52 protein-coding genes and 2 pseudogenes (2 of these 54 only partly in view) are annotated in these 54,452 nt (G+C 72.4%); 21 read left to right on the forward strand and 33 right to left on the reverse strand.

The window, feature by feature from the left end; all coding sequences use genetic code 11:
• Positions 1–741, reverse strand: partial view of a vanadium-dependent haloperoxidase gene (locus ACFYOB_RS07280; RefSeq protein ID WP_388555778.1) — the 5' portion only. The gene continues 522 nt to the left of window position 1, outside the view; only the first 741 of its 1,263 coding nucleotides appear in the window; its start codon is at positions 739–741; the stop codon falls past the left edge of the window.
• A 224-nt stretch (positions 742–965) separates the two neighbouring features.
• Here ACFYOB_RS07280 and ACFYOB_RS07285 point away from each other — a divergent pair, with 224 nt between their 5' ends.
• Both ACFYOB_RS07285 and ACFYOB_RS07290 read left to right on the forward strand, forming a co-directional pair.
• Positions 966–2,135, forward strand: a complete 1,170-nt coding sequence (locus tag ACFYOB_RS07285) for an exonuclease SbcCD subunit D (RefSeq protein WP_388555780.1) — start codon at positions 966–968, stop codon at positions 2,133–2,135.
• On the forward strand, positions 2,132–5,143 hold the full coding sequence (locus ACFYOB_RS07290) for an AAA family ATPase (RefSeq protein ID WP_388555783.1): 3,012 nt from the start codon (positions 2,132–2,134) through the stop codon (positions 5,141–5,143). The genes ACFYOB_RS07285 and ACFYOB_RS07290 overlap by 4 nt, the downstream gene beginning before the upstream one ends.
• A gap of 28 nt (positions 5,144–5,171) precedes the next feature.
• Here the strand turns inward: ACFYOB_RS07290 and ACFYOB_RS07295 are convergent, their stop codons facing one another.
• Positions 5,172–5,618 (reverse strand): Lrp/AsnC family transcriptional regulator, encoded by a 447-nt coding sequence (locus tag ACFYOB_RS07295; RefSeq protein ID WP_388555784.1) that lies wholly within the window; start codon positions 5,616–5,618, stop codon positions 5,172–5,174.
• Between the two features lie 94 nt (positions 5,619–5,712).
• Between ACFYOB_RS07295 and ACFYOB_RS07300 the strand changes: the two genes are divergently transcribed.
• Positions 5,713–6,228, forward strand: a complete 516-nt coding sequence (locus tag ACFYOB_RS07300) for a rhodanese-like domain-containing protein (protein ID WP_388555786.1) — start codon at positions 5,713–5,715, stop codon at positions 6,226–6,228.
• Between the two features lie 88 nt (positions 6,229–6,316).
• Here the strand turns inward: ACFYOB_RS07300 and ACFYOB_RS07305 are convergent, their stop codons facing one another.
• The 4 genes from ACFYOB_RS07305 to ACFYOB_RS07320 all read right to left on the reverse strand — a co-directional run bounded on the left by ACFYOB_RS07305 (position 6,317) and on the right by ACFYOB_RS07320 (position 12,336).
• Positions 6,317–8,017, reverse strand: a complete 1,701-nt coding sequence (locus ACFYOB_RS07305) for a DUF885 domain-containing protein (RefSeq protein WP_388555789.1) — start codon at positions 8,015–8,017, stop codon at positions 6,317–6,319.
• A gap of 140 nt (positions 8,018–8,157) precedes the next feature.
• Positions 8,158–9,579 (reverse strand): GNAT family N-acetyltransferase, encoded by a 1,422-nt coding sequence (locus ACFYOB_RS07310; RefSeq protein ID WP_388555792.1) that lies wholly within the window; start codon positions 9,577–9,579, stop codon positions 8,158–8,160.
• A 198-nt stretch (positions 9,580–9,777) separates the two neighbouring features.
• Positions 9,778–11,346 carry an alkaline phosphatase D family protein gene (locus ACFYOB_RS07315; RefSeq protein WP_388555795.1) on the reverse strand — a complete coding sequence of 523 codons (1,569 nt, stop codon included), beginning with the start codon at positions 11,344–11,346 and terminating at the stop codon, positions 9,778–9,780.
• Between the two features lie 135 nt (positions 11,347–11,481).
• Complete coding sequence (locus ACFYOB_RS07320) at positions 11,482–12,336, reverse strand: alpha/beta fold hydrolase (RefSeq protein WP_388555797.1); 855 nt, start codon at positions 12,334–12,336, stop codon at positions 11,482–11,484.
• A 289-nt stretch (positions 12,337–12,625) separates the two neighbouring features.
• Between ACFYOB_RS07320 and ACFYOB_RS07325 the strand changes: the two genes are divergently transcribed.
• Positions 12,626–13,396 carry a GntR family transcriptional regulator gene (locus ACFYOB_RS07325; protein ID WP_388555800.1) on the forward strand — a complete coding sequence of 257 codons (771 nt, stop codon included), beginning with the start codon at positions 12,626–12,628 and terminating at the stop codon, positions 13,394–13,396.
• A 196-nt stretch (positions 13,397–13,592) separates the two neighbouring features.
• On the opposite strand, the gene ACFYOB_RS07330 is transcribed toward ACFYOB_RS07325, so the two are convergent.
• The 5 genes and pseudogenes from ACFYOB_RS07330 to ACFYOB_RS07350 all read right to left on the reverse strand — a co-directional run bounded on the left by ACFYOB_RS07330 (position 13,593) and on the right by ACFYOB_RS07350 (position 18,844).
• The gene (locus tag ACFYOB_RS07330) at positions 13,593–14,750 is read right to left on the reverse strand and encodes an ROK family transcriptional regulator (RefSeq protein WP_328924521.1); all 1,158 of its coding nucleotides are present in this window, start codon (positions 14,748–14,750) and stop codon (positions 13,593–13,595) included.
• Positions 14,751–14,865: 115 nt separating this feature from the next.
• Positions 14,866–15,399, reverse strand: coding sequence for a hypothetical protein (locus tag ACFYOB_RS07335; protein WP_388556811.1), 534 nt, complete (start codon positions 15,397–15,399; stop codon positions 14,866–14,868).
• Positions 15,400–15,463: 64 nt separating this feature from the next.
• A pseudogene (locus tag ACFYOB_RS07340) lies at positions 15,464–16,883 on the reverse strand (NF041680 family putative transposase); the annotation flags it as partial.
• 127 nt (positions 16,884–17,010) lie between these two features.
• A complete protein-coding gene (locus tag ACFYOB_RS07345) occupies positions 17,011–17,661 on the reverse strand; it encodes a response regulator (protein WP_388555804.1) in 651 nt (216 codons plus the stop codon).
• A gap of 4 nt (positions 17,662–17,665) precedes the next feature.
• Complete coding sequence (locus ACFYOB_RS07350; protein ID WP_388555807.1) at positions 17,666–18,844, reverse strand: sensor histidine kinase; 1,179 nt, start codon at positions 18,842–18,844, stop codon at positions 17,666–17,668.
• Between the two features lie 108 nt (positions 18,845–18,952).
• On the opposite strand from ACFYOB_RS07350, the gene ACFYOB_RS07355 reads away from it, so the two are divergent.
• The 3 genes from ACFYOB_RS07355 to ACFYOB_RS07365 are packed head-to-tail and all read left to right on the forward strand — an operon-like array spanning position 18,953 to position 21,123.
• Positions 18,953–19,864 carry an ABC transporter ATP-binding protein gene (locus tag ACFYOB_RS07355; protein WP_388555810.1) on the forward strand — a complete coding sequence of 304 codons (912 nt, stop codon included), beginning with the start codon at positions 18,953–18,955 and terminating at the stop codon, positions 19,862–19,864.
• A gap of 28 nt (positions 19,865–19,892) precedes the next feature.
• Entirely contained in the window at positions 19,893–20,645 is a 753-nt protein-coding gene (locus ACFYOB_RS07360) for an ABC transporter permease (protein ID WP_388555813.1), read from the forward strand.
• A 40-nt stretch (positions 20,646–20,685) separates the two neighbouring features.
• On the forward strand, positions 20,686–21,123 hold the full coding sequence (locus ACFYOB_RS07365) for a hypothetical protein (protein ID WP_388555816.1): 438 nt from the start codon (positions 20,686–20,688) through the stop codon (positions 21,121–21,123).
• Between the two features lie 22 nt (positions 21,124–21,145).
• Here ACFYOB_RS07365 and mug read toward each other — a convergent pair whose 3' ends face one another.
• The 5 genes from mug to ACFYOB_RS07390 form a co-directional block, all read right to left on the reverse strand.
• Complete coding sequence (gene mug / locus ACFYOB_RS07370) at positions 21,146–21,694, reverse strand: G/U mismatch-specific DNA glycosylase (protein ID WP_388556752.1); 549 nt, start codon at positions 21,692–21,694, stop codon at positions 21,146–21,148.
• Positions 21,691–23,124 carry an adenylosuccinate lyase gene (gene purB / locus ACFYOB_RS07375; RefSeq protein ID WP_388555819.1) on the reverse strand — a complete coding sequence of 478 codons (1,434 nt, stop codon included), beginning with the start codon at positions 23,122–23,124 and terminating at the stop codon, positions 21,691–21,693. Before purB ends, mug begins: the two co-directional genes overlap by 4 nt.
• A 71-nt stretch (positions 23,125–23,195) precedes the next feature.
• A complete protein-coding gene (locus tag ACFYOB_RS07380) occupies positions 23,196–23,987 on the reverse strand; it encodes an SGNH/GDSL hydrolase family protein (RefSeq protein ID WP_388555821.1) in 792 nt (263 codons plus the stop codon).
• A gap of 72 nt (positions 23,988–24,059) precedes the next feature.
• Positions 24,060–25,079 carry a hemolysin family protein gene (locus tag ACFYOB_RS07385; RefSeq protein WP_388555824.1) on the reverse strand — a complete coding sequence of 340 codons (1,020 nt, stop codon included), beginning with the start codon at positions 25,077–25,079 and terminating at the stop codon, positions 24,060–24,062.
• Positions 25,076–26,491 carry a hemolysin family protein gene (locus ACFYOB_RS07390; protein ID WP_388555827.1) on the reverse strand — a complete coding sequence of 472 codons (1,416 nt, stop codon included), beginning with the start codon at positions 26,489–26,491 and terminating at the stop codon, positions 25,076–25,078. The genes ACFYOB_RS07385 and ACFYOB_RS07390 overlap by 4 nt, the downstream gene beginning before the upstream one ends.
• Before the next feature lie 215 nt (positions 26,492–26,706).
• Here ACFYOB_RS07390 and ACFYOB_RS07395 point away from each other — a divergent pair, with 215 nt between their 5' ends.
• Positions 26,707–26,985 (forward strand): hypothetical protein, encoded by a 279-nt coding sequence (locus ACFYOB_RS07395; protein WP_388555830.1) that lies wholly within the window; start codon positions 26,707–26,709, stop codon positions 26,983–26,985.
• Here the strand turns inward: ACFYOB_RS07395 and ACFYOB_RS07400 are convergent.
• The 4 genes from ACFYOB_RS07400 to bioB all read right to left on the reverse strand — a co-directional run bounded on the left by ACFYOB_RS07400 (position 26,957) and on the right by bioB (position 31,143).
• Positions 26,957–27,625, reverse strand: coding sequence for a class I SAM-dependent methyltransferase (locus ACFYOB_RS07400; protein ID WP_388555833.1), 669 nt, complete (start codon positions 27,623–27,625; stop codon positions 26,957–26,959). The two genes, ACFYOB_RS07395 and ACFYOB_RS07400, sit on opposite strands and share 29 nt — an antisense overlap.
• A 174-nt stretch (positions 27,626–27,799) precedes the next feature.
• Positions 27,800–28,561 (reverse strand): dethiobiotin synthase, encoded by a 762-nt coding sequence (gene bioD, locus ACFYOB_RS07405; protein WP_388555835.1) that lies wholly within the window; start codon positions 28,559–28,561, stop codon positions 27,800–27,802.
• Between the two features lie 10 nt (positions 28,562–28,571).
• A complete protein-coding gene (locus ACFYOB_RS07410) occupies positions 28,572–29,894 on the reverse strand; it encodes an adenosylmethionine--8-amino-7-oxononanoate transaminase (protein WP_388555838.1) in 1,323 nt (440 codons plus the stop codon).
• The gene (gene bioB / locus ACFYOB_RS07415) at positions 29,887–31,143 is read right to left on the reverse strand and encodes a biotin synthase BioB (RefSeq protein ID WP_388555841.1); all 1,257 of its coding nucleotides are present in this window, start codon (positions 31,141–31,143) and stop codon (positions 29,887–29,889) included. The genes ACFYOB_RS07410 and bioB overlap by 8 nt, the downstream gene beginning before the upstream one ends.
• A gap of 156 nt (positions 31,144–31,299) precedes the next feature.
• On the opposite strand from bioB, the gene ACFYOB_RS07420 reads away from it, so the two are divergent.
• Positions 31,300–32,472, forward strand: coding sequence for an 8-amino-7-oxononanoate synthase (locus tag ACFYOB_RS07420; RefSeq protein WP_388555843.1), 1,173 nt, complete (start codon positions 31,300–31,302; stop codon positions 32,470–32,472).
• 6 nt (positions 32,473–32,478) lie between these two features.
• Here ACFYOB_RS07420 and ACFYOB_RS07425 read toward each other — a convergent pair whose 3' ends face one another.
• Both ACFYOB_RS07425 and ACFYOB_RS07430 read right to left on the reverse strand, forming a co-directional pair.
• On the reverse strand, positions 32,479–32,700 hold the full coding sequence (locus tag ACFYOB_RS07425; protein ID WP_388555845.1) for a DUF397 domain-containing protein: 222 nt from the start codon (positions 32,698–32,700) through the stop codon (positions 32,479–32,481).
• Between the two features lie 12 nt (positions 32,701–32,712).
• On the reverse strand, positions 32,713–33,597 hold the full coding sequence (locus ACFYOB_RS07430; RefSeq protein ID WP_388555847.1) for a helix-turn-helix domain-containing protein: 885 nt from the start codon (positions 33,595–33,597) through the stop codon (positions 32,713–32,715).
• 197 nt (positions 33,598–33,794) lie between these two features.
• Here ACFYOB_RS07430 and ACFYOB_RS07435 point away from each other — a divergent pair, with 197 nt between their 5' ends.
• The 8 genes from ACFYOB_RS07435 to ACFYOB_RS07470 all read left to right on the forward strand — a co-directional run bounded on the left by ACFYOB_RS07435 (position 33,795) and on the right by ACFYOB_RS07470 (position 41,002).
• The gene (locus ACFYOB_RS07435; RefSeq protein WP_388555849.1) at positions 33,795–34,244 is read left to right on the forward strand and encodes an ATP-binding protein; all 450 of its coding nucleotides are present in this window, start codon (positions 33,795–33,797) and stop codon (positions 34,242–34,244) included.
• Between the two features lie 303 nt (positions 34,245–34,547).
• Positions 34,548–34,850: an urease subunit gamma gene (locus ACFYOB_RS07440; protein ID WP_388555851.1), complete on the forward strand. Its 303-nt coding sequence runs from the start codon at positions 34,548–34,550 to the stop codon at positions 34,848–34,850.
• 14 nt (positions 34,851–34,864) lie between these two features.
• Entirely contained in the window at positions 34,865–35,176 is a 312-nt protein-coding gene (locus ACFYOB_RS07445) for an urease subunit beta (protein WP_388555854.1), read from the forward strand.
• Positions 35,169–36,890 (forward strand): urease subunit alpha, encoded by a 1,722-nt coding sequence (locus tag ACFYOB_RS07450; protein ID WP_388555856.1) that lies wholly within the window; start codon positions 35,169–35,171, stop codon positions 36,888–36,890. Before ACFYOB_RS07445 ends, ACFYOB_RS07450 begins: the two co-directional genes overlap by 8 nt.
• A gap of 16 nt (positions 36,891–36,906) precedes the next feature.
• Complete coding sequence (locus ACFYOB_RS07455) at positions 36,907–37,581, forward strand: urease accessory protein UreF (RefSeq protein WP_388555857.1); 675 nt, start codon at positions 36,907–36,909, stop codon at positions 37,579–37,581.
• A gap of 83 nt (positions 37,582–37,664) precedes the next feature.
• Positions 37,665–38,360 (forward strand): urease accessory protein UreG, encoded by a 696-nt coding sequence (gene ureG, locus ACFYOB_RS07460; protein WP_388555859.1) that lies wholly within the window; start codon positions 37,665–37,667, stop codon positions 38,358–38,360.
• Positions 38,357–39,154, forward strand: a complete 798-nt coding sequence (locus tag ACFYOB_RS07465; protein ID WP_388555861.1) for an urease accessory protein UreD — start codon at positions 38,357–38,359, stop codon at positions 39,152–39,154. The genes ureG and ACFYOB_RS07465 overlap by 4 nt, the downstream gene beginning before the upstream one ends.
• A gap of 249 nt (positions 39,155–39,403) precedes the next feature.
• Positions 39,404–41,002: an alpha/beta hydrolase gene (locus ACFYOB_RS07470; protein ID WP_388556754.1), complete on the forward strand. Its 1,599-nt coding sequence runs from the start codon at positions 39,404–39,406 to the stop codon at positions 41,000–41,002.
• Positions 41,003–41,044: 42 nt separating this feature from the next.
• Here the strand turns inward: ACFYOB_RS07470 and ACFYOB_RS07475 are convergent, their stop codons facing one another.
• The 6 genes from ACFYOB_RS07475 to ACFYOB_RS07500 all read right to left on the reverse strand — a co-directional run bounded on the left by ACFYOB_RS07475 (position 41,045) and on the right by ACFYOB_RS07500 (position 46,335).
• Entirely contained in the window at positions 41,045–41,755 is a 711-nt protein-coding gene (locus ACFYOB_RS07475; RefSeq protein WP_388555863.1) for a lysophospholipid acyltransferase family protein, read from the reverse strand.
• Positions 41,756–41,886: 131 nt separating this feature from the next.
• A complete protein-coding gene (locus ACFYOB_RS07480; RefSeq protein ID WP_030660429.1) occupies positions 41,887–42,045 on the reverse strand; it encodes a hypothetical protein in 159 nt (52 codons plus the stop codon).
• 32 nt (positions 42,046–42,077) lie between these two features.
• Entirely contained in the window at positions 42,078–43,034 is a 957-nt protein-coding gene (locus ACFYOB_RS07485; protein WP_388555867.1) for a cytochrome c oxidase assembly protein, read from the reverse strand.
• A gap of 89 nt (positions 43,035–43,123) precedes the next feature.
• Positions 43,124–44,149 (reverse strand): 6-phosphofructokinase, encoded by a 1,026-nt coding sequence (locus ACFYOB_RS07490; protein WP_388555870.1) that lies wholly within the window; start codon positions 44,147–44,149, stop codon positions 43,124–43,126.
• Between the two features lie 190 nt (positions 44,150–44,339).
• On the reverse strand, positions 44,340–45,068 hold the full coding sequence (locus tag ACFYOB_RS07495) for a type 1 glutamine amidotransferase (RefSeq protein ID WP_388555872.1): 729 nt from the start codon (positions 45,066–45,068) through the stop codon (positions 44,340–44,342).
• A 28-nt stretch (positions 45,069–45,096) separates the two neighbouring features.
• Entirely contained in the window at positions 45,097–46,335 is a 1,239-nt protein-coding gene (locus ACFYOB_RS07500) for a MurT ligase domain-containing protein (RefSeq protein ID WP_326592547.1), read from the reverse strand.
• A 123-nt stretch (positions 46,336–46,458) separates the two neighbouring features.
• On the opposite strand from ACFYOB_RS07500, the gene def reads away from it, so the two are divergent.
• Positions 46,459–47,013 carry a peptide deformylase gene (gene def, locus ACFYOB_RS07505; RefSeq protein ID WP_388555875.1) on the forward strand — a complete coding sequence of 185 codons (555 nt, stop codon included), beginning with the start codon at positions 46,459–46,461 and terminating at the stop codon, positions 47,011–47,013.
• A gap of 19 nt (positions 47,014–47,032) precedes the next feature.
• On the opposite strand, the gene ACFYOB_RS07510 is transcribed toward def, so the two are convergent.
• The gene (locus ACFYOB_RS07510) at positions 47,033–47,677 is read right to left on the reverse strand and encodes a TetR family transcriptional regulator (RefSeq protein WP_388555877.1); all 645 of its coding nucleotides are present in this window, start codon (positions 47,675–47,677) and stop codon (positions 47,033–47,035) included.
• Positions 47,678–47,883: 206 nt separating this feature from the next.
• Between ACFYOB_RS07510 and ACFYOB_RS07515 the strand changes: the two genes are divergently transcribed.
• Positions 47,884–49,113: an acyl-CoA dehydrogenase family protein gene (locus tag ACFYOB_RS07515; protein ID WP_388555879.1), complete on the forward strand. Its 1,230-nt coding sequence runs from the start codon at positions 47,884–47,886 to the stop codon at positions 49,111–49,113.
• A gap of 43 nt (positions 49,114–49,156) precedes the next feature.
• On the opposite strand, the gene ACFYOB_RS07520 is transcribed toward ACFYOB_RS07515, so the two are convergent.
• Both ACFYOB_RS07520 and ACFYOB_RS07525 read right to left on the reverse strand, forming a co-directional pair.
• Positions 49,157–49,903: a hypothetical protein gene (locus ACFYOB_RS07520; protein WP_388555881.1), complete on the reverse strand. Its 747-nt coding sequence runs from the start codon at positions 49,901–49,903 to the stop codon at positions 49,157–49,159.
• Between the two features lie 64 nt (positions 49,904–49,967).
• A complete protein-coding gene (locus tag ACFYOB_RS07525; protein ID WP_388555884.1) occupies positions 49,968–50,405 on the reverse strand; it encodes an SRPBCC family protein in 438 nt (145 codons plus the stop codon).
• Between the two features lie 156 nt (positions 50,406–50,561).
• Between ACFYOB_RS07525 and ACFYOB_RS07530 the strand changes: the two genes are divergently transcribed.
• Entirely contained in the window at positions 50,562–50,747 is a 186-nt protein-coding gene (locus tag ACFYOB_RS07530) for a DUF5999 family protein (protein ID WP_328924488.1), read from the forward strand.
• Positions 50,748–50,893: 146 nt separating this feature from the next.
• Here the strand turns inward: ACFYOB_RS07530 and ACFYOB_RS07535 are convergent, their stop codons facing one another.
• Both ACFYOB_RS07535 and ACFYOB_RS07540 read right to left on the reverse strand, forming a co-directional pair.
• Positions 50,894–52,990, reverse strand: a complete 2,097-nt coding sequence (locus ACFYOB_RS07535; RefSeq protein WP_388555887.1) for an ATP-binding protein — start codon at positions 52,988–52,990, stop codon at positions 50,894–50,896.
• Positions 52,991–53,052: 62 nt separating this feature from the next.
• Entirely contained in the window at positions 53,053–54,045 is a 993-nt protein-coding gene (locus ACFYOB_RS07540) for a fibronectin type III domain-containing protein (protein ID WP_388555890.1), read from the reverse strand.
• Between the two features lie 217 nt (positions 54,046–54,262).
• On the opposite strand from ACFYOB_RS07540, the pseudogene ACFYOB_RS07545 reads away from it, so the two are divergent.
• Positions 54,263–54,452 (forward strand): annotated as a pseudogene (locus ACFYOB_RS07545) (hypothetical protein) (its annotated part continues 17 nt past the right edge of the window); the annotation flags it as partial.

The following is a 54,452-nucleotide window of genomic DNA, read 5'->3' on the forward strand; positions in this document are numbered from 1 at the left end:
CCAGAAGTTCGCGGTCTCGGTCTGGCGCGGCGTACGGCTGTCGGCCGCGCCGTACGCGCGCACCTCGGCGAGGTCGGCCTTGTAGCGGCGGGAGTCCAGCGCGGGCGGCGGACCCAGCCGGAACTGGTCGGGACGCTCCAGCAGGAACGGCTTGGCGAGGCGGTTGCCGTACTGCACGGCCGGCGCGTAGCCGTCCGGGGTCGGCTGCCAGACCCCGGGGGCGGCGGCCGGAACGGTGAAGGGCGCGTTCACCGAGGCCGGGTCGAGGCCGTCGCCTGCGCGGGAGGCGAGTACCGCCTCGGCCTGCCGGGCCCCCGCCGCCACGCCCTGCGTCTCGGCCGGGCCGTCCGGGACCCGTTCGAGCGTGGCGGCCAGCGCCGCGTCGAGCTCGGCCTTGCGGGCGGGGGCGAGGCCGACCAGCGCGTCGTGCACGGCGGAGGCGACGGCGGCGTCCTGGAAGGGCGCTCGGGCGGCGCCGCCCGGAGCCTCACGTGTGGCGCGGGCGGCTGCGATCCAGCCGATCGCCCAGGTACGGCTGTTGGTGATCTGGGTGGGCGCGGCCGTGGCCGCGACGGTTTCGGCGGTGGTGTCGTACCAGTCCAGCACCACGGACCCGGACGCGGCCGCGGCCGGCTGCGGCGGCGCGGCGGCCGACGGCACGGCGGCGGTCACGGCGAGCAGGGCCGCGGACCCGGCCGCGAGCAGCACGGGACGGACACGAAGAGCGGGGGAGGGCGACATGCGGGCGAAGCTAGCCAGCGGCCGGGACCCGGTACAAGGGCACGAAGCCGCCGACGGAGTCCGGCCACAGAGGTTTCGCACCGGTGCCACGAGCCTGTAACACACGGGGCCGGCGAGCCGGCCGGGAACCGCGGGACGGCAGTACTCCTCCTGGAAGACGGGTTAGCCTGGAGGGTCGGTGCGGAGCCACGGAGGAGATCAAGCGTGCGGGTCGGAGCGGTCGAGTGAAGTTCCTGCACACCTCCGACTGGCACCTCGGCCGGTCGTTCCACCGCGTGAACCTGCTCGGAGCCCAGTCTGTCTTCGTCGACCACCTCGTCGAGACCGTCCGCGAGCGCGAGGTCGACGCCGTCCTCGTCGCCGGGGACATCTACGACCGGGCCGTGCCCCCTCTGCCCGCCGTCGAGCTGTACGACCAGGCCCTGCACCGGCTCGCCGAGCTCGGCGTCCCCACCGTGATGATCTCCGGCAACCACGACTCCGCCCGCCGGCTCGGGGTCGGGGCAGGCCTGATCGACCGGGCCGGGATCCACCTCAGGACCGACCCGGCCGGCTGCGCCGAGCCGGTGGTCCTGGCCGACGTACACGGCGAGGTGGCGCTGTACGGGCTGCCCTACCTGGAACCGGCCCTGGTCAAGGACGAGTTCAGCGCCGAGAAGGTGAGCCACGAGGCGGTGCTCGGCGCGGCCATGGACCGGATCCGGGCCGACCTCGCCGCCCGTGCGCCCGGCACCCGCTCCGTCGTCCTTGCCCACGCCTTCGTCACGGGCGGGCAGGCCAGCGACAGCGAACGCGACATCACCGTCGGCGGGGTCGAGGCCGTGCCCGCCTCCGTCTTCGACGGAGTGGACTACGCCGCCCTCGGCCACCTCCACGGCTGTCAGACGATCAACGAACGGGTCCGGTACTCCGGCTCCCCGCTCGCCTACTCCTTCTCCGAGGCCGACCACCGCAAGAGCATGTGGCTGATCGAGCTGGGCGCCGAAGGGGAGATCACCGGCGCCGAGCGCGTCGACACCCCCGTGCCGCGGCCCCTCGCCCGGCTGCGCGGCACCCTCGACGACCTGGTCGCGGACCCGGCGCACGCCGCGTACGAGGACGCCTGGGTCGAGGCCACGCTCACCGACCCGGTCCGCCCCGACGACCCCATGGCCAAGCTCGCCGCCCGCTTCCCGCACACCCTCAGCCTCGCCTTCGACCCCGAGGGCCGCGAGGAGGGGACCGGCGCCTCCTACGCCCAGCGGCTCAAGGGCCGCAGCGACCAGGAGATCGCCGAGGACTTCGTCGCCCACGTACGCGGCGGCGGCCACGCGGACGAGGCCGAGCGCGCCGTCCTGCGGAGCGCCTTCGACGACGTACGGGCCGACGACAGCCGTCAGGAGACCCACCGATGAGGCTGCACCGGCTCCGAGTCACCGCCTTCGGCCCCTTCGCCGAGCCCCAGGAGATCGACTTCGACGCGCTGTCCGGCGCCGGGATCTTCCTGCTCCACGGACCCACCGGCGCGGGCAAGACCTCCGTGCTCGACGCCGTCTGCTACGCCCTCTACGGGTCCGTCCCCGGCGCCCGCCAGGCCCCCGGCACCAGCCTGCGCAGCGACCACGCGGACGCCGGTACCCCGACCGAGGTCGCCCTCGAACTCACCGCGGGCGGCCGCCGCCTGGAGATCACCCGGCGTCCCGAACAGGACCGGCCCAAGAAACGCGGCACCGGCACCACCAAGGACAAGGCGCAGAGCTGGCTGCGCGAGCACACCGGCGAGGGCTGGCAGCCGCTCAGCCGCTCCCACCAGGAGATCGGCGAGGAGATCGAGCAGCTGCTCGGCATGAGCCGCGAGCAGTTCTGCCAGGTGGTGCTGTTGCCGCAGGGGGAGTTCGCGAAGTTCCTGCGCGCCGACGAGGCGGCCCGCGGCCGGCTGCTCGGCCGGCTCTTCGACACCCGCCGCTTCGCCGCCGTCGAGGCACTGCTCGGCGAACGCCGCCGGGCCGCCGAGGCCAAGGTGCGCGCCGGGGACGAGAGGGTGCTCCACACCGCGCAGCGGCTCGCCCAGGCCGCCGGGGACAGCGCCGACCTGCGGGCCTGGCCGCTGCCCCGGCACCAGCCCGGCGACCCGGGGCTCGCCGCGGCGATCCGCGCCTGGGCCGCCGTCGCCCGCTGCTCGGCGCGGGAGCGGCTGGGCGTCGCCGAGTACGCGCTGGCCGCCGTCGAGGGCCGGCACGCGGCCGCTCGCCGGGCCGCCGAGGAGGCGAGGGAACTCGACCGGCTCCAGCGCCGGCACGCGGAGACCGCCCGCCGGGCAGCCCTGCTCGCCGCGGCGGAGCCCGACCGGGAGCGGGTGCGCGCGCTCCTGGACCGGGCCCGGCGGGGCGCTCTGGTCGCTCCCGCCCTGGAACTGCGCGGCGCGGCGAACGCCGCGCACCTGGCCGCCGCGCACGCCGAGAGCGCCGCCCGGGCCGACCTCCCGCAGCAGCTGCGGGAGGCGGGCACCGATCAGCTGGCCGCCGTCGAGCAGCGGCTGCGCGAGGACCTCGGCGCGCTGGGCGCCGCCCGCCGGGCCGAGCAGCGCAGCGCCGAGATCGGCCGCGAGCGGGCCGACCTGGAGCGCGAGGCCCGGGCCGCCGAGGACCAGCACCAGGAGTCCGCCGAGTGGCTGGCGCGCTGGGAGGCCACCCGGGCCGCCCTGCACGAGCGCGCGGACGCCGCCCAGCAGGCCGCGACCCTGGCCGAGCAGCTCGCCGGCAAGCTGGAACCCGCCCGGATGCACCTGAACGCCGCCCGCCGGCGCGACGAGCTGGCCGCCGCCGTGGAGCGCGCCGCGGGCGAACTGCTGTCCGTGCGCGAGGAGTCGACGGCCGCCCGGGAGCGCTGGCTGGAGCTCAAGGAGGCCCGGCTGCGCGGGATCGCCGCCGAACTCGCCGAGGCGCTGGTGGCGGGGGAGGCCTGCACCGTGTGCGGATCCGCGGAGCACCCCGCCCCGGCCCGCCCGGCCCCCGGCCATGTGGACCGCGCCGCCGAGGACGCCGCCCACGCCCTCTTCGAGCGGGCCGAGGAGGCCCGGGCCGCCGTCGAACGCCGGCTCGCCGCCGTGGAGGAGGCCCGCGCCGAGGCCGCGGCCGCCGCGGGGGACGCCACCACCGACGAACTCCTCACCCTGACCTCGGACCTGAGCTCCCGGCACGCCGCCGCCCACGCCGCGGCCGCCGGACTGCACGCGGCCCGTGAGCAGCTCGCCCGCGCCGAGCGGGAGCACGCGGCGCGCAGCGCGGACCGGCTCGCCGCCGCCGAGCGCGCCGCGGCCAGGGTCTCGCGCCGCGAGGCCCTGGACCGGGAACAGGCCTCGCTGGAGGCGGAGCTCGCAGCCGTACGGGGCGACGCACCCACCGTCGCGGCCCGCGCCCGGATCCTGGAGGACCGGGTCCGCATGGTCTCGGCGGCCGCCGCCTCGCTGCGCCGGGCCGAGACCACCGCCGCCCGGCTGAAGGAGGCCGACGACCAGCTCGCCGACGCTGCCTTCAAGGCCGGCTTCGACACCATCGGGGCCGCTGCCGACGCAGTGCTCCCGGAGTACGAACGCACCGCGCTCCAGCGCCGGATGGACGCCTGGCAGGCGGAGGAGGCCATGCTGGCGGACCGCCTCGGCGAGGCGGACACGGCCGCGGCGGCAGCCCTGCCCCCGGCCGCGCCGGAGGAGGCCGAGGCGTATGCGGCCCAGGCCGCGGCGAAGCTTCGTACCGCCGGATCCGCCTTCGACGCGGCCCGCGTCCGGTGCGCCGAGCTCGACCGGCTCTCCCGGCAGGCCGAGCAGGAACTGCGCGCCCTGGGCCCGCTGCGCGACGCCTACGACCGGGTGGCCCGGCTGGCCGGACTCACTGCGGGCACCTCCGCCGACAACGAGCGCAAGATGCGGCTGGAGGCGTACGTGCTGGCCGCCCGCCTGGAACAGGTCGCCGCCGCCGCGACGGTACGGCTGCTGCGCATGTCCGGCGGCCGCTACACCCTGGTCCACTCCGACGCGCGGGCGAGCGGACGGGGCCGTTCCGGCCTCGGGCTGCACGTCGTCGACGCCTGGACCGGCAGCGAGCGCGACACCGCGACCCTGTCGGGCGGCGAGACCTTCTTCGCCTCGCTCGCGCTGGCGCTGGGCCTGGCCGACGTGGTCACCGACGAGGCGGGCGGCATGCGGCTGGACACCCTCTTCATCGACGAGGGCTTCGGCAGCCTCGACGACCAGGCGCTGGACGAGGTGCTCGACGTACTGGACTCGCTGCGCGAGCGGGACCGCAGCGTCGGCATCGTCAGCCACGTCGCCGACCTGCGGACCCGGGTGCAGGCCCAGTTGGAGATCGTCAAGCAGCGAGGGGGGTCGGTGGTGCGCCACCGCACGGCGGCGCTCACGGACTGAGGTCACGGACCGAGGTCACGGACCGAGGTCACGGACTGAGCAGCCGCCGGGGGAGCGGGGACGAGTACACGATGCTCGTGGTCACCGGGCCGAGGCCCGCGATCCGACCCGTGATCTCCTCCAGGTGCGCCATCGAGCGGGCGGCGACCTTCAGCACGAAGCAGTCGTCACCGGTGACGTGATGGGCTTCGAGGATCTCGGAGGTCGCGTCGAGGAAGTCGTGGAACGGCTTGTAGTTGCCGTGCGGATAGCGCAGCCGGACCAGCGCGAGGATCGACTTGCCGAGCTTCTCCGGGTCCACGACCGCCGTGTAGCCGGTGATGATGCCGGTCTCCTCCAGGCGTCGGACGCGCTCGGTGACGGCGCTCGCGGACATCGACACGGAGCGGGCGAGCTCGGTGAAACTGGCGCGGCCGTCCCGCTGGAGGGCTTCGAGGATCCGCCAGTCGGTGGCGTCAGGGGAATAGTCGGTCATCTGGCAGGTCTAGCAGGGGATTCCCCGGTCGGGCAAGGAAAAGGCCGGGGAAAACCACTTCCGGAGATGATCAACAGATCGTAGATTTTTGGCCATGACGACGACTCGGAACACCGCGACCGCCTCCGCCTCCGCCAACCCCGTGCTGCGCGTACCGCCGGCCGCTCCGGCCGCGGCCGCCGCCTACTTCGCGGCCAGCCTGGCCTTCCACGCTGACGTGTCGGACGTCGCCGCCGCCTTCAAGGCCCACCGCGAGCAGGGCGCCGAACTCGGCTTCCAGCTGATCGACTCCCGCTCCACGCCCTCCTGGGACCAGGCCCACGTACCCGGCGCCGTCCACCTGCCCACCGCCCTCATCCCCGAGCAGGCCGAGCGGCTCCTCGACAAGAACGTCCCCGTGGTGACGTACTGCTGGGGTCCCGGCTGCAACGGCGGGGCCCGCTCCGCGCTGGCCCTGGCCGAACTCGGCTTCCAGGTCAAGGAGATGCTCGGCGGCATCGAGTACTGGATCCGCGAGGGTTTCGAGGTCGAGACCTGGCAGGGCAGCCAGCAGCGCGCCGAGGCCGACCCGCTGACCGCCCCCACCGACTCGGACGACTGCGGCTGCTGAGCGTGGACGGACGGAAACACGGAACGGGCCGCTCCTCGCTGATCGCCGCTCGGCGGCGGGCGGCGGGCGGTCCGTTCCGTGTCGTGGATCAGAGCCTCGACAGCTCGTCCACCAGGTCGTCCAGCCCCAGCGAACCCTGCGACAGCGCCGCCATGTGCCAGGCCTTCAGGTCGAAGGAGTCGCCGTGCGCGGCCCGGGCGTTCTCCCGGCCGAGCAGCCAGGCGCGCTCGCCCAGCTTGTACCCGATGGCCTGTCCCGGCATCGACAGATAGCGGGTCAGCTCGCTCACCACGAAGTCCGCAGGCCGGCCGCTGTGCAGGCCGAAGAACTCCTGCGCGAGATCGGGCGTCCACGTCTCGCCGGGGTGGAACGGCGAGTCCGCCGGGATCTCCAGACCCAGGTGCATGCCGATGTCCACGATGACCCGCGCGGCACGCATCATCTGGCAGTCCAGGTAGCCCAGGCGCTGCTCGGCGTCCTTGAGGTAGCCGAGCTCGTCCATCAGCCGCTCCGCGTACAGCGCCCAGCCCTCGCAGTTGGCGCTGACCCAGCCGACGGTGGCCTGGTAGCGGGAGAGCTGGTCCGCGACGTGCGTCCACTGCGCGAGCTGGAGGTGGTGGCCCGGAACGCCCTCGTGGTACCAGGTGGAGACCAGGTCGTACACGGGGAAGCGGGTCTGGCCCATGGTGGGCAGCCAGGTGCGGCCCGGCCGGGAGAAGTCCTCCGAGGGGGAGGTGTAGTACGGGGCCGCGGCGCCGCCCGGAGGGGCGATGCGGGACTCCACCTTGCGGACCCGCTCGGCGAGTTCGAAGTGGGTGCCGTCGAGGTTCTCGATGGCCTCGTCCATGATGCCCTGCAGCCAGGCCTGGACCTCGTCCACGCCCTCGATGTGGGTGCCGTGCCCGTCGAGGTGCCGCAGCGCCTCCCAGGGCCCGGCGCCCGGCAGGATCTTGGCCGCCTCGGTCTTCATCTCGGCCAGCAGGCGGTGGTACTCCGACCAGCCGTAGGCGTACGCCTCGTCCAGGTCCAGGTCACTGCCGTTGAAGTACCGCGACCAGCGGGCGTACCGCTCGCGGCCCACGGTGTCCGGCCGGCCCGCGACGGCCGGGGCGTACACCGTGCTCATCCAGTCGTGCAGTTCGGCGACGGCGTCCGTCGCGGCGGCGGCCGCCTCGTCCAGTTCGGCGCGCAGGGCGTCCGGGCCGCCGGAGGCGAAGTCCGTGAAGAAGGCCGGCTCGTCGGCGTCCTGGCCGGCCCAGGTGGCGAGCTGGCCGATCATGGTGGTGGTGGCGCGCGGACCGCCGTACAGGCCGCGGTCCAGACCGAGGCTCAGGCTCTCGCGGTAACCGTCGAGGGCGGCCGGGACGGCGCGCAGCCGCTCGGCGATCGCCGCCCAGTCCTCGTCGGTGTCGGCGGGGGTGAGGGTGAAGACCTCGCGGATGGAGTGCGCGGGGCTGTGGATGTTGCTGACCGCGCGCAGGTCCTCGTCGGCCTCGTGGACCGCGAGCTCGGCGGTGAGGCGTTCGCGCAGCAGGCGGGCGCAGCGGCGCTCGGCGTCGCTGTCGGCACCGGGCAGTCGCTCCGCGGCGTCGAGGCGGGCGAGGGTGGTGCGGGCGAGGTCGGCGACGGCCGCGCGGCCGGCCGGGGAGAAGTCCGGGAGTTTGCCGGAGCTCGCGGCGACGCCCAGGTACGTACCGGTGATCGGGTCGAGGGTGATGAGGTCGTCGACGTACGCGTCGGCCACCTGGCGGGGCAGCCGGTCGCTGCCGTTGTGGAAGATCTCTGACATGTCGCCATCTTCGTACGGGAGACGGGCCATGTCATCACCGTTTGGCGCCAGCCTGCTGACGTATATGCGGAGCCGTGACCTCCGACGACCCGGTCCCCCCGGTGCGGGCGAGGGGGACCGGGCGGGGACCGGGGGCCCGGTCAGTGCTGGTGGCGCGGGGCCTGCTGCGCGTGGGGGTCGTACGGGAGCCGGGAGCTGACCGGGGTGGCGTCCAGCCGGGCCGTGATCACCAACGTCCCCTCCTCGATCTGGTAGTCGAGGGGCAGGCCGAGGCCGCGCATGGCGGCGACCATCGCGGTGTTGGAGGCTTGCGTGACGGCGTAGACGCTGTCGCAGCCGGCTTCGACGGCCATCGCGACGAGCCGTCGCAGCAGCTCGGAGCCGATGCCGCGGCGCTGCCAGTCGTCCTCGATCAGCAGCGCGACCTCGGTCTCGTCCCCGTCCCACAGCAAGTGGCCGAGGGCGACGAGCTTGCCGGAGGCGGTGGTGGCGGCGAGGGTGCGGCCGAAGCGGGGGCTCAGCAGGTGGCCGAGGTAGCGGTCGGCGTCGGCGACGGGGCCGTGGTAGCGCAGGCCGAGGGTGCGCTCGGAGCAGCGGTCGTGCATCGCGCGGGCCGCCGCCTGGTCGGATCCGTCGGCGCGGCGCACGGTGATCTCGTTGCCCTCGGGCAGGGTCAGCACGTCCTGGCTGCGCGGCACACGGGGGCCGAGCCGGGCGTCGAGCTCGACCAGGGCGCGGGCGCGGGCGAACTCGGTCGGGGTGAAGGGCAGGTAGGGCCGCTCCACGGTGATCGCGCCGCCGGAGGGGTCGCGCAGCCGCATGACCGTGGCCTCCAGGACCCCCTCGACCGGGGCGTCGGCGGCGGCGTTGGGACGGCCGGAGAGCGTGGTCGCCGGGATCGAGTGGATCGTGCAGCGGCCCAGCAGCTGGCGCAGCGAGAGCGGGAGTTCGGCGGCGTCCAGGGCGGTGCGGGTGGCGAGGCCCAGGACCCGGGTCGGGGTGTCGACCAGGTCGTGCGCGTCGGCACGCTCGATCCACGTGCTGCTGCCGCCGGCCTGGGCGACGGCGCGGGTGAGCTCGGCGGAGGGCAGTTGCTGCGGGGCGCGCAGCAGGAACTCGTCGACGGTGCCGCCCTCGGGGAGCGGGTGCGTCTGGAGGGTCAGGATGTCGACAGAGTTGAGGGCGAGGGCGGTGCAGAGCGCGGCCAGGGAGCCGGGCTCGTCACGGACGGTGGTGCGCATCCGCCACAGCACGGTGGTGGCGGCGCTCGTGCCGGGACCGGCGGTGGCGGCGGCGGACGGCGTCGGATCCGTCGGCGCTGTGCTCACCGGCGGGGGCGCATGGCTGTGGCGACGCGCCCACCAGATGTGGAAAGCCGCGGTGACCAGGAGTGCGAGGGCCGAGGCGACCAGCATGATCGGGCCCCTCGGACCGTGCACGACGAGGTTGGCGATGCCGTCGGCGACAGCGACGGCGCAGAAGAGCGCGGCGAGCTCGACGACGTCGCGGCGCCAGTGGTGGCGGTGGGGACGCTGGGCAGAGACAGGGTTACGTTCAGTCATGCACACCACTGTGGCGCAGGGGTGTTGCGTGATCGCGAACGATCTGTGACCGATTGGTTAAGTGTCCATCTGGCCGATTTCACCCGGTTTTCTGGCTTTTTCCCATGCCCGGGAGCCGGGAAGCCCGGGAGCCGGGAGGCCGAAAGACCGGGTGGCCAGGTGGGGCGCCGCTGGTGTCTGCCGCCCGCGTCCTGCCGTCTATTGGCCCACGCGGCCGGGCTGGAGCGTCCGGGTGAACAGTACGCCGCCTCCTTGGCGCCGCAGCCGGACGGTGAGTTCCCCGCTGCCGGCGTCGATGTCGACCTCGCCGTAGTACGGAGGGTTCTCGGAGGGCGACATGTTGGCGACGGACGCCGACTGGACGTAGGCCGTCTGCGGGCCGAAGGTGGCGTCGAGCCGCCCGGACGGGAAGCCGCCCGCGCCGACCGGGCCGGAGACGAACTCCCAGAAGGGTGCGAAGTCGGTGAAGGCCGCACGCTCGGGCGCGTAGTGGTTCGCGGCCGTGTAATGCACGTCGGCGGTGAGCCAGAGGGTACCGGTGATGTGCTGGTGCTTGATGTGACGGAGCAGTTCGGCGATCTGGAGCTCGCGGCCCAGCGGGGCGCCGGGGTCACCCTGGGCCACGGCCTCGAAGTTCGCGGCTCCGTCGGGGACGACGATGCCCAGCGGCATGTCGGCGGCGATGACCTTCCAGGTGGCGCGCGAGCGGGAGAGCTCGCGCTTGACCCACGCCAGCTGCTCGGGGCCGAGGATGCCGATGGGGTCCTCGGTCTGGGTGCCGGGGGAGTTGGCGTCTCGGTACGTACGCATGTCGAGGACGAAGACGTCGAGCAGCGGGCCGTAGCGCATCACGCGGTACATCCGGCCCTCCGCGCGGCCGCCGCGCAGGTCGGTGACGGGGAAGTACTCGCCGAAGGCCTGGCGGGCACGGGCGGCGAGGGTGTCGGCTTCCTTGACGGTGTAGCGGGGGTCCTCGATCAGCTGGCCCGGGTACCAGTTGTTGCGCACCTCGTGGTCGTCCCACTGGGCGAGGACCGGGACCTGGGCGTTGAAGTCGCGCAGGTTGCGATCGAGCAGGTTGTAGCGGAAGTTCCCGCGGAACTCGGCGAGGGTCTCGGCGACCTTCGACTTCTCCTCGGTGGTGACGTTGCGCCAGACGGTGCCGTCGCGCAGGGTGACGGAGGACTGGATGGGCCCGTCGGCGTAGATCGTGTCCCCGCTGAAGAGGAAGAAGTCGGGGTCGCGCAGCCGCATTTCATCGAACACGCGGTAGCCGCCGAGGTCGGGGTTGATGCCCCAGCCCTGGCCCGCCAGGTCGCCCGACCACAGGAAGCGCACGTCATGGCGGCGGGAGGCGGGCGTGGTGCGGAAGGTGCCGTGGACCGGCTCGCCCGTACGGCGCGGATCGTCGGGGTCGGCCAGGACGACCCGGTAGTGGATCTGCTGCCCGGGCGGGAGGTCGCGCAGGACGGTGGTGCCGGTGAAGTCGCCGGACGGGCCGAGCAGCGGGCCGCGGTGGCGGCGTACGGCGTAGCGGAACGCCTCGCTCGGGGAGGTCTCGACGTACATCCGCGCCGGGCGGTCGGCGCGGGTCCAGACGGTGGCCGAGTGGGCGGTGATCTCGCCGGACTGGACGCCCCAGAGCGCATTCGGCCGGCCCGAGCGGGCCAAGGCGGGGGCGGCGAGCGCCGGAGCGGCGAGCAGCGCGGAGGACAGGGCGAGGGAACCGCCGATGAGAGTCCGTCGGGTGTGCGGTGTCGATGCCATCGGTGCTTCTCCAGAGGCCGGCGAGGACGGGCCGTACCAGAGTGCCGCCGCACCCCGGCCCGGCCACGTCGGCCACGCGAACCGCGGATGAACAGCCGTCAGCGCACGGCGGACAGCGGGGTTGGCGGCCTCCGGTCAGGCGGCCAGGCCGGTCGCCGTGCTCGCGGCCGTGTCCAGGATCACCCGGGAGACGAGCGCCGGATCGTCGCTCATCGGGACGTGACCGCAGCCCGGGAGGCGGACCAGCCGGGCGTCGGGGAGGGTGTGCTTGGCGCGTACGCCCTGGCGGCGCAGGAGCAGCCGGTCGCGGGTGCCCCAGGCGATGGTGACCGGCAGGCCGGGCACGTCGTCGGTGAACCGTACGGAGCCGCCCGCGGCCAGCGTCTCCTCGAAGCCGGTGGCATCGCGCAGGGCGAGCGTCTCGGCGACCACGGCCTCGGGCGAACGGCGGGCCGGGCGGGCGTAGATGGTGCCGGTGAGCGCGGCCCGGCCGACGGCGCTGCGCGAGAGCCGCTCCAGCGCGGGGCGGGGCAGCGTCCTGGCGCCTGTGCGCATCGCGAGGAGGGCGGCGAAGGCGTAGCGGCGTTCACCCTCGGTCCAGAACCCGGCGGGGGACAGCGCGGTGACCGAGCGGACCAGGCCGGTGCGGCCCATTTCGAGCGCGAGCAGGCCGCCGAGCGAATTGCCCGCCACGTGCGGGCGCTCGACGCCGAGTGCGGCGCACAGCGCCCCGAGCGCCGGAGTGACGGTGGCCAGGTCGTACGGGACCCCCGCGGGCAGCGGCTCCGAGGCGCCGAAGCCGGGCAGGTCGACGGCGATCACATCGTGTTCGACGGCCAGGATGTCGGTCACCGGGTGCCAGGCCTGGAGGTGGTGACCGATGCCGTGCAGCAGGAGGAGCGGTTCGCCCGCGCCCTTGCGCTCGTAGGAGACGGTGGCGGTGCGCGGGCCCAGCGGCGAATCGATCGTGAAGGAGACCGTGGCGGTCATGCTGCTCCTCGTCGGGTGAACGCGTGTGAGACAGGCTGTCAGTAGTTCCCGCCGCCATGATTACCGTCTGGTAGCCCTTGACTACAAGGCTTTGGGGCACACGAGAACATCCCGTGAACGGCTTGATACATATGCCCGGTCTGCCCGGCGTGGGGGCGAGCATTGGTCTTGACCAAGGGGGTGCGCCGTCCTATCGTCGCAGGGATAGTGCAGGAACCTTTAATAAACAAAGGCGCGGAACTGCCGCCGGAAACACACGGCGAGTGCGGCGATGGCAGGAGGAGTCAGGGTGGGGACCACGCAGCTCGAAACGGTGCCGGAGCCGAAGTACTGGCACCTCAAGACAGTCCTCAGCGAGGCGCTCGACCAGGACTTCGCCGTCGGCGAGGTGCTTCCCAACGAGCGTGAACTCGCCGCCCGTTTCGGAGTTGCCCGCGCGACCCTGCGCCAGGCGCTGGAGCAGCTGGAGCTCGAAGGCCGACTGCAGCGGCGTCGCGGCGTCGGTACGACCGTCGCCCCGCCGCGCGTCGGTGTCGCCGTCGGCAGCGCGCAGCACGGCTGGCCCGGCGAGAGCGTCGACGGCTGGGAGCCGGTGGACGCGGTCGAGGGTCTGCCGCCGACCGCGGTCCGTGGGCTCCTCGGTACGGGCGGGGCTTTCGCCGCCGACCAGCCCGTCCACACGGTGCGCCGGACCCGGGTCACCCAGGGCCAGGTCGTCGCCGCCGAAATGCTCTACGTCCCGGCCGACTCCGTGCCCGGCCTTCCCGCCATCGAGGCGCCGGCCGGACCCGCGCGCGCCCGGGCCGTCCTGCGTGAGCTGCAGCGGCTGGTCCTGGACGGCCAGGACCGCTCCGTGGAGCTCGGCTCCGCCCGCGCCGACGACGCCAAGGAGTTGGACCGCCTGCCCGGCGCCCCGGTTCTCCTGGTCACCACCCGGTACTTCACTGCCGCCGGCACCGCCGCGGTCTCGGTGGCCACCTACCGAGCCGACACGTGCCGCCTGACCTTCGGCGACTCGGGCGACGTCGAGATCACCGACGAGCCGCGCGTCGCTTCCTGACCCGCACCGCCCGGCTTCCGGCCCGTACAGCTCGGATTCCGGCCCGATCGCTCGGCTTCCGGACCGTACAGCTCGGCTCCCGAACGACCCGGCCGGTTCCCGCTGGTCCTGCGCGGCCGCCGCCCCGCACCACTGCCTGCCGTTCCGAATCGCCCGTGCGGCGCCTTCCGAGGCGCCGCACGGGCGGTTCGTGGCCTCAGCGGCGGCGGGTCGTGACCGTCTTCTCCACCGCGAAGAGCTCTTCCTCCACGTGGTCCAGCGCGAGCCGCAGCGCGCCGGTGGCCACCGCGGCCTCACCGAGGAGGGACAGGGCCACCCTCGGCGGGCGCAAGCAGTAGCGCTCCAGCTCCTGGCGCAACGGTTCCAGGATCCCGTCCAGGCCGGCCGCCCAGCCGCCGACGACGACCAGCTCCGGATCCATCGCCAGGACCAGCGCCGCCACGTCGTGCACCAGCCGCTGGATGAACCGCTCCACGGCGGCCACCGCCCGCTCGTCGCCCCGCCGGGCCATCGCGAAGACCTCGGCCACGGCCGGCTCGTCCAAGGGATGCAGCGGTTCGCCGGTGGTGGAGAGCAGTTTCTCGGGGGTGGCCTCCCGGCCCAGCAGGTGCAGCGCGCCGATCTCGCCGGCCGCGCCGCCGAAGCCCCGGTGCAGCCGGCCGCCGATCAGCGAGCCCGCGCCCGGGCTGAGCCCCGCCATCACGAACACCATGTCGTCGGTGTCCCGCGCGGCCCCCTTCCAGTGCTCGGCGACCGCCGCCGCGTTGGCGTCGTTCTCCACCTGCACCGGGCAACGGAACGAGCGCCGCAGCCGTTCCCCGAGCGGCAGCCCGGTCCAGCCGGGCAACGCCGTGCCGAGGCGCACCGTGCCGTCCGCCTCCACGATGCCGGGGCTGCCGACCCCGACCGCCCGCAGGGAGTCCCGCGGCACGCCGGCCCGGCGCAGCAGGTCCGCGACCGCCGCCCGTACCCGCTCCAGTCGCTCGTCGGCCGAAGCCGCCTCGGCGACGTCCTTGGTACCCGCGCCGATGACCCGGCCGTCCAGCCCGGAAAGCAGTACCGCGATCCGGTGCGAGCCGATCTCGATGCCCAGCAGGTGTCCCGCCTCGGCCCGGAACCGGAACCTGCGCGCGGGACGCCCCTGTCGTCGCGCGCCCTCCTCGGCATCGGCCTCGACGACGAGTCCGGTCCCCATGAGCCCCTCGACGACCCCTTCGACGGTCGGCCGGGAGAGCCCGGTCACCCGTGTGAGATCGGTGAGGGTCGGCGATTCGGCAGCGCGCAGTGCCCGGAGCACCACGGCTGAATTGATCCGCCGGAGCAGAGAGGGGTCCCCGCCGGTCAGCTGCCCCAACGTGTGTCCTCCCAGCTGGCGAGCCTGTCAGCCGGATCGTACTGCCCACCCGCCAAGACGGCGAGAAGCGGCCCCCCATCGGCCGGAATCAGCCCCTCCCCTCAGCTTGCAAGGTTTAACCTGCGGCGCGGGGGGCCTGCTCTCCGGCAGGGATGAAGATGGCTACGTAGTCCTCGAACGCCTCGCTGAGTCCCCATTCCTTGCGGGCCATTGCGGCTTCGTACCGGGCTCGGGAGTTCTCTCGGCCCCTGGCGTAGACGTGAACCGTGTAGATCGTCGCTGGGTGAAGCGTCAGGGTTGGGGCGAACCCCTGGTTACCCGGAAGCCAGCCCATCGCCGGCGTGGCAGGGCCGGTGGTGGGGCCGGAGATTCCCATCCGGCCTCCGTAGATGGGCCGGTACAGCCAGGAACCGAGCGATTGCCATTGTTCCGTCTGCTGCTCAGGCTCGGCCTCGGCTGCCATGAGGGTTACCCAGGCATCGTGTGCCTGGACGCGACTGACGACGGTGAGCATGCCGGGTGTGACGATCACGGGCTCGTCGGTATGAAAGTCCGGCAGATTGTCGACACTCTCGAATCCCTCCTCGATGTGCTCGGCAATGTAGAAGTGCGAGTACTCGATACCGACGACACCGCTGACTATGTCCATCTCCGGACCCTACGTGCCGATCGAATCGCTGGAGGCGGAGTTTGTTCGTCGGGGTTTGGTGCGGACGTTGTGGTGTGCGGGTCGTGTGTAGGACTCGCCGGTGGCGAGGACGCGTCCGACGTCGTGGCGGGTGGCGGGTGGCGGGCTGTCGGTTCTTCGAGCCGAGCGGGCGGCCGGGGCCGGGCTTGGTGGGTATTGGTGCACCCGCTGGCGTGCCTGTCTTCGCACGGAGGTTACTGAACCCCCCGCCGGGCCCGGGCGGGGGTGAGCCTGTTCGGTTCGGCCGGCCGCTCCCAGGGACGGCGGAGGTCCCGCGCGACCGGGACGGGCTAGGCGGAGCTGGGCGTGTGCGGCCAGGACGAGCCAGGTCCAGCGGTCGGCCGCTTGTGAGTCCCGCAGGCGGGGCCGGGTCCAGCCGAGAGTCTGCTTGAGCAGACGGAACGTGTGCTCAACGTCGAACCTGCGCAGGAACGACTGCCAGCACCGGTCGACGTCGTGCGTGGCGGCGCCGTAGCCCGACCACCACAGCCAGACGGGCTTGTTCACCCCGCCGCTGGGCAGTTTCGCGACCGACAACCTGATCACGGTGCCCTCAATGAGGGGCAATGGTCCCTCGTGGTGCCCCAAGCGGCCCGGCGGGTGAGCCGGGGGTGGAGCCGGTCCCAAGCCTGGGCGGTTGCGGTCCCGTAGCGGTTGGTGTTGGTGACGGTGACCGCGGTGGCTTCGCCCCACGTGGCCGGGTCACCGAAGGCGAACTCGCCTCCGTGCTTGGGCGGGCGGCCGCCTTGCGGCGGGCAGATCCACGGCACCGGGACGCGCTTGCGCGTCACTCGGTCCGAACGGAGCCGCCCCAGCACCTCGACAGGAAGACCGGCCAGGAGATGGGCGATACGGGGTGCGTCGTATCCGGCGTCGAGGACGACCAGGACGTTCGGGTCACCGTCCCGCCACTGGCCAGCTCCCACGAGGCGTTCGACGACGTCGCGTACTTGGTCGGCGGTGACCGCGGCCAGGTCGGCGCCGGGCTCCAGCCGGATCGCGTCCAGCAGCGCGGTCCACGAGGTCCGGCCCGTCTCCAGCGCGGCGACGATCGAGTACGGCCGGCCGGGCACCATCTGGTGCTTGCCCAGGCCCCGACCGAAGGTGGGGCAGAACGAGCGGTCCGAGCATGTGTCGGCGTCCGGCCGCAGCCACGGAGACACGTCTACCGCCAACACCAGGCGGCCGTCTCTGGCCCGTGGCAACGGCACACCCGCCAAGGCCCTCCGCAGCCGGGCAACGTCGATCCGGCCCCGGTTCAGCCCGGAGTACAAGGCCCCGTGACCACGGCGGTGTTCCGGCGCGAGCGCCAGGTCCACGAGCGTACGGACCGGTCCGTCGCTGCACGCATCGCTCCGGGAGACCAGGCATGCGTACAGCTCCGACCGGAACCCTGACAACACCGGCAAGGCGTCTCGTTGAACACCGTGCGCGACCAGTCCCACGATCCCAGCCTCCGAGCCGCAGCGAACCTGATCACAGCATCGGCCCCCGCCTCTCACACGTCCGGTGACGAGCGGAAACGCCGAACAAGTTCGAGCCCCGTTCGACCCTGAACCATAAACGTCAAGCTCAGGCCGGGGCGACGAACCCCGACTCGTACGCCGTGATCACCGCCTGGGTCCGGTCCCGCGCCCCCAGCTTCGTCAGGACGGCGCTGACATGTGACTTCACCGTCTCGACGCCGATGATCAGCTCGCGTGCGATCTCCACGTTGGTCAGCCCCCGGGCCATGAGCCGCAGCACCGATTCCTCCCGCTCGGTCAGGGCCGCCCGCTCCAGCGCCGCCCGGGCCTTCCGGTTGCCGTACTGCGCGGCCAGCGCCCGCACCGCGGCCGGAAAGAGCAGCGTCTCGCCCTCCGCCACCAGCCGCACCGCGTGCACGATCTCCGAGGGCCGCGCCCGCTTGAGCAGGAACCCGTCCGCACCGGCCCGCAGCGCCTCGTAGACGTACTCGTCGTTCTCGAAGGTGGTCACCACGAGGATCTTCGGCGGCGAGTCCACCGTCCGCAGGACCGCCCGCGTCGCCTCGATCCCGTCGAGCAGCGGCATCCGCACATCCATCGCCACCACGTCGGGCCGCAGTTGCCGCACGAGCGGGACGACCGAGGCCCCGTCGGCCGCCTCACCCACCACTTCGATGTCGGGCTGGGATTCCAGGACGGCGCGCAGACCCGCGCGCACCAGGGGTTCGTCATCGACGAGCAGTACGGTAACCGGCATCCGGTCAGCGTATTCGCTCCAGCGGAAGCCGCGCGCGCACCCTCCAACTGCCCTCGTGCGGACCGGTCTCGGCCTCGCCTCCCAGCAACGCGGCACGCTCCCGCATCCCGCGCAGCCCGCTGCCCGTGCCCGTCATCAGCGCGGGACCGTCAGGTAGCGGATTGACCACCTCCAGATTCAGCCGCCCCACGGCCGCCTCGATCCGTACCCGGACCGGCACCGGGCCGCAGTGCCGCAGCACATTGGTCAGCGCCTCCTGCAGGATCCGGTACCCCTCGCGCGTGACGGGGCCGGGCAACTGTTCCAGCGGACCCGACAGCTCGGCGTCGACCGAGGATCCGGAGGCCCGCGCCGAGTTCAACAGCCGGTCCGCGTCGGCCAGGGTGGGCCGCTGCGAGGGTGGCTGTGCGGACTCCCGGAGCACCAGCAGCACCCGTTCGAGATCCTCCAGCGCGGCCCGGCCGGTCTCCTCGATCGCGCTGAGAGCGCGGTCGGTGAACTCCGCGTTCCCCGCCGCCCTGGCCGCCCCCGCCTGGACCACCGCGACGGTGAGCGCGTGCCCGATGGAGTCGTGCAACTCCCTCGCGATCCGCGTTCGTTCCAGCAGCTGCTCGGTACGCGCCTCCAGCGCCGTCAGCCGTTCCGCCGCCGAAGGCCCCAGCAGTTTGGCGGCGACCGCCGTGACGGCTTCGCCGAGCAGGACCACCACGGCCAGCAGCAGGAGCAGTGGTACGGGAACGAGGAGCAGAGCGGCCCAGCGCGGTGGGACGAAGGGCAGGATCGCACCACCCCCGCCGAGGGACTTCCCCGCCCCGGTGAGGACGAGCTCCAGCGTCATGACCGGGAGCCACACGGTGGCCAACATCGCCACCCCCGCGAGCAGGAGACGGATCTCCAGCCAGGCGACCGTCCGCCAGCGGTCCCCCCAACGGGCCGACGGCGCGGTGCTTATGGACCCGTCGTGGTCGCCGCGCTCGGGCGGGGTCAGCAGGAACTGCGCCTGCAACCCCTCGGCCAGCCGCACCCATGGGATGAGCCCGAACGGCGCGACGATCAGAGCGGGCATCCAAGGCCATCCCGGCTTTATGAAGAGCCAGATGGGCACGATCAGGATCGGGACCACAAGATGCAGCCAGCGGGTGTACGTGACCCTGCGGAGGGGCGCACGAAGCAGTCGGTACATGTCCTCATCCTGGCAGTCGGAGCACTGCCACCGTCTCCCCCGTGCGGGGGAGGCGAACCCCCCACGTGGGGGAGGGGAGGGGGCGGGTCCGGCGGCGAGTCTTGAGGCATGAACAACATCGAGATCCGAGAACTGACCAGGGAATACGGCGTCACCCGTGCCGTGGACCACCTCACCTTCGATGTTCGGCCCGGGCGGGTCACCGGATTCCTGGGGCCCAACGGCGCCGGCAAGTCCACGACGATGCGTCTGCTGCTGGGGCTGGACCGGCCGACGTCCGGGACGGCCACCATCGGCGGGCGGCGGTACACCGGCTTCACCTACCCGTTGCACCGGGTGGGCGCACTCCTGGACCCGCAGTCGATCCACGGCGGGCGCACCGCCCGGGACCACTTGCGTTTCCTCGCGGCCACCAACCGGATCCCGATGCGCCGGGTGGAACAGGTGCTGGAACAGGCCGGCATAACCTCGGCGGCCGAGCGCCGGGTCAAGAAGTTCTCGCTGGGCATGCGGCAGCGGCTCGGCATCGCCGCGGCACTGCTGGGCGATCCCGGAGTCCTGCTGCTGGACGAGCCGACCAACGGGCTGGACCCCGAAGGCATCATCTGGATCCGCGAGCTGATGCGCTCACTCGCAGCCGAGGGACGGACCGTCCTGGTCTCCAGCCACCTCATGTCCGAGACGGCCGCTCTGGCCGACCACCTCGTCGTGCTGGGCCGGGGCAGGCTGCTGGCCGACACCGCGATGGAGGAGTTCATCGACGCCCGCAGCGCGCCCCGAGTACGGGTTCGCACCTCGGACCCGACACGGCTGCGGGCCGCCCTCGCCCGGGACGGCTTCGAGCTGGTGGGCGCCGACGGCGGGCGATGGACCGTCGAGGGCATACAGGCGGAGCAGCTCGGAGCCATGGCCGCCCGGGAGGGCATCCCCGTGCTGGAGCTCTCCGACGAGCGCGCCTCGCTGGAGCAGGCGTATCTCGATCTCACCGCCGGCCATACCCAGTTCGCCGCGACCCACTGACCGTCCCCACTTTCAAGGAGGCCTCGCCATGCGCGCCGCTCTGCCCACAATCCCCGTCCTGCACTCGGAATGGATCAAGATCCGGTCCCTTCGGGGCACCCTCGGGTCGTTCATATCCGTCCTTGTCGCCACTGCGGGGATCCAGACGCTCACGGCCGCGCTGATAGGAACGGCCGAGGAAGGCAGCATGGGAGACGACCCGCTGCTCGCCGCCTTCTACGGACTCAACTTCGGGCAGATAGCGGCCATCGCCTTCGGCGTGAGCGCGTTCTCCGCCGAATTCCACAACGGAGGCCTGCGCACGAGCCTCGCCGCCGTACCCGACCGCACTCGGCTCTATCTGTCGAAGATCTCGATGGTCGGCGGACTCGCCCTCGTCATGGGCCAGCTCACCGCTCTCCTGACCTTCCTGGGCGGCCAGGCGTTCATGGGCCCGTACGCCCTCGAACTGGGCGCCCCGGGCACCGTACGGGCGGTCGTCGGCTGTGGCCTCTACCTGACCCTGATGACGCTGTTCGCCGCCGGACTGACGGCAGTGCTGCGCAGCGGGACGGCTGTGCTGAGCATCCTCATACCGTTCATCTTGCTGGTCTCCTTCGTCGTCGCCGGTGCGGCGGGCGGAGTCGGGCAGTACATGCCGGACCGCGCCGGGCAGATGGTGCTGCGGATCGAGCCCGCGCAAGGTGACCTCGGGCCGTGGACCGGGCTGGGCGTGATGGCGCTCTGGGCGGTTGTCACGCTGGTCGCCGGGTGGATCGCGGTGCGGCGACGGGACGCGTGACGCCGGGCCAGTTGTCAGTGGAGGTCTGGATACTGACGGCATGACCACGGCAGAGCACCTCGACACGATCGACCGGCTCAGGGCGAAGGAGTTCCCGCCCGAGCCGGACCGGTCCAGCGGGCAGAGCAGCGGCCCGGGTTACCACCTCGTCCAGCTGAGCCGAACGCGGGACTTCTGGGACGACGACGGATCGGGCCGGGCCGAGGCGGCCGACCAGATCGCAGCCGAATACGGAGCGCTCACCCAGGCCCTGGCCGACCGGTGGGGGGAGCAGCAGGTCTTCAGCGTCGCATCGCTGCTGGACCGGGGGTTCGAGGGGGAGGAGATACCGGAGCCGTGGGACGAGCTGAGCAACACCACCGACCACGTGCACCTGTGGCGGGCCGAGGAGCAGTGGCTGGTGGCCTACGTGGCGCAGTGGGACAGGGAGGACCCCTACCTGCTGATGGCAGGGGTCACCATGATCGACCCGCCGTGAGGCGGGTCGGGTCGGGGCGGAGCTAGGGTCCGTCGGGAGACTCGGCGGCCGCGCGGAGTCGGGCGTACTCCTGCGCCATGGACTCGGCGGTCCAGTGGGCGTTGAGGCCGCTGGGGTTGGGGAGGGCCCAGACGCGGGTCGAGCCGATGGTCCGGTCCTGGGGGCCGATCTGGGCCTTGCGCTCGCCGAAGGCGGTTCGGTAGGCGGTGACGCCGACGACCGCCAGCCACTGGGGGCGCAGCAGTTCCACCTTGGCCGTCAGGATGAGGCCGCCCTCGCGGAACTCCTCGGCGCTCAGCTCGTCGGCGCGGGCCGTGGCGCGGGCCACGACATTGGTGATGCCGAGACGGTAGGTCAGCAGCTCTTCCTGCTCAGCGGGGGCCAGGCGCCGCGGAGTGAAGCCCGACAGGTGCAGGACGGGCCAGAAACGGTTGCCGGGGCGGGCGAAGTGGTGGCCCGTGGCGGCGGAGAGGAGACCTGGATTGATGCCGCAGAAGAGCACACGCAGACCGCCCGCGACCACGTCCGGGAGGACGCGGTCGCGGGCGGCGCTCAGCTCGTCGGGCGTCAGAGGATCGACCCCGGCGTGTACCCGGCGGCCTCCGGGTGCTGCTTGGCGATCGCCTCGATGCGCGAGACCACCGCCGCGACCTGGTCACCCGCGGCGCCGGTGAAGGACAGCTTGTCGGCCATGAGGGCGTCGAGCTGGGCCCGGTCCAGCGGCATCCGCTCGTCGGCGGCCAGCTTGTCCAGCAGCTCGTTGCGCTCGGCGCCCTGCTCGCGCATGGCGAGCGCGGAGGCCACCGCGTGCTCCTTGATGACCTCGTGGGCCGCTTCGCGGCCCACCCCGGCCCGCACCGCGCCCATCAGGACCTTGGTGGTCGCGAGGAACGGCAGGTAGCGGTCCAGCTCGCGGGCGACGACGGCCGGGAAGGCGCCGAACTCGTCCATGACCGTCAGGAAGGTCTCCAGCAGGCCGTCGAAGGCGAAGAAGGCGTCCGGCAGGGCCACGCGGCGGACCACGGAGCAGGAGACGTCGCCCTCGTTCCACTGGTCGCCGGCCAGCTCGCCGGTCATCGAGGCGTAGCCGCGCAGGATGACCATCAGGCCGTTCACGCGCTCGCAGGAGCGGGTGTTCATCTTGTGCGGCATCGCGGAGGAGCCGACCTGGCCGGGCTTGAAGCCCTCGGTCACCAGCTCGTGGCCGGCCATCAGCCGGATCGTCTTGGCGATCGACGACGGGGCGGCGGCCAGCTGCACCAGGGCGGTGACCACGTCGTAGTCGAGCGAGCGCGGGTAGACCTGGCCGACCGAGGTGAAGGCCTGGGCGAAGCCGAGGTGGGCGGCGATGCGCTGCTCCAGGTCGGCGAGCTTGGCCGCGTCGCCGCCGAGCAGGTCGAGCATGTCCTGGGCGGTGCCGACCGGGCCCTTGATGCCGCGCAGCGGGTAGCGGCCCAGCAGGTCCTCGAGGCGGTCGTAGGCGACCAGCAGCTCGTCGGCCGCGGTCGCGAAGCGCTTGCCCAGCGTGGTCGCCTGCGCGGCGACGTTGTGGGAGCGGCCGGCCATGACCAGCTCGGCGTGCTCGCCCGCCAGCTTGCCGAGGCGCGCCAGGACGGCGACCGTGCGGTCACGGGCCAGTTCCAGCGAGAGCCGGATCTGCAGCTGCTCGACGTTCTCGGTGAGGTCGCGCGACGTCATGCCCTTGTGGACGTGCTCGTGACCGGCGAGGGCGTTGAACTCCTCGATACGGGCCTTCACGTCGTGCCGGGTGACCTTCTCGCGCTCCGCGATGGAGGCGAGGTCGACCGTTTCGAGCACGCGCTCGTAGTCGGCGAGGGCCGCGTCGGGGACCTCGATACCGAGGTCCTTCTGGGCGCGCAGCACGGCGAGCCACAGCCGCCGCTCCAGCGTCACCTTGTACTCGGGGGACCACAGGACGGCGAGCTCCGCGGAGGCGTAGCGGCCGGCCAGGACATTGGGGATGCGGGGCTTGGCAGTCACGTGTAGGGATTCTACTTGGGCTGCGGCTGTGCGTTTACGCAGGTAGGGACCCTGGCCCGGATTGTGTCTTGCTACGAGAGCAGATCGCTCGCGGCCGGCTCGTACGGGAGCAGCTCCGGGCGCTTGGCCGGGCGGCCGTCCCCGGAGGAGCGGCCCGTCAAGCGGCGGCCGACCCAGGGGAGCAGGTGCCGGCGGGCGAAGCTCAGGTCCTGGGACCGGCGTACCGCCCAGCCCGGGGGGACCGCGGCGGGCAGTTCGGTGTGCCAGTCCTGCTCGGCGGGCAGGCCCAGGGTCTGCCAGACGGCCTCCGCCACCCGGCGGTGGCCTTCGGCCGTGAGGTGCAGCCGGTCCACGTCCCACATGCGGGGGTCGGCGAGCACCGGCGCCCCGTACAGGTCCACCACCAGGGCTCCGTGGCGTGCGGAGAGTTCCTCGATGATGCCGAAGAGCTCTTCCATCCGGGGCCGGAAACGGTCCATCACCGGCCCGTTGCGCCCTGGGGACCGCATCAGGACGAGGTGCTTGCAGGAGGGGGCGAGGAGTTCCACGGCCGCCTCCAGGTGACCCCGTACCCGGCCCATGTCCACCTTGGGGCGCAGCGCGTCGTTCAGCCCGCCGACCAGGGTCACCACGTCGGCGCCCATGGCCGCGGCCGCCGGAACCTGCTCCTCGACGATCTGCCCGATGAGCTTCCCGCGGACCGCGAGGTTCGCGTAGCGGAAGCCCGGCTCGCGCGCCGCGAGGCGGGCGGCAAGCAGGTCGGCCCAGCCCCGGTAGGAGCCGTCCGGGAGCAGGTCGGACATGCCCTCGGTGAAGGAGTCGCCGACCGCGACGAAGCTGGTGTAAGGCGCATTCATCTCCATGGCGGGAGCGATGTTACCGCGTGGTACCCCGGCCCCGCAGGGCCGGGGACCGACACCGTCCCGTACGAGGGGCTACGCGGAGGCCGGCCGGTCGAACAGCTCGCGCAGCACGTCCTCCATCGTCACCAGGCCCGTCATGGCGCCGTCCGGCCCCAGCACCGCGGCCAGGTGCGTACGGCTGCGCCGCATGGCGGTCAGCACGTCGTCCAGCGGGGTCTCCGCCCGTACCTGGGCGATCGGCCGCAGCGCCGACACCGGGAACGGCTCGTTCCGCGCCTCGGCGTCCAGGGCGTCCTTGACGTGCAGGTAGCCCAGGATCCGGTGCTGGCCGTCGACCACCGGGAACCGGGAGTACCCGGTTTCGGCCGAGAGCCGCTCCAGCCCGGCCGGAGTGATCCCCTCCCGGGCCGAGACCACCCGTCCCGCCGGCAGCACCACGTCGGTGACCGGCCGGCGGCCCAGCTCCAGGGCGTCGTGCAGCCGCTCGCTCGCCCGGTCGTCCAGGAGCCCGGCCTCGCTGGAGTCCTTGACCATGCGCGCCAGCTCGTCGTCCGAGAAGGTCGCCGCGACCTCGTCCTTCACCTCCACCCGCAGCAGGCGCAGCAGGGCGTTGGCGAAGGCGTTGATCGCGAAGATCACCGGACGGAGCGCCCGCGTCGCGGTCACCAGCGGGGGACCCAGCAGCAGCGCGGTGCGCACCGGCTCGGACAGTGCCACGTTCTTCGGCACCATCTCGCCGAAGAGCATGTGCAGGTACGTCGCCAGTGCCAGGGCCACCACGAAGGAGATCGCGTGCGTCAGCGCGGCCGGCACCCCGAAGAGGTCGAACAGGGGGGTCAGCAGGTGGGCGATCGCCGGTTCGGCCACCACACCCAGCACCAGGGTGCACAGGGTGATGCCGAGCTGGGCCGCCGCCATCATGGCCGATACGTGCTCCAGCCCCCACAGGACCGCTCGGCCCCGCCGGTCGCCCTGTTCGGCGTACGGCTCGATCTGGCTACGGCGGACCGAGATCAGGGCGAACTCCGCGCCGACGAAGAAGGCGTTGACGACGAGGGTCGCCAGGCCGATCAGCAACTGGACGGCGGTCATCGGTCCTCATCCCCGTCCCTGCGCTTGCGCTTGTCCCTCTGCTTGCCCTTGGGCCTGTCCTTGTCCCTGGGCCTGTCCCGGAGGGTGTCCGCGCCGTCGTCGCCCGGCTCGGCCGGCATGTGCAGCAGCACGCGCGCGGCCCGCCTACCGCCGGCGTCCACCACCTCCAGCTGCCAGCCGTCCAGCTCAAGGCTGTCGCCGACGGCCGGGATCCGGCCCAGTTCGGTCGCTATCAGGCCGGCCAGGGTCTCGTACGGGCCTTCCGGCACGCGCAGGCCGATCCGCTGGAGCTGGTCGGTGCGCGCGGCCCCGTCGGCCGCGTAGAGGAGGCGTCCGGCATCGTCCGTACCAGCCGGGGCCAGGTCAGGGATCTCGTGCGGGTCGTGCTCGTCGCGGACCTCGCCGACGACCTCCTCGACGATGTCCTCCAGCGTGGCCACACCGGCCGTACCGCCGTACTCGTCGATGACCACGGCCATCGTCTGCTTCCCGGACAGCCGGTCCAGGAGCCGGTCCACTGTCAGGGACTCCGGTACGAGGAGGGGGGCGCGCAGCAGCTGTGACACCGGGGTCCGGCGCCGGACCTCGGCGGACAGGGCCAGTACGTCCTTGATGTGGACGGTGCCGACGACGGAGTCGAGGCTGCCCCGGTAGACAGGGAAGCGGGACAGGCCCGTGGCCAGCGTCGCGTTCGCCACGTCCTCGGCGGTCGTCTGCACGTCGAGCGCGGTGACCTGGACGCGCGGGGTCATGACGTTCTCGGCGGTCAGGTCGGCGAGGTTCAGGGTCCGCACGAACAGCTCGGCGGTGTCCTTCTCCAGCGCGCCCGCCTTGGCCGAGTGCCGCGCGAGGGCGACCAGCTCCTGCGGCGTGCGCGCGGAGGCCAGCTCTTCGGCCGGCTCCATGCCGAAGCGGCGGACCATGTGGTTCGCGGTGGTGTTGAGATGGCTGATCAGGGGCTTGAAGGCCCGGCTGAAGACCCGCTGCATCGTCGCGACGCGCTTGGCGATGGCCAGCGGGGAGGAGATCGCCCAGTTCTTGGGCACCAGCTCGCCGACGACCATCAGCACGACGGTCGACACGCCGGTGCCGAGGATCAGCGCGGTGGAGGAAGCGGCGGCGGCCGACATCCCCATGGCTTCGAACGGTCCCTGGAGCAGGGCGGCGATCGACGGCTTCGCGATCATGCCGATGACCAGGCCGGTCGCGGTGATGCCGAGCTGGGCGCCGGAAAGCTGGAACGTGAGGGTCCGGACGGCCGCCAGGGCACTCTCCGCCCCGGGTTCGCCGCGGTCGACGGCCCGTTCGAGCTCGCTGCGCTCGACGGTGGTCAACGAGAACTCCGCCGCGACGAAGACCCCGCAGACAATGCAGAGCAGCAGCGCCACGACGAGAAGGAGCACCTCGGTCATCGGTCGATCACCTCCGTCCCAGGATCGGCCAGGACGCGGGGCATCGCGCGGTGTCGCGAGCGGGGGCAGCGGGATTGTCGTGGACCGGGAGGCTCGCCCATGGGCGGACGCTCACACCTTTCAATCAGGAGGACTCTTTGCCCACATGGTAAAGGACGGGCAAAGAGAACGGATCATTCTTTTGGCGGAGCGGGGCCGGATGATGCGAGCCGGCCGTGAACGGTCTTCACATCGGTCCTGCGTCGGAGGCGTACCTCAGCGCCGCCCGGGACCTCTTCAAGACCGCCGCAGAGGGAACGAGTATCGGCGAAGATCCCGCGGGGGTCGAGCGCCTCCACGCGAGCGGCCGGTGGGCACTGCTGCTCGCCCGGCGCGAGGACGCGCCGGTGCCCGACCGGAACGAACGGGTCCACCTGATGGGGGACGCGGCCGGGCACGAGCCGAGGGAGCAGTCGAAGCGCCGGGTCAAGCCACTCGGCGGGCCGACCCGATGACGCAGTAGGAGGTGGGGAAGGCCGGGCCGCGCTCGGGCAGCCGGAAGCTGCGCTGCGAGACGATCCGGAAACCGGCCGCCTCGACCGCGGCGAGCGGGTCGCGGGCGGTGTGACAGCCGCCGAACAGGAAGGGCCAGACGGTACGGTCCAATGCGCGCTGGACGGCGGCCATGCCGGGGCCGGGGGCGAGGCCGTGCTCGAAGAAGCGCAGCTCGGCGTCGGGGCGGAGCACGCGGTGCAGCTCGGCGAGGGAGCGGGGCAGGTCCCGTACGGTGCACAGCACCAGTGAGGAGACGGCCGCGTCGAAGGCCTCGCTCTTGACCGGGAGGGCTTCGGCAGCGCCGGGCACTATGTCCACGGGGACCTCGGCGCGCAGGGCGGCCGTGGCCGCGCGGCGGCGCAGGGTGCGCTCCGGTTCGACGGCGACGACCTCGGAGACGGCGCGCGGGTAGTGCGCGAAGTTCAGGCCGTTCCCGGCACCGATCTCGATGACGCGGCCGGTCACTCCGTGCAGGAGCTCGGTGCGGAGGGCGGCGATGCCGCGGGTCTCGGCGGTTTCGCTGGCGCGGGCGTAGACGCGGGCGAAGAGCGGGTGGTGGACGGGGTCGTGGGGCGGAGCGGTGCGGCGGCGCGGCAGCATGGCGGACCTCCGGGGCGGGGGTGGCGTACGTAGCCGTACTTCCAGCGTGCCCTGTTCGCTCGCGCTCACCCTTCAGATGTGGGCATGGGTGCGGGTGCCCGTGCCGGCTGCGGCGCCGCTGCCGGGGCTCCGCACCCGGCCCGTCCCCCGGACTCCGTCCGGGGGACGCCCAATTCACTCGCCGGCTGGGCCGGGTGGCGCGGCCGGGACGAAGGCCGACGGGGACCAGGTGGTCAGGAAGGGTTCCGGGGACCACGTGCCCGCGAGCGTGGGGGAGAGCCAGGTCGGAGCCGCGGTGCGGAAGTGGGGCGGGGGAAGGGTGCCCGAACCTGCCGGGACCGCGCCCAGCAGGGGGAGGCCCGAGGACTTCGGGAGGTCCGCCAGATTGCAGCGGGAGGCCAGGTCCGGGTCGGCCGGCCAGCTGCCGACCACCACGCCCAGCGCGGTCAGGCCCCGGGCCCGCAGGGCTTCCGCCGACAGGGTGGTGGAGTTGAGGGTGCCCAGTCCCGCCGGGGCGACGAGCAGGGTCGGGGCGCCGAGCAGGCCTGCCGCGTCGGCCAGGGTGTGGCCCTCCTCGTCGAATCGGACGAGCAGCCCGCCCGCGCCCTCCACCAGGACCAGGTCGTGGGAGAGGGCGAGCCGGTTCGCCGCCTCCGCGACGGCGGCCGGGGAGACCGTGGGCAGACCCGCGCGACGCGCGGCCGTGTCCGGGGCCAACGGCTCCGGATAGCGTGCCAGTTCCACCGCCGTGACGGAGGGGCCGGCCAGCCGGACCACCTCCGCGGCGTCCCCCGGTTCGGCCGTGCCCACGCCCGTCTGGGCGGGCTTGAGTACCGCCACAGAGCGGCCGGCCGCCACCGCGGCGGCCGCGATAGCCGCCGTGACGACGGTCTTGCCGATCTCCGTGCCCGTGCCGGACACGATCACTACGGACATGTAGGTCTTCTCAGCCTTCCTGCGCCGCCGCGACCACCGCGCGGCAGATCCGGGCCACATCGGTGTCGCCCGTGACGAACGGGGGCATCACGTAGATCAGGTCCCGGAAGGGCCGCACCCACACGCCCTCGCGCACCGCCGCCCTGGTGGCGGCCGCCACGTCGACCTCGTGGTCCAGCTGCACCACGCCGATCGCGCCGAGGACCCGTACGTCCCGCACGCCGTGCAGCCCGGACGCGGCCGCCAGGCCCTCGCGCAGGCCCGCCTCGATCCGCTTGACCTCGGTCGCCCAGTCCTGGCCGAGCAGCAGGTCGACCGAGGCCAGCGCCACGGCCGTCGCCAGGGGGTTGCCCATGAAGGTCGGCCCGTGCGCCAGCACCGGCACCTCGCCCTGGGAGATGCCGTCGGCGACCCGGGCCGTGCACAGGGTCGCCGCCAGCGTGAGGTAACCGCCCGTCAGTGACTTGCCCAGGCACAGGACGTCCGGGGTGATCCCCGCGTGGTCGGCGGCGAAGAGCGCTCCGGTGCGGCCGAAGCCCGTCGCGATCTCGTCCAGGATGAGGAGCACGCCGTACTCGTCGCACAACTCGCGCAGCACCCGCAGGTAGCCCGGGTTGTGGAAGCGCATGCCGCCCGCGCCCTGTACCACCGGCTCCACGATGACGGCGGCCAGCTCGTCGGCGTGCGCTGCGATCAGGGAGCGCAGGTGGTCGGCGTACGCCGGGTCCACCGGGGCGTCGAAGCCGCCGGGCGGCGCGTCCGCGAAGACCTGTCGCGGCAGGTGACCCTGCCACAGCTCGTGCATGCCGCCCTGGGGGTCGCAGACGGCCATGGGCTGCCAGGTGTCCCCGTGGTAGCCGCCGCGCCAGGTCAGCAGCCGGGTCTTGCCCGTCCGTCCCAGTGAACGCCAGTACTGCAGGCACATCTTGACCGCGACCTCGACGGACACCGAGCCCGAGTCGCAGAGGAAGACGTGCTCCAGTCCCGGCGGGGTGATCTCGACGAGCTTCGCGGCGAGCCGGACGGCGGGCTCATGGGTGAGCCCGCCGAACATCACGTGTGACATGCGGCCCAGCTGCGTGGTCGCGGCTTCGTTCAGCACCGGGTGGTTGTAGCCGTGGATCGCCGACCACCAGGAGGACATGCCGTCGACCAGCTCGTCGTGGCCCTCTCCCTGGGACGGGTCGGCCAGCCGCAGCCGTACCCCCGAGGCGGACGCGATGACCAGCGGGTCCTGCCGACCGGGCATCGGGCCGTACGGGTGCCAGACGTGCTGCCGGTCCAGCGCGAGCAGTTCCGCGCCGGACGACAGGGGGTCGATCTGATCAGGCATTGGGGGCGATGTCCGTCCCCGCGCCGCGGCGGCGCACCGCCACCAGGTCCGAGCGGACCTCACCGGCATCCGCCTGCGCCGCCACCGGCGCCGCCTGCGCGTGACCGGAGCAACCGCCGCAGGCCGAGCCGCAGCCGGCGTCCCCGGCGGGGTCGTCGGAACCGGCGGAACCGGCCGAGCCGCAGACCGAGGCGGCGCCGGAGTGCGAACCGCAGCCTCCGCCGGTGGCCGCGGCCGCGACGTCGGAGCGGTGCGCGGGCAGGGTCGACGTACCGGCGCCCTCCACCTCGAAACCGGCGTCCGCGATCATGTCGAGGTCGACCTGGCCGGCCTGGCCCTCACTGGTGAGGTAGTCGCCGAGGAAGATCGAGTTGACGATGTGCAGGGCCAGCGGCTGCATCGAGCGCAGGTGCACCTCGCGGCCGCCCGCGAGGCGGACCTCGACGTCGGGGCAGACGAAGCGCACCATCGCGAGGATCCGCAGGGCGCGCTGCGGGGTGAGGTTCCACTCCTTGGCGAGCGGGGTGCCCTCGAACGGGATCAGGAAGTTGACCGGCACCGAGTCCGAGTCCAGCTCGCGCAGCGAGTAGACGACGTCGACGAGGTCCTCGTCGCTCTCGCCCATGCCCGCGATCAGACCGGAGCAGGCCGACAGGCCGGCGGCGTGCGCCTTTTGTACCGTGTCGACCCGGTCCGCGTAGGTGTGGGTCTTGGTGATCTGCCCGTACGTGGCCTCGGAGGTGTTGAGGTTGTGGTTGTACGCGTCCGCGCCCGCGTCGCGCAGCCGCTCGGCCTGACCGTCGGAGAGCAGACCCAGGCAGGCGCAGACCTCGATGCCCTCGTTCTGCTCCTTGATCGCGGCGATCGTCTTGCCGACGCGGTCCACGTCCCGGTCCGTCGGTCCGCGGCCGCTCGCGACCAGGCAGACCCGCTTCGCGCCGCCCGCGACGCCGGCGGCCGCGGCCTGGGAGGCCTCCTCCGGCTTCAGCCACGTGTACTTGAGGATCTCGGCCTTGGAGCCCAGGCGCTGGGAACAGTAGGAGCAGTCCTCCGGGCACAGGCCCGACTTCAGGTTGACCAGGTAGTTCAGCTTCACCCGACGCCCGAACCACTGGCGGCGCACCTTGCCGGCCGCGGCCACCACGTCGAGCAGTTCGTCGTCGGAAGTCGCCAATACGGCGAGCGCTTCTTCGCGGGTCGGCAGCTCACGCCGCAGCCCCTTGTCCACCAGGGTGTTCAGCAGGTCCATGAATCCGATCCTGTCCCACACGACCACTCCCGGCCAAGGAGAGATCGCACAACATGGCCGGATGGGTGTGTGTGTATCACCACACCTGACACAGGAGTCACGGCAGCTAGGGTCGGGCAGGTCTGTGGACTGCCGACAAAACACGAGGACCTGCCGATGCCCCAGCACACTCCCGATCCCGTGGATGTCTTCTCCTGGATCGATGCCGCGGAGAGCGCCCGTGAACAGGCCGGACTGGTCCGTACGCTGCGCCCGCGACCGGAGTCGTCGCCGCTGCTGGACCTCGCGAGCAACGACTACCTCGGTCTGACCCGGCACCCCGAGACCATCCGGGGCGCACGGGACGCGGCCGGGCGATGGGGAGGCGGAGCCACCGGTTCCCGCCTCGTGACGGGCACGACCGAGCTTCACGCGGAGCTCGAGCGGGAGCTCGCCGCCTTCTGCGGATTCGAGGCCGCGCTCGTCCTCTCCTCCGGGTACGCGGCCAACCTCGCCGCGGTCACCGCGCTCAGCGACCGGGGCACGCTGGTCGTCTCCGACGCCGGGAACCACGCCTCGATCGTCGACGGCTGCCGCCTCTCGCGCGCCGAGACCGCCGTGATCCCGCACTCCGACCCGGACTCCGCGCGCAAGACGCTCGCCGTGCACGAGGGCCGGGCGCTGCTGGTCACCGACTCGGTGTTCTCCGTGGACGGGGACGCCGCACCGCTGGCCGGCTACGCCGCCGCCTGCCGGGAGGAGGGCGCGGCCCTGGTCGTGGACGACGCGCACGGCCTGGGCGTGCTGGGGGAGGGCGGCCGCGGCGCGCTGCACGCCGCCGGACTCGCGGGCGCGCCCGGTGTGGTCGCCACCCTCACCCTCTCGAAGTCGATGGGCAGCCAGGGCGGCGCCGTACTCGGCCCGGCCAAGGTGATCCGGCACCTGATCAACACGGCGCGGACCTTCATCTTCGACACCGGGCTGGCCCCGGCCGCCGCGGGCGCGGCTCTGGCCAGCCTGCGCCTGCTCCAGCGGGAACCGGAACGAGCCGCCCGCGCCCGCGAGGTGGCCGCCCAGCTGTACGAGCGGCTCACCGCGTCCGGCCTGACCGCGGCCCGGCCGGACGCGGCCGTGGTGTCGGTACGGGCCCCGTCGGCTTCGGCGGCACTGCGCTGGGCCGCCGACTGCCGCGAGGCGGGTCTGTCCGTGGGGTGCTTCCGGCCGCCGTCCGTGCCGGACGGTATCTCCCGGCTGCGGCTGACCGCACGGGCCGATCTCACGGGGGACGAGATCGACCGGGCTGTGGCGACGATCCTTGCGACCGCACCCGCCGGAGCCACGGACCGGTAGGCGGCGTTACGGGAGCAGGTCCGCCCGGACGGTGGCGAGGAAGCCGTCCCAGGCCGGCCCGGTGAAGAGCACGGCCGGGCCGTCCGTCCGCTTTGAGTCACGGACGGCCAGCAGGCCGCCATCGAGGGCGGCCGCTTCCACGCAGTTGTTCATTCCGGTACTGCGGCTGCTCCGCCGCCATTGCGCGCTGATCAGAAGTCCGCTGGTGGATAAGGGGGTTGCGGACACGGGGGTGCCTCCTTACGCGTCGTCAGCAAGTGAGCTGATGAGATCCGACGAGTCCTGGGGCGGGAGGGCGTGCGCCTGAATGGCACGGAACGCGGCGCTGTACGCCTCAAGGTCTTCCTTCCGCTCCAGATAGAGGCTACTCGTCAAATGGTCGAGTACCACCACATCCAGATCGGCGATGTTCGGAAATGAGAAGATGACGAACGGCCCGGTGAGGCCGAGATGACCCCCCACGCTGAACGGCAGCACCTGCAGCCGAACTTGAGGCAGCCGTCCCACCTGCACCAGGTGTCTCAGCTGCTCCGCCATCACCCCGGGCCCGCCGATCTGCCGACGCAGCACCGCCTCGTCCAGTACGGCGCTCAGCTCCAGCGGCGGATCGGCCCGTAGCACCGCCTGCCGTGCCAGCCGTACGTCGACCAGCGCGTCCACCTTCGGCTCCGGCAGCCCGCCCAGCGCGGCCCGCGTCACCGCCCGCGCGTACTCCGGTGTCTGCAACAGCCCGGGAACCACGGACAGTTCCACCGTGCGCGCCGCCCGGGCGCCCGCCTCCAGGCTGATGAAGTCCCGGTACTCCTGCGGCAGCAGCCCCCGGTAGTCGTGCCACCACTGGCGGCCCCGCCCGGTGTCGGTCCCGGGGCCTGGGCCGGCCGCCGAGGCCGACAGCGCCTCCAGCAGTGCGCGCTGCTCCGGGCTCACGAGCTCCCCGTAGGCGTCGAGGAGGAGGCGGATGTCCTCCGGCTTGACCCCGCTGCGCCCCGTCTCGATGCGGCTGATCTTCGACTGGTGCCATCCCACGATCCGGGCGGCCTCACCACTGGTGAGACCGGTCCGGTCGCGCAGGGCACGCAGTTCCTCGCCGAGCTTGCGCCGACGCACCGCGGGACCGTGCTGCATACCCGCCTCCTTCCACCGGCACAGCTCGCACCAGTCTGACGTCCAAATACGCTCTTCCGTAGCAGAGTTCACCGCATTGAGCGACAGATATATGCATATCTTGGGGGATCGGCGCAAACGGCGGCACGATGGGTGGCACTCTGGCGTCCAGCGCAGATCCGGGGCGGCTCGACCCCGGTGGGAAAGGGACCGTCGCCATGGCAGACCACCAGGAAGCATCCGTCACTCTGCCGAGCGATCCCGCCTCGGTCGCCACCGCCCGTCGCTACGTCGCGGAGGTGCTGGGCGAATGGGGACTGCCCGACGACACCGAGACCGCGGACAGCGTCCGGCTGATCGTCTCGGAGCTCGCCACCAACGCCGTACAGCACACTTTCGGCCAGTCGCCCACCTTCACCGTCGACGTCCGGCTGGAACGCGAGGAATGGCTGCGCATCGGCGTGACCGACAGCCACCCGCGCTGGCCCAAGCGGCTCCCGGCGGCGGTCCAGCAGGACAACGGCCGGGGCATGGTCATCATCCGCTGGCTCACCGCGGAAGCGGGCGGCCGGCTCTCGGTCACGCCCACCGAGGACGGGGGCAAGACGGTCTGGATCGCGCTGCCCTGGACGGTAGGGGCCCCGGCGGAGAGCGTCACGGGCTGCTGAGTTCCGCGCCCGCGCCAGCTGCCGTATACGGAATGAGGATCCGGGGGCCCGTGAGATGAACCGGGTGCCTTCCCGAAACGTGGGTTAACGCAACGGAAAAGCACGGCGCCTAGCGTGGCGCCACGTTCGTCCGCCAGGGATCGCCCATGATCCGGTAAAGCTGCGGTGGTCGGGACGGAAAGCCTTTCTCTGTGTTGGGCAAGACACGCTTGGCTCGGATATGCGCAGGTCAACAAAGTGTTGACGGCCAGTAGGGTCGCCCCGGCGCGCTGTTGATCTTGTCCCGGAAGCTTGGTGATACCTGTGCAACTGACACCGCATGAGCAGGAGAGACTGCTCATCCACGTGGCGGCCGACGTGGCCGAGAAGCGAAAAGCGCGAGGGGTGCGCCTCAACCACCCCGAGGCGATCGCCCTGATCACCTCGCACATCCTCGAAGGCGCCCGCGACGGGCGGACCGTGGCCGAGCTCATGGCCTCCGGTCGCACCGTGCTCGGCCGCGCGGACGTCATGGAGGGGATCCCCGAGATGATCCACGACGTCCAGGTCGAGGCCACCTTCCCGGACGGCACCAAACTCGTCACCGTCCACGACCCGATCGTCTGAAGGGGAGTGCCCGCATGATCCCCGGCGAAATCGCCTACGGGGACGGCCCGGTGCTCCTCAACGAGGGCCGCCCCGTCACCCGCCTCACCGTGCTCAACGCCGCCGACCGGCCCGTCCAGGTCGGCTCCCACTACCACTTCGCCGAGGCCAACCCCGGCCTCGACTTCGACCGCTGCGCCGCCCGCGGACTGCGGCTCAACATCGCCGCCGGCACCGCCGTGCGCTTCGAGCCGGGCATCCCGGTCGCGGTGGAGCTCGTACCGCTCGCGGGCTCGCGCACCGTACCGGGACTGCGCGGGGAGACCGGAGGGCCGCTCGATGGCTGAGCTCTCACGCCAGGTGTACGCCGACCTTTTCGGGCCGACGACGGGTGACCGGATCCGGCTGGCCGACACCGACCTCTTCGTCGAGATCGAGCAGGACCTCAGCGGCGGCCCCGGCCGGGCCGGCGACGAGGCCGTCTTCGGCGGCGGCAAGGTGATCCGCGAATCCATGGGACAGGCCCGCACCACCCGGGCCGAGGGCGCGCCCGACACCGTGATCACCGGGGTGGTCGTGCTCGATCACTGGGGCATCGTCAAGGCCGACGTCGGCATCCGCGACGGCCGGATCTGCGGCATCGGCAAGGCCGGCAACCCCGACACCATGGACGGGGTGGACCCGGCCCTCGTCATCGGCCCCGAGACCGAGATCATCGCGGGCAACGGGAAGATCGTCACGGCCGGCGCCATCGACGCCCACGTGCACTTCATCTCGCCGACCGTCATCGACGAGGCCCTGGCCTCCGGCATCACCACGCTGGTCGGCGGCGGTACCGGACCGGCCGAGGGCACCAAGGCCACCACCGTCACCCCCGGACCCTGGCACCTGGCCCGGATGTTCGCGGCGCTGGAGGCCTACCCCGTCAACATCGGCCTCCTCGGCAAGGGCAACACCATGTCCCGCGAGGCCATGCACTCCCAACTGCGCGGCGGCGCCCTCGGCTTCAAGATCCACGAGGACTGGGGATCCACCCCCGCCGTCATCGACGCCTGCCTGAGCGTCTGTGACGAGACCGGCGCCCAGGTCGCCATCCACACGGACACCCTCAACGAGGCCGGATTCGTCGGCGACACGCTCGCCGCCATCGCCGGTCGGACCATCCACTCGTACCACACCGAAGGCGCGGGCGGCGGTCACGCCCCCGACATCATCACCGTGGTCTCCGAGCCCAACATACTGCCCAGCTCCACCAACCCCACCCGGCCGCACACCGTCAACACCGTCGAGGAACACCTCGACATGCTGATGGTCTGCCACCACCTCAACCCGGCCGTCCCCGAGGACCTCGCCTTCGCCGAGTCCCGGATCCGGCCCTCGACCATCGCCGCCGAGGACGTCCTGCACGACCTCGGAGCCATCTCGATCATCTCCTCCGACTCCCAGGCCATGGGCCGGGTCGGCGAGGTCGTCCTGCGCACCTGGCAGACCGCCCACGTGATGAAGAAGCGACGCGGTTTCCTCCCCGGCGACGGACCCGCCGACAACCACCGCGCCCGTCGCTACGTCGCCAAGTACACGATCAACCCCGCCGTCGCCCAGGGGCTCGCCCGGGAGATCGGCTCCGTCGAGACCGGCAAACTCGCCGACCTGGTGCTGTGGAGCCCCGCCTTCTTCGGGGTCAAGCCCGAACTGGTCATCAAGGGCGGCCAGATCGCCTACGCGCAGATGGGCGACGCCAACGCTTCCATCCCGACCCCGCAGCCGGTGCTGCCCCGCCCGATGTTCGGCAGCCACGGCCGTGCGCCCGCCCTGAACTCGCTGAACTTCACCGCGCAGGCCGCGCTCGACGACGGACTGCCCGACCGGCTCGGCCTCGGCAAAGCCTTCGTGGCCATCGAGAACACCCGCAAGGTCGGCAAGGCGGACATGCGCAACAACGACGCCATGCCCCGGGTGGAGGTGGACGCCGACACCTTCACGGTCACCATCGACGGCGAGGCCGTGGAACCCGCGCCGGCGTCCGAACTGCCCATGGCGCAGAGATACTTCCTCTTCTGATGGGAGGTCTCTTCCGATGAGCCTCGCCGCGCTGCTCGTCCTCGCCGACGGCCGCTTCCCCGCCGGGGGCCACGCGCACTCCGGCGGGGCCGAGGCGGCCTGCAAGGCCGGCCGGATCCACGACGCCGCCACCCTGGAGGACTTCTGCCGGGGCCGGCTGCACACCGCCGGACTCACCGCCGCCGCGCTCGCCGCAGCCGCCGCCCTCGGGATCGATCCGGCGGAGCTCGACGCCGCTGCCGACGCACGAACCCCCTCGCCCGCCCTGCGCACCGCCGCACGGCGCCTGGGCCGCCAGCTGCTGCGGGCCGCCCGGGCCACGTGGCCCGGCCCCGAACTGGAGGCACTGGGGGCCGCGTTCCCGCGCGGCGCCCATCAGCCCGTCGTGCTAGGCCTCACCGCCCGGGCGGCCGGACTCGGGCCGTCCGACGCCGCGCAGGTGGCGGCGTACGAGGCCGTCGGCGGCCCCGCGACCGCGACCGTGCGGCTGCTGGGCCTCGACCCCTTCGAGGCGAGCGGGGTCCTGGCCCGCCTCGCCCCCGAACTCGACGCCGTCGCGGCCCGGGCGGCCGAAGCCGCCGGGCGGGCCCTCACAGAAGGCGTGGAAGCCCTGCCCGCGGCCTCCTCGCCCCTGCTGGAGATCGCGGCGGAAGCCCATGCCGACTGGCCGGTACGCCTCTTCGCCTCCTGAGCGCCCCGAACCGCCTGCCGAGTGCCCCGAACCGGCTCCTGAGCGCGCCCCGACCGGCCGCCAAGTCCCCCAAGGAGAACCCCATGCACCTCGACCACGGTGTCACCTACCCGCACCGCCACACCCACAGCGCCGAACCGGTCCGCCCCGACGGCACCCGGCGCGCCCTGCGCATCGGACTCGGCGGACCCGTCGGCTCCGGCAAGACCGCCACCGTCGCCGCCCTGTGCCGCGCGCTGCGCGCCGAACTGTCCATGGCCGTCGTCACCAACGACATCTACACGCGCGAGGACGCCGAGTTCCTGCTCCGCGAGGCCGTCCTGCCCCCCGAGCGGATCGCCGCCGTCGAGACCGGGGCCTGTCCGCACACCGCCATCCGCGACGACATCTCCGCCAACCTGGAGGCCGTCGAGGAACTGGAGGAGGCCTTCCGGCAGAGCGGCCCGCTCGACCTGATCCTCGTCGAGTCCGGCGGCGACAACCTCACCGCCACCTTCTCCCGGGGCCTGGTCGACGCCCAGATCTTCGTCATCGACGTGGCGGGGGGCGACGACATCCCGCGCAAGGGCGGCCCCGGCGTCACCACCGCCGACCTCCTCGTCGTCAACAAGACGGACCTCGCCCCCCACGTCGGCTCCGACCTCGGCCGGATGGCCCGCGACGCCGCCGCGCAGCGCGGCGAACTCCCCGTCGCCTTCCAGTCGCTGCGCAGTCCCGAGGGCGTGGCCCCGGTGGCCGCCTGGGTGCGCGAGCGGATCGCCGCCTGGGTCGTACGGTGACCGGCGCGCCTCCCGTCGCCCTTCCCCCGGCGGGCCTGCGGGCCACCGCCCGCATCCGCGCCGTCGCCGACGGGCGGGGCGGGACCGCGCTGCCGCTGCTCGCCGGGGATGGGCCGCTCGCCCTGCGCCGCACCCGGGGGACCGCCATCGAGGCAGGGGTCATGCTGGTCGGCGCCATGAGCGCCCCGCTGGGCGGGGACCACCTGACCGTCGAAGCCGCCGCCGGACCCGGAGCGCGCCTCGCCCTCGCCTCGGCGGCGGCGACCCTCGCGCTGCCCGGCCGGGGCGGCGAGCCCGCGCGGTACGACGTACACCTGACCCTGGAGGACGGCGCGTCGGTGCGGTGGCTGCCGGAGCCGCTGGTCTCCGTGCGCGGCAGCGACCTGCGCGTGCGCACGCGGGTCCAACTGGCGCCGACCGCACACCTGGTGCTGCGCGAGGAACAGGTCCTGGGACGCTACGGGGAGGCTCCGGGCCTGCTGCGCAGTCGGCTCACCGCCACCCGCGGTGGGCGCCCGCTCCTGGACCAGGAGCTCGCCTGCGGCCCCGGCGCGCCCGGCGGCTGGGACGGCCCGGCCGGACTCGCAGGGCACCGGGCCCTCGGCCAACTCCTGGTCGTCGACCCCGCCTTCGCCCAGGCCCCGCCCTCGGCCGCGGTGCTGGGGGAGTTCGCCGTGGTCACGCCGCTGGCCGGCCCGGCCGTCCTCGTGACGGCCATGGCCCCGGACGCGCTGCGGCTGCGGGAGCTGCTGGACGCGGCCGAACGTACCTACGGCCCGTCGCCGCAGGGGTAGTTCCGGGACGAAACAGACACCGCTCAGCGGTACTCACGTCTCCGGTTATCGGGTTGGCAAAGAAGTGGACCCCGCTCTGTTGCCCGGTGACGGTAAGGCGCAAGGATCCCCCTGCATGCCGACGACCGAAGACCGACCAATCCGGCCGCCCACGGCGGCGACTGACGCAGGGGGAACAACCACGTGATACGCAACGCGGCGCTGGGGAGCGCCGCCACACTGATCACCGGCACGCTGGCGGCGGGCCTGATGCTCGCGCCGTCCGCCTCGGCGGCCTCGGCCGGCCGTGACAACGGGGCCGCGGAGGCGGTGGGCGTCCAGATCGCCGCCGCCCGGGCCGCCCGCACCGGGATCGAGTGGAAGGACTGCCCCGCGGACTGGGGCTTCGAAAAGCCCATCCAGTGCGGCTGGGTGAAGGTCCCGCTCGATTACACCAAGCCGTTCGGCAAGACCATCGAGCTCGCCGTCGACCGCATCGGCAGCACGGGCACCAAGGAGGAGCGCCAGGGCGCGCTCATCTACAACCCCGGCGGCCCCGGCGGTTCCGGCATGCGCTTCCCGCGCCGGGTCACCACCAAGAGCCCGCTGTGGGTCAACGCCTCCAAGGCGTACGACTTCGTGGGCTTCGACCCCCGCGGTGTCGGCCACTCCGCGCCCATCTCCTGCATCGACCCGCAGGAGTTCGTCAAGGCGCCCAAGGCCGACCCGGTCCCGGACAGCGAGGCCGACAAGCGCGCCCAGCGCAAGCTCGCCGCCGAGTACGCGGACGGCTGCAAGGAGCGCAGCGGCGAGATGCTGCCGCACATGACCACGCCGAACACCGCGCGCGACCTCGACGTCATCCGCGCCGCCCTCGGCGAGCAGAAGCTGAACTTCCTCGGCGTCTCCTACGGCACCTACATCGGCGGGGTCTACGCGACCCTCTTCCCGACGCACGTGCGCCGCATGATCGTCGACAGCGTGGTCAACCCGGAGCAGGACAACATCTGGTACGAGGCCAACCTCGGCCAGGACGTCGCCTTCCAGACCCGCTGGAACGACTGGCAGGACTGGGTCGCCAAGAACGACGCGGTCTTCCACCTCGGCGACACCCGCGCCAAGGTGGAGGCCAAGTACCAGGAGCTGCGCGCCAAGGCCAAGGCCAACCCGATCGGCGGGGTCGTCGGCCCGGCCGAGCTCATCGGCTTCTTCCAGGGCGCCCCGTACTACGACTCCTCGTGGGTGCCCGTCGCCCAGACCTTCGCCGCCTGGGCGGCCGGTGACGAGCAGGCGCTCGTCGACGCCATCGCCCCGGACATGTCGGACACCAAGGGCAACGCGGCGTCCGAGAACGGCAACGCGGTCTACACCGCGGTCGAGTGCGCCGATGCCAAGTGGCCGACCAGCTGGGCCAAGTGGGACCGGGACAACTCCAAGCTGCACCAGAAGTACCCGTTCCTGACCTGGTCCAACGCGTGGATGAACCTGCCCTGCGCGACCTGGAAGTCCAAGCAGAGCAGCCCGATCGAGGTCGGTGCCAAGCGTGGTCTGGCGCCGGTGCTGATCGTCCAGTCCGAGCGTGACGCGGCCACGCCGTACGACGGTGCGGTCGAGCTGCACCGCCGCCTGGCCGGTTCGCGTCTCATCACCGAGCAGAACGCCGGCTCGCACGGCGTCACCAGCCTGGTGAACCCCTGCATCAACACGCGGGTCGACACCTACCTGCTGACCGGCAAGGTCGACGCCAAGGACGTGAAGTGCGCTCCGCACGCCACTCCGGTCGCCCCCGCCCCGGTCACCGCGAAGTCCCTCGACCACGGCGCGGGTGCCGAGTACCCGGCGCGCGAGGAGCTCCCGGCCGTCCGCTAGGACCCGTCCGCCAGGACCCGGGAAACATCAGCGGGAGAAGGCTCAGCGCGACCTGCGCCGGGCCTTCTTCCGTTCCTCCTCTTCCTCGGCCTTGACCTCGGCCGCGTACCGGTCGACGTACTCCTGGCCGGACAGTCCGAGGATCGCGTACATGATCTCGTCGGTGACGGCCCGCAGGACGGCGCGCTCGCCCTCCAGCCCCGCGTACCGGGAGAAGTCCATCGGCTCGCCGAAGCGGATCGTCACCCGCCGGATCTTCGGGATCCTCTGCCCGGGCGGCTGGATCTCGAACGTGCCGACCATCGCGCACGGTACGACGGGCACGCCGGCCCCCAGGGCCATCGCGGCCACGCCCACCTTGCCCTTGTACAGCCGTCCGTCGTGCGAGCGCGTGCCCTCCGGGTAGATGCCCAGCAGCTCGTCCTTGGCCAGCACCCCGAGCCCCTCGCGCAGGGCCGCCTGCCCCGCGTCCTTCCCGGAGCGGTCCACGGGGATCTGCCCGGCGCTGCGGAAGAACGCGGCGGTGAGCCGCCCCTTGAGCCCGGGGCCGGTGAAGTACTCGGCCTTCGCCAGGAAGGTGATCCGCCGCTTGAGGATCGCGGGCATCAGGAAATGGTCCGAGAAGGACAGGTGGTTGCCCGCGATGATCGCGGCCCCCTCCGCCGGGATGTTCTCCAGGCCTTCGATCCGCGGCCTGAACAGCAGCCTGAGCAGCGGACCGAGCAGTACGTGCTTGAGCAAGTGGTAGAACACCAGGCCGCTCCCGTCGATGTCCCGTTGTCACGGTCATCGTACGGACAGTCAGGGCGGGTCCGGCAGATCGGGGACCGCCTTGATCGCACACTGTCTTGATCGCATACGGTCTTGATCGAACACTGCCCCGGTCAAGAGCTGCGGGAGGCGGCCATCCCGGCGGTCAGCAGTCCCAGCACGACCCAGCCGAACCACAGCCAGCCGTTGCTGCCGAGGACCACGGAATACGTGGCGACGGCTACGAGGGCGGCGAAGGTCATCACGGCCATCGCCTTAACGGATCCGGTCATGCCCCATGGTGACGCGCGAAGGCGGTACTCCGCTACTGGCCACGCGCCCGGAGGGAGGCGAGATACGAGTTGTACGCCGCCAGCTCCTGGTCGCCGTTGCGGTCCTCGGCCCGGTCGGAGCGCTTCGCCGCCCGCTGCTCGGAGTGGTACCACTGGTAGACCAGGGCGATCAGCACCAGAACCGACGGGATCTCGCTGAAGGCCCAGGCGATGCCGCCGCCCCACTGCTGGTCGAGCAGCGCGTCGACGCCGAGGGAGGCCGGCGGGTTCTCGTACGTCTTGATCATCGGCTCGCTGGCCATCATCAGGGCGATGCCGAAGAAGGCGTGGAAGGGCATGCCGGCGAAGAGCTCCAGCATCCGCATTACGTAGCCGGGGCGGTGCGGGCCCGGGTCCACGCCCATGATCGGCCAGAAGAAGATCAGGCCGACGGCGAGGAAGTGCACCATCATCGAGATGTGTCCGGCCCTGGACCCCATCAGGAAGTCGAAGAGCGGAGTGAAGTACAGGCCGTAGAGGCTGGCGATGAACATGGGGATCGTGAAGGCCGGGTGGGTGATGATCCGCATGTAGCGGCTGTGCAGCAGCATCAGCAGCAGCTCGCGCGGCCCCTTGTGGCCGCGCGCGGCGGGCGGCAGCGCGCGCAGTGCCAGGGTCACCGGGGCGCCGAGGAGCAGCAGGATCGGGGTGATCATGCTGATCACCATGTGCTGGACCATGTGCACGCTAAACATGACCATGCCGTAGTCGTTCAGCTTGGTGCACATCACCACGACCACGGTCAGCACACCCGACGTGAAGGCGATGGTCCGGCCCAGCGGCCAGGCGTCCCCGCGCCCTCGCAGCCGCAGCACGCCCCACCCGTACAGGGCGAGCCCCAGCAGGGAGCCGAAGAGGAAGAAGGAGTCGAAGGAGAACTCCAGCCCGCGCCCGAGAGTGAACGGCGGCAGGTCCATGTTCATGTCCATGCCGTGCCCGCTGTGGTCCATCTGTTCACTCCCTTGACTGTGGCGCCCCACCACAGTAGTGCCGCCCCCGGTCGCATCTGCGCGCGGGGGCGGCACTAACGGGCATACGGTCACAGAACCGTCTGGGCCTCGTCGTAGCGCTCGGCCGGGACCGTCTTGAGCGTCGAGGTCGCCTCGGCGAGCGGCACCATCACGATGTCCGTGCCGCGCAGCGCCGTGAGCATGCCGAACTCGCCGCGGTGGGCTGCCTCCACGGCGTGCCAGCCGAAGCGGGTCGCGAGGACCCGGTCGTACGCGGTGGGCGTGCCGCCGCGCTGCACGTGGCCCAGGATCACCGGCCGGGCCTCCTTGCCCAGGCGCTGCTCCAGCTCCACCGCGAGCGTGTTGCCGATGCCGGCGAACCGCTCGTGTCCGTACATGTCGGTTCCGCCCTCCTCGAAGTCCATCGAGCCGGGGCGAGGCTTGGCGCCCTCGGCGACCACGACGATCGCGAACCGCTTGCCCGCGGAGAAGCGCTCGCCGACGATCGCCGTCAGCTCGTCGATGTCGAAGGGGCGTTCCGGAACGACGATCGCGTGCGCGCCGGCCGCCATGCCCGAGTGCAGGGCGATCCACCCGGTGTGGCGGCCCATGACCTCCACGACCATCACGCGCTGGTGGGACTCGGCGGTGGTCTTCAGCCGGTCCAGCGCCTCGGTGGCGACCCCGACGGCGGTGTCGAAGCCGAAGGTGACGTCGGTGGACGCGATGTCGTTGTCGATGGTCTTGGGGACACCGACGATCGGCAGACCGGCCTGCGAGAGCAGGTTCGCCGCCTTCAGGGTGCCCTCACCGCCGATCGGGATGATCGCGTCGAGACCGAGGTCCGCGACGTGGCCGCGGGCGCGCTCCACGCCGTCGCGCAGATGCGCGGGCTGGACCCGGGAAGAGCCGAGGATGGTGCCGCCGCGGGCGAGGATGCCGCCGACGGCGTCGAGGTCGAGCTTGCGGTAATCCGCCTCCAGGAGGCCCTTCCAGCCGTCGTGGAAGCCGATCACCTCGTCGCCGTGGTCGACGACGGCGCGGTGCACGACGGAGCGGATGACGGCATTGAGGCCGGGGCAGTCGCCACCGGAAGTGAGCACACCTATGCGCATGGCAGGAAAGACCTTTGCAACGTGGGCCGACGACCGGACCACGTCGTCCGGTTGGAACTACACGTCACCCTACAAGCGGAACGAGGGTCGCTGAACCATCCTCCACATGCTGGTCCCGTACGTGGTACGAACGCACGTCGGCCCGGTTCCCACCAGGGGAATCCGGGCCGAACGTCTGGTGCCGTGCCGCCTACGCGGGCTGCGTCGCCGTCGCGATGCGCTCGGCGCGCAGCGCCTCGTACCACCGGTCGTCTATGGCCGGCAGCGCGTTGACGTCGAGGGCCAGCTTCAGCAGCAGGTCCGCGATCTGCGGGTTGCGGGCCATCACGGGGCCGTGCATGTAGGTGCCGAACACCGTGTCGTTGTACGCGCCTTCGGTGCCGTCGCCGGTGCCGTTGCCGCGGCCCATGCTCACCCGGGCGAACGGCCGCGCCGTCGGGCCGAGGTGGGTGACGCCCTGGTGGTTCTCGAAGCCCGTCAGCTGCGGCAGGCCCAGGCGCGGGTCGATGTCGGCGAGGACGTCGCCGACGCACCGCTCGCCCTCACCGCGCACGGTGACGACGTCCAGCAGGCCCAGGCCCTCCTGGCGCTGGCCCATGTCGTTGACGAACTCCTTGCCGAGGATCTGGTACCCGGCGCAGACGGAGAAGACGATCGCCCCGTTCGAGACGGCCCGCTCCAGACCGCCGTCGCGCAGCAGGCGCTCGGCCGCCAGCCGCTGCGGCCGGTCCTCACCGCCGCCGATCAGGTAGATGTCGCCCGAAGTGGGGATCGGCTGGTCGCTGCGCACGTCCACGCGCTGGACGTCCAGGCCGCGCTGGCGCGCCCGGCGCTCCACCACGAGGGCGTTGCCCTGGTCTCCGTACGTGCTGAGCAGGTCCGGGTAGACCCACACCAGACGCAGGCTGTTGTCGCTCATGCTCTTGTCCTCTGCGGTTCTGACGGGGCTAGTTGCCGACGCGGCGGCGCACGTCCTGGAAGGCGGTGTAGTTCGCGATCAGCTCGATCTGTCCGGGCGGCGCGAGCTGCACGGCCTCGTCGAGGGTCTCGCACACCCGGAAGTCCAGGCCCGCGACCTCAAGGCGGACCGCGAGGTCCAGCTTGCGGTCACCGATCACGAAGATCGGGTGGCCGGCCAGGCGCGGGTAGTCCACGTCCCACAGCCAGGAGGTGTCGGTGCCGTCGGCGCCGCGCGCGTTCACCGAGAGGATCACCGGGGTGGGCGGCGGGTCGATCAGGGAAAACGTTTCGAGCCAGCCCGCCGGGTTCTTCGCGAGCAGCAGCCGCAGCTCACGGCCCTGGAAGTTCACGACGTCGTAGCGGCCGGCGACGGCCTGCACCTGGTACATCCGCTCCAGCGCGACCTGCGGCGGGACGCCGAAGACGGCGGCCACGGCGGCCGAGGTGGCGGCGTTGGCCTTGTTGGCGCGACCCGGCAGCTGCAGGTGGATCGGCCATGCCGAGCCGTGCGGGTCCAGGACGTGGTCGCCGGAGAGCACCCAGGTCGGCGTCGGGCGGCGGAAGCCGCACTCGCCGCAGAACCAGTCGTCGCCCGGGCGCTGCATGACACCGCCGCAGGAGGGGCACGACCAGGCGTCGTCCTTCCACTCCTGGCCGGCCGCGACCCACACCACGTTCTGGGAGGAGGAGGCGGACCAGACGATCAGCGGGTCGTCGCAGTTCGCGACGATGACCGCCTTGGAGCCCGACAGGCCCTCGCGCCACTTCTCCGCGAGCATGCGCGTCTCGGCGGCGCGGTCCAGCTGGTCGCGGGAGAGGTTCAGCAGGGCGATCACCTTGGGGGTGACGTCCCGGGCCACCCCGGCCAGGTACTTCTCGTCGACCTCGATGACGCCGTACTTGGCGTCCGAGCCGCCCGCCAGCGCCGAGGTGATGCCCGCCGGCATGTTCGCCCCGAGCGCGTTGGAGACGACCGGACCGCTGGCCCGCAGGGCCTCCGCGATCAGCCGGGTCGTCGTGGTCTTGCCGTTCGTCGCGGAGACGAGGACGACATCGAGATGCTGCGCGAGCGCTCCGAGGAGATCGGGGTCGAGCCTGAGTGCGACCTTGCCACCGATCACCGATCCGCTTCCGCGTCCCGCGGCCCGCGACACCGCCGCCGCGGCCTTGCCCGCCGTCACGGCCAGCTTGGCCCGCGGCGAAAGCGGCTCTGTGTTGCCTGCCATCGTCCCTTGTCCTCCTTGCGTCGGTCGGCCCCAGCCTATCCAGTACCTGCCGGGGCCTTGACCGCGGCGCCCCCACGCCACGGCAGATCTACTCATATATTCGCCCGTCGTAGGCTTACGGCCATGCGACAGCGCCCCATCCCCGGCACCACCGGCCTCGTCCGCACCATGAGCCTCCTGGGCGATCCGGTGCTCCATTCCGCTTGCGCGGAGGTCACCGAATTCGGTCCGGCCCTCGACCGGCTCATCGAGGACATGTTCGCGACGATGTACGCCGCCGAGGGCGTCGGCCTCGCCGCGAACCAGATCGGCGTCGGGCAGCGGGTGTTCGTCTACGACTGCCCCGACGACGAGGACGTCCGGCACGTCGGGCACATAGTCAACCCGCGCCTGGTGGCGGCCGACGGGGACGAGTTCCTCGGTCCCGAGGGCTGCCTCTCGCTGCCCGGGCTGGAGGCGGGTACCGCGCGCTTCGACCGCGCGGTCGTCGAAGGGGTCACCTCCGACGGGGCGCCGGTACGGATCGAGGGCACCGGATTCTTCGCGCGGTGCCTGCAGCACGAGTGCGACCACCTCGCGGGCACCGTCTACGCGGACCGGGTCACGGGCCTGCGCGCGCGCAGGCTCCGGCGCGCGATCCGCAAGACGCCGTGGGGCGCCGCGTCACCGCGCGGCTAGCCAGGTCGCCCGGCGCGGGTCAGAAGCCCGGGCCGTCCGCACGGTTGCCCGCCGTGCCCAGGCGGCCCCAGAGGAGGTCGGTGAGGCCCGCGACCAGTTCCGCGCGCTCGCAGGGGCGTTCGCCGAGCCACCAGTCGCCGGCCGCGTGCATCATGCCGACGATGCCGTGACCCCAGACGCGGGCCAGGCGTTCGCCGCCCGGGCCCAGGTCCACGCGCTCGCCGATCACCTTGGCCAGCTCCTCGCCGAGGCGGCGCAGCAGCGGGGCCGAGTGCAGGCCGACGTCGAAGCCCCGTTCGGCGCTCTGGGAGTCCTCGGCCGGGTGCATCAGGAAGCGGTAGACCTGCGGGCGGGCCTCGATGGCGGCGAGGTAGGTGTCGAGGGTGGCCTCCACCCGGCGGCGCCGCTCGGCGGGGGCGTCCAGCGCGGCCCGCAGCGAGTCGAGCAGGGCGTCGGTGTGCCGGACGGCGAGCGCCTGGTAGAGGCCCGCCTTGTCGCCGAAGTGCCGGTAGAGGATCGGCTTCGTGATGCCGGCCTCGGCCGCGATGGCGTTCATGGAGGCCTTGGGGCCGTCCCTGAGCACGACCCGGTCGGCGGCTTCGAGCAGCTCCCGGCGCCGTCGCTCGGCCCCTCCCGGCTCGCCTGCCTGCTGCGTGGTCTCCATGATGTGTTTTCTCTCCCCGCCCTTGCGATGTGCGTGACGCCCACGCAACGTAACACCCCGCACACCCGGTCGAACGAGGCGGCGGCGGCCTCCGCGGCGGCACGGCCCGCGCTTGACACTGCTTACTGACCGGTAACAGACTGTGGCCTCGTGTTGGTTACCGCTAGTAACCCACGTAGGGACCAGTACAGACAGGTGGAGGGGACATGGCGGAGTTCACCATGGAGCTCAACGACGACCAGAAGCAGGTGCGGGACTGGATCCACGGCTTCGCCGCCGACGTGATCCGGCCCGCGGCCGCGGAATGGGACGAGCGCGAAGAGACTCCCTGGCCCGTCATCCAGGAGGCCGCGAAGGTCGGCATCTACTCGCTGGACTTCTACGCCCAGCAGTTCTTCGACCCGACCGGCCTCGGCGTCCCGATGGCGATGGAGGAGCTCTTCTGGGGCGACGCGGGCATCGCCCTGTCGATCGTCGGCACCGGGCTCGCGGCCATCGGCGTCGTCGCCAACGGCACCGAGGAGCAGATCGGCACCTGGATCCCGCAGATGTACGGCGACCAGAACGACGTGAAGGTCGCCGCGTTCTGCTCCTCCGAGCCGGACGCGGGCTCCGACGTCGGCGCCATGCGCACCCGGGCCGTCTACGACCAGGCCAAGGACGAGTGGGTGCTCAACGGCACCAAGACCTGGGCGACCAACGGCGGCATAGCCAACGTCCACATCGTCGTCGCCGTCGTCGACCCGGAGCTCGGCACCAAGGGGCACGCCTCCTTCATCGTGCCGCCGGGCACCCCGGGCCTGTCCCAGGGCCAGAAGTTCAAGAAGCACGGCATCCGCGCCTCGCACACCGCCGAGGTGGTGCTGGAGGACGTACGGGTCCCCGGGTCCTGCCTGCTCGGCGGCAAGGACAAGCTGGACGAGCGGCTCGCCAGGGCCCACGAACGGGCGCGCAACGGGGGCGGCGAGCGCGTGAAGAACGCGGCCATGGCCACCTTCGAGGCGTCCCGTCCGGCGGTCGGCGCCATGGCGGTCGGCACGGCGCGGGCCGCGTACGAGGTCGCGCTCGACTACGCCAAGACGCGCACGCAGTTCGGCCGCCCGATCATCGACAACCAGGGTGTGGCCTTCCAGCTCGCCGACATGCGGACGCAGATCGACGCGGCCCGGCTGCTGGTGTGGCGGGCGTCCTGGATGGCGGTCGCGGGCCGGCCCTTCACCTCGGCCGAGGGCTCGATGTCCAAGCTCTACGCGAGCGAGGTCGCGAAGAAGGTGACCGCCCAGGCACTCCAGATCCTCGGCGGCAACGGTTACACCCGCGAGTACCCGGTGGAGCGCATGCACCGCGACAGCGCCATCTACACGATCTTCGAGGGGACCAGCGAGATCCAGCGGCTGGTGATCGCCCGGACGATCTCCGACATGCCGATCCGCTAGACCGCCGTGCCTCGCCGGTGGCGCGGGGGCCCGGGGGCGGGCCTCAGCGCCGCGGCGCGAGGCACAGGGGCGCGGCCTCCAGGCTGCGCTCGGAGACGCTGATCAGCTCGCCCGCGGCGCAGGTCGCGCCGGGGGTGTCCAGCCGCTTGGTGATCCGGTACCTGGCCAGCGCGGAATCGCAGCCCTCGACGACCAGCTCCTCGGTGCGGAAGCGGTCCGCGTCCTGCACGCACGTGCCCACGGGGAGCTTCCTCGGGCCGCTGTCGTCGCCCGCCAGCAGACCGATCAGGATCAGAGCGGGGAACGCGAGGATCACGGCGAGCAGCGGGACGAGGCCGACCAGCGCCACCGGGCGCCGCCACAGCGGCCTGCCCGGGTCGAGCGGGGGCATGGCGCCGCCCACCGGCGGACCGAGCTTGCGCAGCCTTCCCCACGGGGCGAGGTTGGTCAGCAGGGTGACCGGCGTGATGAACACGGACAGCGGGCCCCACCAGCCCTGCCACAGGGTCTTCGCGGACATGTCGCGGACGACGGCGAGCCCGCAGTCGCGGCAGAACGGCCCCTTGCGGCTGAGGAACCGCATCAGCACGACCATGCCCTGATGGCCGTGGACCGTCGTCTCCGCGACGGGCAGCGCCCCGCAGACCCGGCAGCCGTAGGCCCCCTGCTCCGGCGTGAGGCCGGCGTACGGGCCCGGGGGCTGGTGCGGAATGTGCGGGCCCGCCTGCCACGGCGGCGGCTGCTGTTGCCAGGAGTACGGGCCCTGCTGCGGCGGTGGCGGGGTGGCCACGGAGATCCCCCTCGTTCTCGCGGTGATCACCGGCGTGGTGACGGCTCGAACCCTAACCCGCCTCCTACGGGCGCAGAATGCCGCGCACGGCGCGGGAGAAGACGAACCGGCCGGCCGCAGCGACCACCGGGTCGAGCAGGCGGGGGATCCCGCGCAGGCGCAGCTCCTCGGTCCAGACGATCTCCGTGCCGCCGCCCGGAAGCGGGCGGATCGCGATCTCCGCCCAGCCCAGGACCGCGCGTCCGTGTTTGACGAGCCTCACCAGCCCGTCCGAGGCCCCGTCCGGCGGCCTCCAGAGCACGACCTCCATCGGATCGTCGAATGTGATCCTGCCCACACCCGTGCGTGCCGTGAAGAGCGTTCCGGCGCGCGTCGGAGGCTCCGTGACGATGATCGTCCGGGTGAAGGGGACCTGCGCGCCGTGGCGCTCCCAGTCCGTCAGCCTCCGCCAGGTCTCGGCCGCCGACAAATGGGTACGGTGAACAAACCGGATACCGGGCATGAGCGCATGGTAATCGGGCATACACACCCTGAACTGGACCGCCGATATGGGTTCCGTCCGGGGGTGGCGATCAGCAATACTCACCGCCACCGTGGATCGCGGATTCGACCGGGTGACCACCGGCTCTCCCGCCCCACATTGCGAGGAGGTGCGCCGATGTGCTCACACCAGCCCCCCTGTCCTGCCGTAGACAGCGCAGACCACGATGCCGCCCGTACCGTGGCCTTCCATCCCGAACAGGGCTGGAGCCTGCTGTGCAACGGCGCCGTCGTCTTCGACGACACCGGTGAACTGCTCCCCGATGGCCGTGCGGTGGAACCCCGCCGCCCGGTCCTGGTCTGAGCGAGGAGGCAGCATGCGCCAGCAGCTGATCCGCAAGCCCGTCCCCAAGCCCGCCCCCCGAGACCTGGATCTGCGCACACCGTCGGGCAGACCCCTCCCGTACTGACGGGAGCCCAGGATCTAGCGAGCCGTCCACCGGCTGCCGGTCAGCCGGTGGACGCCGCCGCGCCGCCCCGGAACGCCGCCTCGAACGCGGCGTCGCCGATCGCCGCCCTGGCCTGCCGCTCGCCCTGGTCCCGCAGGGCCCTCAGCGAGGGCGCGCCGCCCATCTGCGGCCGGCCGACCGTGCGCCACCAGGCGTGCCCGGTGCCCAGCAGCCGCGCCGCCAGCTCCCCGTCGCCCAGCCCCGCCACCGCCGCGGCCAGCAGGTCCAGGCCCAGCGCGATGCCGAAGCGGTCGCCGAGCAGCCGTTTGCCGGACAGCATGGCCCGCACGTGCCGGGCCGCCTCCCCGTGGTCGCCCAGGCCCAGTGCGGCCACCGCCAGCACGTAGTCGGCGTACGCCCGCAGCCAGCGCTCGCCCAGCTCCGCGCAGGTCTCCCGCAGGGACCACGCCTCCTCGGTGGCCTCGTCGAAGCGCCCGAGGTCGCACAGGGCGTAGCTGGTGGCCAGCTTGCACAGCAGCCAGCCCGGGCCGCTGGTCCGCCCGCCGTGGCCCGCCCGGGCCCGTGGACCGCCCAGCGCCAGGGCCCGTACGGGGTCGCCCGGCATCAGCACGGACGCCGCCTGCAAGTAGGCCGCGCGCAGCTCCCGTTCGGGGTCCGCGAGCGGGGCCGCGCCCCGGGCGCACTCCTCGCCGGTCCGGCGGGCCGTGTCCATGTCGCCCTGGAGCAGCGCGGTCAGCCCGAGGGCCCACACGGCCTGGTTGTGGGCGGCTCCCGCGGCCGGGGCGGCGTGCAGCGCCCGTTCCAGGAAGCCGCGGCCCTCGTGCACGTGCCCGCACGCGAACCAGTAGAACCACAGCGCCCCGGCCATCTCCAGCGCTGCCGCCGGGTCGTTGCCCAGCAGATGCTCCAGGGCCGTACGCAGCTGCGCGTGCTCGGCGGTCATCCTGCGGTACCAGTCCACCTGCTCCGGGCCGAGCCAGCCCCGGTCGGCGGCCTGGCAGAGGGCCCCGTACCAGTGGGCGTGCCGGTCGGCGACGATCCGCCTCTCGCCGAGCTCGCCCAGCCAGTCGTGCCCGTACTCGCGGATCGTGTCCAGCATCCGGTAACGGGCTCCGGCGCCCCGCTCCTCGGTGCGCCGGACCACCGACTTGGCGACCAGGCCCGCCAGCACCCGCTCCACCCGCGAGGCGGGCAGCGGGCCGCCCGCGCATACCGCCCGGGCGGCGGCGACGTCGAAATCCCCGGTGAAGACGGAGAGCCGGGCCCACAGCAGCCGTTCCAGCGGCTCGCACAGCTCGTGGCTCCAGCCGATCGTGGTCCGCATCGTCTGGTGCCGGGGCAGCATGACGGCCCGGGTGTCGGCGAGCATGTCGAAGCGCTCGCCGATCCGTGCGGCCATCTGCTCCAGGGTCCACAGCCGCATCCGGGCGCCGGCCAGTTCCAGGGCGAGCGGGATCCCGTCGAGGCGGCGGCAGAGCTCGGCCGCGACCGCGGTCCGGCCGGCGTCCTCGAAGGTGGCGGACGCCTGCGGGGTCGCGGCGAGGGCGCGGGCGCGGAACAGGGCGAGGGCGTCGCTGTCGGGCCCTTCGCAGGGCAGCGGACGGATCTCGACGACCTCTTCGCCGGGGGAGCCGAGCGGCTCCCGGGAGGTGACCACGACCGTCAGCCCGGGTGCGGACTGCAGGAGTTCACCCACCAGGTGGCGGCAGGCAGCCACCAGGTGCTCACAGGTGTCCAGGACGAGGAGGAGTTCCTTGTCGGCCATCCACGCGCACAACTCCTCGTCGAGCGAGCGCGCGGAGTGGTCGGCGAGACCGACGGCGTGGGCGACGGCCGTGGCGAGCAGGGCGGGGTCGCGCAGCGGCGACAGCTCCACCCAGCACACGCCGTCCTGCCGGTCCCGGCCGGCCGCGGCGGTGGCCCGCAGGGCGAGCCGGGACTTGCCGACACCGCCCACCCCGGTGAGTGTGACCAGTCTTCGCTCGCGCAACAGACCGGCGAGGAGGCAGAGTTCGCCCTCCCGGCCGACGAAGCTCGCCGATTCCGGCGGCAGGTTCCCCGGCGCGGCGCCAGAGTCTGGCCCGCCGCCGCCTGCGGAATCTGGCTGATTGTTGTTGACCGAGTACTCACCGAACACGGAAGTATTGTGCGTGATCTCCTTGCCCGACAATGCTGTTCAGGCCAGATCGTTGCCGGATTTCACGCTATGAGGGTGACTGTCCGCTCCGCCGAGAAAGCGCCCCAGTTGCCGTCGGGCAGCCGGGCGCGCAGTTTCACCGCCCACGCGGTACCGGCCGGCTCGGTCACCGTGATCCGGTGCTCCGCCCGTCCACTGGGGACCGCGCCGGTGCCGAACTGGATGACGGTGGTGGGCCGTCCGTTGACGTAGAGCTCGTACTCGCTGGTCTCGCGCCCGGTTTCCGGGGCGGTCCAGGCGAGGGTGACCGCGCCGGGGGAGGCGGTCGCCGTGAACTCGGCGGGTGCGGTACCCGGTCCGTCACCGGAGGCGGGCGGGGTGGTCACGTCCACCGCAGGGCCGTCGGGGGAGGAGTTGTCCGCCCCGTCGCGGGCCCGCACGGTGAACGTGTAGACGGTGTCGGGCTGGAGGCCGCTCAGCGCGGTGCCGGTCTCCCCGGGGCCGGCGGTGTGGATCCGGACGCCGCCCTGGTAGACGTCGTACGCCGTCACGCCCGTGTCGTCCGTGGCGGCGGACCAGGACACCCGGGCGGCCCGGGGCCCGGTGGCCCGGGCCGTGGTGGCGGCCGGGGCGGTGGGCGCCAGGCGGTCCTCGGCGGATGCGGCCGGGGTGGTCGCCCGTACGGCCGGACCCGTCCCGGAGAGGTTCCCGGCGGCGTCCTTGGCGCGGACCGTGAAGGCGTAGCCGGTCTGCGGGGTGAGGCCGGTGATGTCCACCATGGTCTTCTCTGCCGGGAGTTCGCGGACCAGGTGGCCGGACTCGAAGACCTGGTAGCCGGTCACTGCGTCGCGCACGGCGGCCGCTTCCCACATGACGTGCACGGTCGTGGCGCTGCCGGGCTGTGCGGTGAGTCCGGCGGGTGCGGGCGGGGCCTCGGTGTCGGGCGCGGTGCACGCCGTCAGTCCGGCGAGGCCCAGGCACAGCGCGAAGGCCAGGCGCGGGCCGAGGACCATGCGCGGAGCGAGGGTCGGGGCGGTGCGTCGCACGGGTGCCATCCTCCGCTTCCTCGTAAAGGTCTAGACATATATGGCACGGGGGTCGCGGGCCCGGCAAGACCCCTGCCGTGCCCGGTTCGGCTTCTTCTGGTCACGCCCGGCATGTGCCCGGTACGACAAACCGGCGGCCCTGGACGCCGCCCTCGGAAGTGGGAACGTGTGTCGCCGAGTTGACGGAACGTGTCGGCCCTCGGCGGCGATCTGCTCACCCGCCGGCGCCGCGAGCGGTGCGTGCCTCCTCGCCGTCGGCCACGATCCGGTGCTGCTGGGGCGCTGGTGTGACCGTACGACCCGCTGGAACGAGATCGTCAAGGACCGGCCGACCGTCACGGACGGTCAACACCCGTACGGAGGACACGTCTTTCGCCCGTCGGCACCCCTGCCTGCGCCACCATGGCGCCGAGTAA

The sequence above is a fragment of the Streptomyces sp. NPDC006463 genome (assembly GCF_042870715.1).
Lineage (GTDB): Bacteria > Actinomycetota > Actinomycetes > Streptomycetales > Streptomycetaceae > Streptomyces.

What these genes read in the sequence shown, in the direction of transcription:
- ACFYOB_RS07455 (WP_388555857.1), top strand. Translation starts at nt 36,907, where the DNA reads ATGAGCCTCGCCGCGCTGCTCGTCCTCGCCGACGGCCGCTTCCCCGCC.
- ACFYOB_RS07390 (WP_388555827.1), bottom strand. Translation starts at nt 26,491, where the DNA reads ATGACCGAGGTGCTCCTTCTCGTCGTGGCGCTGCTGCTCTGCATTGTC.
- ACFYOB_RS07470 (WP_388556754.1), top strand. Translation starts at nt 39,404, where the DNA reads ATGCTCGCGCCGTCCGCCTCGGCGGCCTCGGCCGGCCGTGACAACGGG.
- ACFYOB_RS07305 (WP_388555789.1), bottom strand. Translation starts at nt 8,017, where the DNA reads ATGTCAGAGATCTTCCACAACGGCAGCGACCGGCTGCCCCGCCAGGTG.
- ACFYOB_RS07485 (WP_388555867.1), bottom strand. Translation starts at nt 43,034, where the DNA reads ATGGACCACAGCGGGCACGGCATGGACATGAACATGGACCTGCCGCCG.
- ACFYOB_RS07515 (WP_388555879.1), top strand. Translation starts at nt 47,884, where the DNA reads ATGGCGGAGTTCACCATGGAGCTCAACGACGACCAGAAGCAGGTGCGG.
- ACFYOB_RS07420 (WP_388555843.1), top strand. Translation starts at nt 31,300, where the DNA reads ATGCCCCAGCACACTCCCGATCCCGTGGATGTCTTCTCCTGGATCGAT.
- bioD (WP_388555835.1), bottom strand. Translation starts at nt 28,561, where the DNA reads ATGTCCGTAGTGATCGTGTCCGGCACGGGCACGGAGATCGGCAAGACC.
- ACFYOB_RS07365 (WP_388555816.1), top strand. Translation starts at nt 20,686, where the DNA reads ATGACCACGGCAGAGCACCTCGACACGATCGACCGGCTCAGGGCGAAG.
- ACFYOB_RS07530 (WP_328924488.1), top strand. Translation starts at nt 50,562, where the DNA reads ATGTGCTCACACCAGCCCCCCTGTCCTGCCGTAGACAGCGCAGACCAC.
- ACFYOB_RS07510 (WP_388555877.1), bottom strand. Translation starts at nt 47,677, where the DNA reads ATGGAGACCACGCAGCAGGCAGGCGAGCCGGGAGGGGCCGAGCGACGG.
- ACFYOB_RS07450 (WP_388555856.1), top strand. Translation starts at nt 35,169, where the DNA reads ATGGCTGAGCTCTCACGCCAGGTGTACGCCGACCTTTTCGGGCCGACG.
- ACFYOB_RS07380 (WP_388555821.1), bottom strand. Translation starts at nt 23,987, where the DNA reads ATGGAGATGAATGCGCCTTACACCAGCTTCGTCGCGGTCGGCGACTCC.
- ACFYOB_RS07400 (WP_388555833.1), bottom strand. Translation starts at nt 27,625, where the DNA reads ATGCTGCCGCGCCGCCGCACCGCTCCGCCCCACGACCCCGTCCACCAC.
- ACFYOB_RS07360 (WP_388555813.1), top strand. Translation starts at nt 19,893, where the DNA reads ATGCGCGCCGCTCTGCCCACAATCCCCGTCCTGCACTCGGAATGGATC.
- ACFYOB_RS07500 (WP_326592547.1), bottom strand. Translation starts at nt 46,335, where the DNA reads ATGGCAGGCAACACAGAGCCGCTTTCGCCGCGGGCCAAGCTGGCCGTG.
- ureG (WP_388555859.1), top strand. Translation starts at nt 37,665, where the DNA reads ATGCACCTCGACCACGGTGTCACCTACCCGCACCGCCACACCCACAGC.
- ACFYOB_RS07490 (WP_388555870.1), bottom strand. Translation starts at nt 44,149, where the DNA reads ATGCGCATAGGTGTGCTCACTTCCGGTGGCGACTGCCCCGGCCTCAAT.
- ACFYOB_RS07320 (WP_388555797.1), bottom strand. Translation starts at nt 12,336, where the DNA reads ATGACCGCCACGGTCTCCTTCACGATCGATTCGCCGCTGGGCCCGCGC.
- ACFYOB_RS07540 (WP_388555890.1), bottom strand. Translation starts at nt 54,045, where the DNA reads ATGGCACCCGTGCGACGCACCGCCCCGACCCTCGCTCCGCGCATGGTC.
- ACFYOB_RS07435 (WP_388555849.1), top strand. Translation starts at nt 33,795, where the DNA reads ATGGCAGACCACCAGGAAGCATCCGTCACTCTGCCGAGCGATCCCGCC.
- ACFYOB_RS07350 (WP_388555807.1), bottom strand. Translation starts at nt 18,844, where the DNA reads ATGTACCGACTGCTTCGTGCGCCCCTCCGCAGGGTCACGTACACCCGC.
- ACFYOB_RS07300 (WP_388555786.1), top strand. Translation starts at nt 5,713, where the DNA reads ATGACGACGACTCGGAACACCGCGACCGCCTCCGCCTCCGCCAACCCC.
- ACFYOB_RS07335 (WP_388556811.1), bottom strand. Translation starts at nt 15,399, where the DNA reads ATGGACATAGTCAGCGGTGTCGTCGGTATCGAGTACTCGCACTTCTAC.
- bioB (WP_388555841.1), bottom strand. Translation starts at nt 31,143, where the DNA reads ATGGACCTGCTGAACACCCTGGTGGACAAGGGGCTGCGGCGTGAGCTG.
- ACFYOB_RS07445 (WP_388555854.1), top strand. Translation starts at nt 34,865, where the DNA reads ATGATCCCCGGCGAAATCGCCTACGGGGACGGCCCGGTGCTCCTCAAC.
- ACFYOB_RS07480 (WP_030660429.1), bottom strand. Translation starts at nt 42,045, where the DNA reads ATGACCGGATCCGTTAAGGCGATGGCCGTGATGACCTTCGCCGCCCTC.
- ACFYOB_RS07495 (WP_388555872.1), bottom strand. Translation starts at nt 45,068, where the DNA reads ATGAGCGACAACAGCCTGCGTCTGGTGTGGGTCTACCCGGACCTGCTC.
- ACFYOB_RS07290 (WP_388555783.1), top strand. Translation starts at nt 2,132, where the DNA reads ATGAGGCTGCACCGGCTCCGAGTCACCGCCTTCGGCCCCTTCGCCGAG.
- ACFYOB_RS07525 (WP_388555884.1), bottom strand. Translation starts at nt 50,405, where the DNA reads ATGCCCGGTATCCGGTTTGTTCACCGTACCCATTTGTCGGCGGCCGAG.
- ACFYOB_RS07345 (WP_388555804.1), bottom strand. Translation starts at nt 17,661, where the DNA reads ATGCCGGTTACCGTACTGCTCGTCGATGACGAACCCCTGGTGCGCGCG.
- ACFYOB_RS07410 (WP_388555838.1), bottom strand. Translation starts at nt 29,894, where the DNA reads ATGCCTGATCAGATCGACCCCCTGTCGTCCGGCGCGGAACTGCTCGCG.
- ACFYOB_RS07310 (WP_388555792.1), bottom strand. Translation starts at nt 9,579, where the DNA reads ATGACTGAACGTAACCCTGTCTCTGCCCAGCGTCCCCACCGCCACCAC.
- ACFYOB_RS07295 (WP_388555784.1), bottom strand. Translation starts at nt 5,618, where the DNA reads ATGACCGACTATTCCCCTGACGCCACCGACTGGCGGATCCTCGAAGCC.
- ACFYOB_RS07385 (WP_388555824.1), bottom strand. Translation starts at nt 25,079, where the DNA reads ATGACCGCCGTCCAGTTGCTGATCGGCCTGGCGACCCTCGTCGTCAAC.
- ACFYOB_RS07355 (WP_388555810.1), top strand. Translation starts at nt 18,953, where the DNA reads ATGAACAACATCGAGATCCGAGAACTGACCAGGGAATACGGCGTCACC.
- ACFYOB_RS07430 (WP_388555847.1), bottom strand. Translation starts at nt 33,597, where the DNA reads ATGCAGCACGGTCCCGCGGTGCGTCGGCGCAAGCTCGGCGAGGAACTG.
- ACFYOB_RS07315 (WP_388555795.1), bottom strand. Translation starts at nt 11,346, where the DNA reads ATGGCATCGACACCGCACACCCGACGGACTCTCATCGGCGGTTCCCTC.
- def (WP_388555875.1), top strand. Translation starts at nt 46,459, where the DNA reads ATGCGACAGCGCCCCATCCCCGGCACCACCGGCCTCGTCCGCACCATG.